The following is a 42,908-nucleotide window of genomic DNA, read 5'->3' on the forward strand; positions in this document are numbered from 1 at the left end:
CCCGCAGGGCTGAGAAGCTCCGGAATCGCGCCAGGATCGAGTCACCGCAAGGAACCGACACAAGGAGCCCGGTGATGGACCGTTCGGAGCGTTTCGAGCACGGCATGACGATCCTGGAGAAGGTGGACGGCGAGGGCGGGCAGCGCGTCGTCGAGTCGCTCGGCGACGTGTCGCCCGAGCTCGGCCACCAGGTCGTCGCGTGGGCCTTCGGCGACATGTACGACCGCCCGCAGCTCCCGCCCCGCGACCGCCAGCTCGTCACGCTCGGCGTGCTGACCGCGCTCGGCGGCTGCGAGATCGAGCTGGACGTGCACATCAACGCCGCGCTGAACGTCGGGCTGACCCCGACGGAGATCTCCGAGGCGCTGCTGCACTCGGCCGTCTACTGCGGGATGCCGCGCGCGATCAACGCGACCCTCGTCGCCAAGCGGGTGTTCGCCGAGCGCGGTCTGCCGCCGGTCCGCAACAGCGGCGACCGCCCGGCCTCGGACTGAGACCGCGATCGAGCCGGCCGGGCCGGTGGAAGATCGCGGAGGGCGGGTAGGGATCCCGCCGGGACGGCCGTCCGCCGTTCCGGACGACCGGGGGGAACCGGCAATGAGTGATCTCGTGGCGATCGCCTACGGCGACGTGGAGACCGCCCAGCGGGTCCGGCAGCGGGTGATGGAGCTGCAGAAGCAGCACGTCATCGAGGTGTCGGACGCGGTGGTGGTCGAGCGCGGGCAGGACGGAGGGATCAGGCTGCACCAGGCGGTGAACACCGTCGCCGGGGGCGCGGCGGGCGGCGCGCTGTGGGGCGGGCTGATCGGGCTGATCTTCCTTCAGCCGCTGCTCGGCGCGGTGATCGGCGGCGCGACGGGGGCCGCGGTGGGCGCCGCGACCGACATCGGCGTGGACGACGGCTTCATGCGCCGCCTCGGCGAGGGGCTGCGTCCGGGCGCGGCGGCGGTCTTCCTGCTCATCGAGAAGAGCACGCCGGACAAGGTCCTGCCGGAGCTCGCGCCGTTCGGCGGCCAGGTCATCCGGACCTCGCTGTCGGACGAGCAGGAACGGCACCTCCGCGACGCCCTCCAGCACCGCCCCGCGCACCCGCCCGAGTCCGGCCGGGCGCCGGCCGGTGGTCAGGGCGCACAGGCGTCGGCCGACGGGCAGGGCGTGCGGGCGTCCGCCGATGGGCAGAGCGTGGGAGCGTCGGCCGGTGGTGAGGGCGTGCGGGCGTCGGCCGGGGGCGAGGGCGTGCGGGCGTCCGCCGATGGGCAGGGCATGCAGGCGACCGCTGACCGGACCCGCACCGAGGCCGTGCCCGCCGACTGATCTTCCTTCGGCGCCGTCCGCCCGCCTCGCTGAAAACCGGTCGCGGCGGGCGGTCCTCGCGCCTACCGTCGCACCATGGGCGATCTCGCGATCGACGCGGCCGTGCGCGGCGCGGACGGCCACTACACGGCCGAGCTGTCCCCCGAGTGGAGCGCCTGGGGCCCGAACGGCGGGTACGTCGCGGCCGTGCTGGCCCGGACGGCCCTGACCCACGGCGAGCTGCCCCGGATCGCCTCGCTGAGTTGCCAGTTCCTCAAGTCCGGCCGGTTCGCGCCGGTCGAGCTGACGGCGGTGACGACCCGGAGCGCACGCCGCGCCGAGGCCGTCCGGGTGACGATGGCGCAGGACGGCGTCCCGCTCGCCGAGGCGCTGGCCTGGCTCGTCGCGGACGGCCAGCCCGGCATGCGCCACGACGACGCGCGCCTCCCGGACGACATCCCCGACCCGGAGGGGCAGCCGACCTTCGCCGAGCTGTCCTCGCCGGACACGCTCGATCCGCCGCCGCTGTGGGAGAACATCGACTCGCGCGCCGTGACGTACGGGGAGGGGCCGTCCGGTGAGGCGTTCACGCACGGCTGGTACCGGTTCCTGAAGCACAGCACGGACGACGTCGGACGCCAGCTCGTCCTGCTGGACGTGCTGGCCTTCCCCGCCGCGTGGAACCGGCACCTGACCGACACGGGCTTCATCGCGCCGAACCTGGACCTGAACGTCCAGTTCCACCGGTCGGGCGCGGCGGAGGAGTGGCTGTACGCGGAGGCGCGCTCGGAGATCGCCGAGGACGGCCTGATCGGCTACCGCTCGCGCGTCTGGTCGCGCGACCGGCGCCTGCTGGCGTCCGCCGCGGGCCAGCTCCTGTGCCGTCCGGCGGGCTGAGCGCCGTCCGCGGACATCCGGACGAGGTACCGGCTCGGGCGCCTTTCGAAGATCATGGACGGATGAGCACCACCCGACTCGTCACCCTCGACGATGCCGCCGAACTGGCCGCGCTGTACGCCGCGAACCGGGAGTTCCTGGCCCCCTGGGAGCCCGCCCGCGACGAGGATTTCTTCACCGAGGCCCGGCAGCGCGCGCTGCTGGCCGTGATGCTCGACGACCACGCGCGCGGGAAGGCGATGCCGCGCGTGATCCTGGACGGCGGCGAGATCGCCGGCCGCGTCAACCTGGTCGACATCGTTCGTGGAGCGTTCCAGTCGGGCAACCTCGGCTACTGGGTGAGCGGCACGGCGAACGGGCGCGGGCTGGCGACGCGCGCCGTCGCCGACATCGTGCGCATCGCGTTCGAGGACCTGGACCTGCACCGGGTGCAGGCGGCCACGCTCGTGCACAACGCCCGGTCGCAGAAGGTGCTGGAGCGCAACGGGTTCGTCCGGTGCGGGCTCGCGCCGGACTACTGCAAGATCGCCGGACGCTGGCAGGACCACGTGCTCTACCAGGTCGTCCGCGCGGAGGGATGAGAGCCTCCGGAGGGATGCGAGCGTCCGGAGGATGAGAGCGTCCGGAGGATGAGAGCGTCCGGCCGCCCCGGGCGGGGCGGCCGGACGGGAGGGCCCACCGGCCCCGGTGGAGCTACCGGCCCCGGTTGAACTGGCGGGTCGGCTGGCGGCCGGCGTTCTGGCGGGCGCGGTTCGGCAGCGCCGCCGTGCGCGGATTCGGGAAGTCGCGCTTGGCCTTCTTCTTCGCCAGGGCCTTGGCGAAGGGCGGGTTGTCGTCGTTGTGGAATCGCATGAAGAGACACCTCCGGGCATGCTCGAATTCGGCCTGGAAAAGGCCGCGAAAAAAGGCTTGGCGGTCCGAAGGCGGGCGTGACGCACGGCTGAGCACGGGCGGACGGGCCCGGAAAGACATGCGGAACGAAGCCGAAGGACGGCCGAGAGGGGAGGATGGGGAGCGGGCCGCGGCAGGCGCACGCCGTCAGGACGGGCGCGTGGCGGGCGGCTCAACCCGGAAGATGAATCACAGCTCCATGGCCGAAATAATAGCGGGGCCCGCGGGGCGGTTGTCAACCGTTAATTCGCGGAAGAATGGCGTGGCCGCCGTTTGGCGCGATCTGTGGGGTACGTGTCGTTGACGCCATCGGCCGGCGGGCGCGAGGCTCGCTGGTGTGAAGCGGATCGTGTTCGTGGTCTTCGAGGGGTTCCAGTCGCTGGACCTCACCGGGCCGCTGGAGGTCTTCTCGTTCACCGGACGATACGAGTGCCTGATCGTCGCGGCGGAGGCCGGGGAGGTCACCACGCGCAGCGGGCTGCCGGTCGTCGTCCGGCACGGAGTGCGCGACCTCGACCCCGCGGACGGCGTCGACACCCTCGTCGTCGTCGGCGGGAGAGGCGTGGACGCCGCCACCGGTGACGAGGCGCTCGTCGCCTGGATCCGGGAGGCCGCGCGGGGCGCCCGGCGCGTGGCGTCGGTGTGCAGCGGCGCGCTGCTGCTCGGCGCGGCCGGGCTGCTCGACGGCCGGCGCGTCACCACGCACTGGGGGCGCGCGGAGCAGGTGCGCCGGGCGCATCCGGAGGCCGTCGTGGACTGCGACCCGATCTTCGTCCGGGACGGGCGGATCTGGACGTCGGCGGGCGTGACCGCCGGCATGGACCTCGCGCTCGCCCTGGTCGAGGACGACCTCGGCCGGGACGCGGCGCACCGGGTGGCCCGCGAGCTGGTGCTGTTCCTGCGCCGGCCGGGCAGCCAGTCGCAGTTCAGCGTGCCGCTGTGGACGGCGCGTCCGGAGAGCGACCCGATCCGGACGGCCGTGGACGCGATCAACGCCCGGCCCGGCGACCGGCACGCCGTGGGCGACCTCGCCGGGCGCGCCGGGCTCAGCCCCCGGCACCTGCAGCGCCGGTTCGCCGCCGAGATGGGCGTCCCGCCCGGCGTGTACGTCGAGCGGGTGCGGATCGAGGCGGCGCGGCGGGCGCTCGCCGAGACCGCCGAACCGGTCGAGGCGCTGGCCCGGCGGCTCGGCTTCGGCACCGGCGAGACCCTGCGCCGGGCCTTCCACCGGACGGTCGGAGTCGCACCGTCCGACTACCGCGAACGGTTCCGAACGACAGGAAGGGACGAACGATGACGACCTACGGACTGCTGCTGTTCGAGGGCGCGGAGGAGCTGGACTTCGTCGGGCCGTGGGAGATCTTCACGGCCTCCGCGCTCACCCGCGAGGGCGCGGACCGCGCCGTGCTGATCTCCAAGACGGACGCGCCCGTCCGCTGCAACAAGGGCATGCGCGTCCTGCCGGACCACACCTTCGAGGACGCGCCGGACCTGGACGTCCTGCTCGTGCCCGGCGGGAACGGGCGGGTCGCCGCGGGCCGGGACCCGGTGATCACCGGCTGGATCGCCGCGACCGCGCCGAAGGTCCGCTGGGTGACCAGCGTGTGCACGGGCTCGCTGCTCCTGCACGACTCCGGGCTGCTGCGCGGCAAGCGCGCGGCGACGCACTGGGCCGCCGAGGACGAGCTGGAGTCGCGCGAGGGCGTCACCCTCGTCCGCGACGAGCGCTTCGTCGTCGAGGGCGACGTCGTCACGAGCCAGGGCGTGTCGGCGGGCATCGACATGGCGCTGTGGCTGATCGGGCAGCTCCACGGCGTCGATCACGCGCGAGGCGTCCAGAAGTACGTGCAGTACTACCCGCAACCGCCCTACGCGAGCCACGCGGGCTGACCCCGCGAACTGACCGCGGGGCCGGCCCGGCGGGGGTCAGGCGGACTGCTCGGCCTCGGCGCGCATCTCCTCCATCTCGCGCAGCACCTTCTTGCGGGCGCGCGCCGAGAGGCGGTCGATGTAGAGCTTGCCGTTCAGGTGGTCGGTCTCGTGCTGGAGGCAGCGGGCGAGCAGGCCCGTCCCCTCCACCGTGACGGGGTTGCCCTGGACGTCGAAGCCGTGGCAGGTGGCGGTGTCGGGGCGCGCGACCGGCGCGTGCGGGCCGGGCACCGACAGGCAGCCCTCCTCGCCGTCGTCGAGGTGGCGGTCCGGGCCCTCGGGCAGGACGAGCGTGGGGTTGCAGACGACGCCCTTGCGGTTCACGTCGTCCGCGTCGGGGCAGTCATAGACGAACACGCGCAGGTCCACGCCGATCTGGTTCGCGGCGAGGCCGACGCCGTCCGCCTCGTACATGCTGGCGAACATGTCGTCCACCAGGGCGGCGAGGTCGGCGTCGTAGCTCTCCACCGCACGCAGGGGCCGGTGGAGGACGGGGTCCCCCACCAGGGTGATCGGTCGTGCCTGTCCGCTCGTCATGGTCCGCATGGTAGCCAGCCGCGCGCGGTGCGCGGTTCACCGCGATAATCACCGGTCATGCGGTTCGGGGTGCTCGGTTCGACGGCGGCGTGGCGGCCGGACGGGACGCCGGTCCCGCTCGGCGGCCCGTCCCGCCGGGCGTTGCTGGCGTTGCTGCTCGTCCGGCCGGGGGAGGCGGTGTCGGCCGAGGGGCTCGCGGACGAGCTGTACGGCGACCGCCTCCGGGCCGGCGGCGACGCGGGGCACGCGTTGCAGTCGCAGGTGTCGCGGTTGCGCGCCGTCCTCCGCCCGGACGCCGACATCGAGATCACCCCGGCCGGGTACCGCCTGACCTGCGCGGAGGTCGACGCGGCGCGGTTCGAGTCGCTCGCGGAGGACGGGCGTGCCGCGCTCACCGCCGGGGACGCGTCCCGGGCCGCCGATCTGCTCGGCGAGGCGCTCGGGCTGTGGCGCGGACCGGCCTTCGCGGACGCGTCGGAGACGGCGTCCGGCACCGCCGCCGCCACCCGCCTGGACGAGCTGCGCTTCGCCGCGCTCGTCGCCCGCGCCGGAGCCGACCTCGCCCTCGGCCGCCATGACGCCGCCGTCGCCGAGCTGCGCGACCTGATCGCGCGGCATCCGCTCCGGGAGGACCTGCGCGCCCTGCTGATCCGCGCGCTCGCCGGAAGCGGCCGTCAGGCGGAGGCGCTGGCGTTCTACGAGGAGACGCGCGTCCTGCTGGCCGAAGAGCTGGGCGCGGACCCGTCGCCCGAACTGGTCGCGCTGCACCGCGCCCTGCTCCAGGGAACGCCCGTCGCGAAGCCCGCTGCGAAGCCCGCCGCAGAGCCCGCCGCGGAGCACGCTGAGAAGCCTGCCGCTGAGCACGCTGAGAAGCCTGCCGCTGAGCACGCTGAGAAGCCTGCCGCCCGGGTCTCGCGTCCGGGTACCCCGATCAGCGGGTTCGTCGGCCGGGACGAGGACGTCGCGGGCGTCCTCGACGGGCTGGCGTCCGGACGGCTCGTCACCCTGTTCGGGCCGGGCGGCGTCGGCAAGACGCGCCTGGCGGGGGAGGTCGCGCGGCGCTGGGACGGCGAGGTCGCCTTCGCGCCGCTCGCCCCCGTCGCCGATCCGGCGCAGGCGGTGTTGCAGGCGCTCGGCCTGCGCGAGCGCGGGCTGCTCGGCGGCGGGGGCGACCCCGACCCGGAGGAGCGGCTCGTCGCCGCGCTCGCGGACCGCGCCCTGCTGCTCGTCCTGGACAACTGCGAGCACGTCGTCGCGGACGCCGCGAACCTCGCCTGGCGGCTGCTCTCCGCATGCCCGGACCTGCGCGTCCTCGCGACGAGCCGGGAGCCGCTGGACGTGGCGGGCGAGCGCCTCTGGCAGGTCCGGCCGCTGCCGCAGGACGACGCCGTCCGGCTGTTCGAGGAGCGGGCGCGGGCCGCGCGCCGCGACGTCGTGCTGGACGGGACGCTCGTCCGGAAGGTCTGCGCGGCGCTGGACGACCTGCCGCTCGCGATCGAGCTGGCGGCGGCCCGGCTGCGCACGCACGAGCTGTCCGACGTGGCGGCCCGCCTGGACGACCGGTTCGCGCTGCTCGCGCGCGGCAGCCGGACGGCCGACGCCCGGCACCGGACGCTCCGCGCGGTCGTCGACTGGAGCTGGGAGCTGCTCACCGGCGAGGAACGCAGGGCGGCGCGCCGGTTCACCGTGTTCGCCGGAGGAGCGACCGCCGCGTCCGCCAAGGCGGTAACGCGCGCGCACGAGGCGACCCTGGACGCGCTCGCCGACCGCTCGCTCCTCGACTTCTCCAACGGCCGCTACCGGATGCTGGAGACGATCCGTGCCTACGGGGCCGAGAAGCTCGCGGAGGCGGGCGAGGCCGAGGAGTTCCACGCGGCGCACGCCGCCCACCTGCTCGACCTCGCCGAGGGCGCCGACCTGCTCGGGCACGGCCAGCTCGCCGCCCTCGACCGCCTCGCGGCCGAGCACGACGACCTGATCGCGGCGCTGCGCCGGGCGATCGGCGCGGGGCGCGTGCGAGCGGCGTCCCGGCTGCTGAGCGCGATGTCCACCTACCTGTGGATCAGGGGGCTGGCGGGCTCGGCCGCGCCGCTCGCCGCCGCGCTCCTGGAACTGCCCGGCGCCGACCGGCCGGGCGCGGACCTGCCCGGCGAGGAGTTCGCGGTCTGCGTCACGATCGCCGGGGCGCACGCGACCGACCGGCAGCGGGAGATGGCGGCCGTCGCGCTGGCGGAGGCCGGACGTCCGCTGCGCAACTCCATGGCGTCCTTGCAGTGGCTCATGAACACGGTCGGCGGCGGTGACGTGGACGTCCAGTTCAGGACGCTGAGGGCCGAGCGCGACAGCCCGGACCCGTGGGCGCGTGCGGCGGCGCGGCTGATGTCGGGGTATCCGCAGCTCGCGCAGGGCGATCTCGGCCAGGCCGAGCAGGAGTACCAGGCCGCCGCCGACGGCTTCCGCGAGCTGGGCGAACGCTGGGGGACGGCGCTCGCGCTGGACGCCCTGGCCACGCTCGCCGCGATCTCCGGGGACGCCGTCCGCGCCATCGCCCTCATCGACGAGGCGCTCGCGCTCGGCGCGGAGCTCGGCGCGGCCGACGACGTCGCCGACCTGCTCTGCAACCGGGGCGACCTCCGCGCCCCGGACGACCTGGAGGCGGCCCGCGCCGACTACGCCGAAGCGGCGGCGGTGGCCCGCCGGGCGGGCAACGCGACCTGCCTGGCGGCGGCCTTGCGCGGCCTGGCGGACGTCGCCCTCGCCGAAGGCGACACGGCCGGAGCGCAACGCCTCTACGAAGAGGCTCTGGACCATTTCGATCCCACGTGGGTCAAGAGCGTCGGAAACCGCGTCCGCACGCTCATCGGCTTGGGACGCATCGCAGAGCCCGACCCGAAGGCGGCGGACCTGTACCGGCAGGCGATCGAGGTCGCGGCGGTCATCGGGGCACTGTCCGAGGGGGCGCGCGGGATGGTCGCTCTCGCGCGCGTGCACGAGGGCGAGCAGACGGCGCGGATGCTCGGTGGGGCGACCGTCCTGCGCGGCATGGACGCCGTGGCCGATCCCGAAGTCGCCGCCATCGAGAAGGCCACGCGCGCGCAACTCGGCGACGACGCCTACACCGCCGCCTACCGCGAGGGCCTTCGTCTCAGCCACGAAGACGTCCTGCGCCTCGCGGGCCTCTCCGAGGAGACCATCCGGAAATCGCCGCTGCGCGTCTTCCCCGACTTCTGACTCACCGGCGGTGTGCGCGCGGTGAGCGGCCTCTCGCAGAGCCGGGGGCATGACGAAGAACACCCTGATCTCGGGCACCTCGATCGCGGATGATCGCGAACAGCGTCCGGAGGACGGCCGAGAACATCACCTTGAAGACCTACCGGGCACGCCGGTCCAGCAGCACCGGGACGAGGGTCAGCGCGAGCAGCCCGGCCGTGAGCGCGAAGCCGCCCGCGTAGGACGCCACGGACACCACGATGCCGAACCCGACCGCGCCGACGCCCATCCCCGCGTCGTACGCCACGTTCCACAGCGCGCTGACCCGGCCGTACTCCGGCCGGGTCACGCGGTCGAACATCAGCGCCAGCGTCGAGGACTGCGCGATGCCGAACCCGGCCCCGAACAGCAGCGGCCCGACGACGACCGCGACCGGGCTGCCCGTCCAGACCAGCGTCCCGGCCCCGGCGGCGGTGAGCAGCACCATCGGGACGAGCAGGGGCCGCGCGCCGTACCGGTCCGCGAACCGCCCGGACATCCAGCGCGTCAGCGGCGTCGCCACCGACTGCGCGAACAGCGCGCCCGCCGCCAGCCCGGCCGCGGCGCCGTGCACCGCCAGCGGCACGAACGTCTGGAGCACGCCGGTGGCGAAGGTGACCGCCGCGAAGATCAGCGCCGGCCGGGCCAGCTCCGGCCGCCGCGCCGCCCGCAGCAGCCCGCCGTGCTCGGCCGGGTCGTCCTCGCACCGGACGCCGGGCAGCCCGCCGAGGACGGCCAGCGGGACCACCGCCACGACGGCGGCGGCGACGAACACCGTGGAGAACCCGGCGTGCCCGCTGAGCCAGATCCCGAGCGGCAGGCACGACAGCGCCGGGATGCCGACCGCCACCCCGTAGACGCCGAGCGCCTCGCCGCGCCGCTCGGGCGCGACCGACTCGGCGGCGAGCGCGGTGCCCGCCACGACCAGCACGCCGAGCCCGGCCCCGCGCAGCGCGCACGCCAGCAGCACCATGGGCAGCGACCCGGACAGGATCGGCAGCGCCGACGGCGGCCCCAGCAGGAGAAGCCCGCCCGCGAGCGTCATCCGGTATCCGTAGCGCGAGGCGAGCCGCGGGATCAGCGGCTCGACCAGGACGGTCGCGAGCATCATCACGCCCGTGCAGAGCCCCGCGCCGAACCCGCCCCCGCCGTGCCGCGCCACGAACAGCGGGAGCGTGGACATCAGCAGGTAGCAGGCGGCCATCCCGCCGAGCGAGCACCACAGCAGGCCGAGGAACGCCCGAGTGAAGATCGTCGGCCGGGCGGCGGCCGGGGCCGGGACATCGCGGACGCTCACCAGCGGGCTCCTTCCGGGGGACGGGCCTCCCATCGTCCGCCGCCCGGCGCGCCGGGGGATCAGGCAAAAGCCTTATTTTCGGTCCGCCCCGTCCGGGCCGGGGAGCTGAGGCCGCCCGACCGTCGCCGGGTCGAGGACGTCCAGGACCGGGACGAGGCGGCGCTCCTCGTCGGCGAAGTGGGCGTCGATCTCCGCGACGATCCGCTCCACGCCCTCGCGCCGCTCCTCGTCCGCGAGGTCGGTGCGGGCGCACAGCGACTCCAGCTCGGCGCGCTTCCCGGCGAGGACGGCGTGCTGGCGGCGCAGGTCGTCCAGCATCGGGGCGAGCGCCGGGAACTGCTGCTCGATGCGCGGGAAGACGCCGTTCTCCTTGGTGTGGTGGGACTCCAGGTCGCCGCACACGGTCAGGCAGTGCGTGCGGAGCCGCTCCAGGAGCGGGGCCGACGGGGCGTCCGTGCCGAACGCCGAGCTTTCGAGCACGTCCATGAGGTCGTTGCGCAGGGACTCGTGGATTCGGACGAGCTCGCTCCCGAGCGCCCGCTCGCGGTCCTCGTCCACGCGGTACAGGACGACGGCGGGGAACGTCCGGGAGGTGCGCGCCGCATAGCTGGCGTACGCCTCGGACGACGCCATCATCTCGGCGTGCAGGCGCTCGCGTTCCTCCTCGGGCGCCGGGATCGCGGTGGCCGTGTACGAGGACGTCCCGATCTCAACGGTCACCCTCGGGTTCGCGACGAGGTTGGCGTACCAGGTCGGATGGTCGTCGCCGCCCGCGTTGGTGGCGAAGACGACGGGGCGTCCGCGGCCGTCCTCGCGGTAGGCGAGCGGTGAGGTGCGCGGTGCTCCGGACCGGCGTCCGGTGGTGGTGAGGAGCAGGAGCGGCATCCCGGCGAAGGGGCCGCCGACCACGCCTCCGTTCGCCCGGAACTCCTCGACGATCGGACGGTTGAACTCGGTGTAGGTCATGCCTCTGGCCTCCGCGTAGGCTGATCCCGGCGAATCATGTTTGCTTTGCAAGCAAATCTACTTTGAATGCAAAGGTGTTTGTATGTCAACGGGCCGGGAGCCGGACGGGCCGGACGTCGAGGCCGGCGTCCGCGCGATGCTGCTGCTCATGCCGCGCCTGGTGGGCCGGGCGAAGCGGACGCCGCCGCCCGCGTCGCTGGCCGGGTTCGCGCTCGCGCCGCGCCACCTGTCGCTGCTCGCCTACCTGCTGTTCGACGGGCCGATGCCGGTCCGCGCGCTGGCCGAGCGGCTGGAGGTGGCCCCGACGACGGTCAGCCTCATGGTCGGCGACCTCAGCCGCCAGGGCATCCTCGAACGCCGCGAGGACGAGGCCGACCGCCGCCGCACGATCGTCGCCATCGCGCCCGAGCACCACGACGGCATCAGCGGCTGGCTCGCCAAGGGCGCGGACGCCTGGCGCGCCGCGCTCGACCCGCTCAGCCCGTCCGAGCGCCGGATGTTCATCGAGACGCTCCGCCGCTACGAGGAGGCCGCGCGCGAGTCGTGACGCGAGGCACGTGACGTGCGGCGCGTGACGTGCGACGCGTGACGCGGGCACGGCACGTGAGGCACGTCACAGCGTGGACTGTCACGTCCGGGCAGGGTCTCCAGTCCTCTCTGCGTAGTCGCGAGAAGAAGAGGAGACCGTCATGCGAGTGCTGGTCGCCGGAGCCACCGGAGTCATCGGCCGCCGCCTTGTCCCCCTGCTGAAGGAGGCCGGGCACGAGCCGGTCGCGCTCACCCGCAACCCCGGCGCGGTGCGGGAGCGGCTGGGGGTGGAGACCGTCGAGGCGGACGCGCTCGTCCGCGAGGACGTCCTGAAGGGCGTCCGCGACGCCGCGCCCGACGCGGTCGTGAACCTGCTGACCGCGATCCCCGCCAAGCTCGACGTCTCGCGGCTGGCGGAGGAGTTCGTCCTGACCAACCGGCTGCGCACGCAGGGGACCCGCAACCTGCTGGACGCCGCCCCCGGCGCCCGGCACATCGCCGAGAGCGTCGCGTTCGTCTACCAGCCGGGCGACGGGCTCGCCGACGAGGACGCGCCGACCTGGTACGACGGCACGCCCGACCAGTTCGTCACCACGCTCGAAGCCGCTCTGGACCTGGAAAGGCAGCTCACCGAGGCCGGCGGCCTCGCGCTGCGCTTCGGCCACCTGTACGGGCCGGGCTCGGGCTACGCGGCCGACGGCGCGACCACCGCCGCGATCAGGGCCGGGCAGTTCCCGCTGATCGGCGGGGGGAACGGCTACTTCTCGTTCATCCACTCCGCCGACGCGGCCGCCGCCGTCGTCGCCGGGCTCGACCGGGACGTCAGCGGCGTCCTGAACATCGCGGACGACCACCCGACGCAGGCCCGCGAGTGGATCCCCGAGGTCGCGCGCATGCTCGGCGCGCTCGAACCGCCCGTGGTGTCCGAGGAGCAGGCCCTTCCCGTCGCCGGGGAGTGGGGCGTGGCCTTCCTGAACCGGCTGCGCGGCGTGGACAACGCCCGTGCGCGCGCGAGCCTGGACTGGCGTCCGCGCTACGCGTCCTGGCGGGACGGCTTCGAGGTCGAGCTCTCCAAGGACGAGTAAGGCGCGGAAGGTGGGGCCCGCCTAGCGCGAGCCCCACCTTCACCCGCGTCAGCTTCCCGCGACGGGGCCCTTCAGGCTCCTGGTGAACCAGGCGAGGATGTCCGGGAGCAGTTTCTGGAGGTCGGCGGTGTAGTGGCCGCCGTTCTTCTGGATCTCCACCTGCGCGGTCGTCGGCGCCTGGACGAGCCGCTTGAACTGCATCACGCGCTCCCGGTCCGCGCGGAACAGCTTGCGGTCGCCCGCGAGCAGGAACAGCCGCACGTCCGGCCGCTTCTTGACCGTCTCGTCCGGGCTGTTGGCGCGCATCTGCTGCGGCGTCCAGCGCGGGCCGGCCTGCGGCTCGGGCGAGAAGTACCCGGCCCACGACATCGCGGCGCGGTACTTGGCCGGGTGCTCCAGCGCCAGCTTGACCGCGCAGAACGCGCCGGACGACGCGCCGCCGAGCCCCCAGCCGTCGCGTCCGGGCAGCGTGCGGAAGTTGGCGCGGACCATGGCGTAGACGTCCTCGCCGAGGAACGTCCCCATCTTCGGCATGCCCGGGATGTCGCTGCACTCGGTGTCCTGGCGCGTGGACATCTGGAGCACCGGCATGACCATGATGAACGGGTGCGCCTTGTGGCGCTTCTCCATCTGGACGGCCGTCTTCTGGATCGGCTCGACCTCTTCGTGCGCCCAGAAGTTGTAGTTCACGCCGGTGTTGCCGGTGAAGAGCGTCAGCACCGGGAAGCCGCTCCTGGCGTAGCGCGGGTCCTTGTACTCGGGCGGCAGCCAGACCCACACCTTGCCCGTCACGCCGGACCTGGCGCCCTTGAGCGTGGTGACCATGATCGGCCCGCCGGACGTGTTGTGCGAGAACTTGAAGTGCGCCTTCGGCCCGGTCGGCATCTGCACCGGCGGTTCGGTGCGCCCGGCGGGCGCGGCCTGCGCGGGCGTCGTGGACGGCGCGGGCGGTTGCGCCTTGGCTCCTCCGGACCCGCATGCGGCGGCGGTCGAGACCACGAGCGCGGCGGCGGCGAGCGCGGCCCCGATGCCGCGCAGGCTCCGTCGTGATGTCATCAATGGCCTCCCCGTAGGCCGTCTCCGCCGCCCCGCGACGCGGGTCACCGAAGCACACGAACTGGCAGGATCATAGGGGCGGCCAGGCAAAACGCAAAAGTCCCGCCTTTGCTCGCCTATCCGTACGTGCCGGGTGAAGCCCCTATTCAAGGCTTGTTCACCCCATGGACGGACGAAAGCCCGGCCCGCGCCGGCGGTCCGTCCGGATGCGGACAGTCGGGCGGGACGGGTCCATGCCTACTCTTGTTTGCGTTGTTGCGCAACTATTGCGCAGTGCCGCCGAGCGTGCTCAGCGCGTGAGCAGGCGGGTGATCAGATCGTCCATGGCGGCGCCCGTCTCGGCCCGGGCGGCGGCCGGATCGGCCGCGACGGTGATCACCACTCCGGCCTGGTTGGCGGCGCCGAACAGCAGGTGCGTCAGGGGCTCGGCGCGGCCGGGGGAGACCAGGCCGAGCCGCTCGGCCTCCCGCATCCCCGCGCGCAGCTGCCGCCGCGCGCAGTACGGGTCGTCGTAGGCGACCGAGCGCTCCCACCCGAGGACGAGCGGCCCCTCGCGCAGCAGGACGCGCTGGACGTGCGGCTCCAGGCAGGTGTCGAGGAAGGCCGCCATGCCCGCCCGCAGCCGCTCGGCGGGCCCCGGCCCCGCGCCCAGCGCGGCGGCGGCGCAGCGGTCCGCGACCTCGCGCTGGACCTGCTGGAAGGCGGCCTCGAACAGGCTCTCCTTGTCGGCGAAGTGGTGGTAGAGCGCGCCGCGCGTGACGCCCGCGGCCCGCACCACGGCGGTCGTGGACGTGCCGGCGAAGCCGTGCTCGGTGAACAGGGCGACGGCCGCGTCCACGAGCCGCCGCCGCGTGGCGTCGCCCTGCTCGACCTTCCTGCTCATCCCCCCATCGTAGGGAGCTAGGCGGCGTACACGTTCACCTCTTCGGGCAGGCCGAGGGCGGCGGGGTCGAGCCGTCCGGTGGCGGCGAGGACGAACGGGTGCGGGTCGCCGGTGACGACCGTCCCGCCGCCTCCGATCTCGGCCTCGGGGAAGCCGTCGAGCCGGAGCGTGAGGGAGACGCGGTCGTCCAGCGTCTCGCGCAGCCAGGCGAGCGCCGCGCCGAGGCCGGGGCCGGTGCCGGCCGGACGGCCGAGCGCCGCGCGGACGTCGTCGGAGTGCACGTACGCGTCGTACCAGAGCGTCAGGACGCCGTTGCCGACCGTCCGTCCGGCGGGTCCGGGCCCGGCCCAGACCTCGTCGGTCAGCGCGGACAGGCCCGGCTCGATCGTGCCGGCCGCCGCGCGGAGGGCGGCGGCGAGCCCGGCGGGGGAACGGCCGCGCCCGGCCGCGGCCTGCTCGTCGGGGGAGCGCGTGCCGGACGCGCGGTTGACGATGTCCTCGGCGTTGCCGAGCACGTGGGCGGCGACGTCGCGGACGCGCCATGCGGTGCACCGGGTCGGGGCGTCCCAGTCGGCGGCGGAGAGGCCGTCCACGAGGTCGGCGAAGGCGCGGAACTCGGCCAGCAGGCCCTTGACGGTCGTGTCGCGGTCGGGCGGCAGGTGTCGGGTCATGCCCGCGAACTTACATACATGCAGCCTGTATGTGAAGGGGTGGGGACAACCCGAAGGCCGATCCGGTGGAAGGCCCCGTTACGCCCGCGGCGCGGGACGGGTGGAATCGTGGCATGAGCTTCCCGAGTGCCGGACCCGCGATGCCGCACGCGGTCCCGCCGATGCCCCCGCCCGCCGTCGAACTCCGCGGCGTCCTGCGCCGGTACGGCTCGGACGACACGGCCGTGACGGCGCTCGACCGGGTGAGCATCGCGTTCCCGCCCGGCAGCTGGACCGCCGTGATGGGACCGTCCGGCTCCGGTAAGTCCACGCTGCTGCACTGCGCCGCAGGGCTGGACCGCGCCGACGAGGGGCAGGTGCTCGTCGCGGGCCGCGACATCACGCGCGCGCCCGAGCACGTCCTCACCGAGCTGCGCCGCCGCTCGCTCGGCTTCGTCTTCCAGAACTTCAACCTGGTCGGCGCGCTGACCGCCGAGCAGAACGTCGCGCTGCCGCTCCGGCTCGCCGGGGTCCGGGTGAAGCGCGAGCAGGTCCGGGCCGCGCTCGCCGACGTCGGCCTCGGCGACCGGGGCGGGCACCGGCCGCGCGAGCTGTCCGGCGGCCAGCAGCAGCGCGTCGCGATCGCGCGCGCGATGGTCACCCGCCCGGACGTGCTGTTCGCCGACGAGCCGACCGGCGCGCTCGACTCCCGCTCCGCCCGCACCGTGCTGGGCCTGATGCGGCGCGTCGTCCAGGGCTCGCCGCAGTGCGTCGTCATGGTCACCCACGACCCGGTCGCCGCCTCGGCCGCCGACGCCGTGGTGTTCCTGCGCGACGGCCGCCTGGTGGACCGGCTCGTCGGGGCGTCCGCCCGCGACGTGGCCGACCGGCTCGCGACGCTGGAGGACTGACCCGTGTGGCGGATGTCGTGGAGCACCTTCCGGGAGCGCTGGACCCTGTTCGCGGGCGCGCTGCTGACCGTCGTGTGCGGGGTCGCGCTCGTCCAGGCGTCGATGATGGTCGTGCTCGGCTCGGAGCACCCGAGGATCCCGGCCGGGGCGTCGCCGCGCGAGGCCGCCGAGATCAAGGACGCCTACGAGGGCGCCGGCTCGCTGCTCGGCATGACGGCCATGCTCGCCTGCTTCCTCGCGGTGTTCATCGTCGGCTCGACGTTCGCGTTCACCGTCGCGCAGCGCCGCGCCGACCTCGCGCTGCTGCGCACGCTCGGCGGCAGCCGCCGGCAGGTCGTGGCGCTGCTGATGAGCGAGGCGGTGATCCTCGGCGTGCTCGGATCGGCGGGCGGGATCATGCTCGGCGTCCCGCTCATGTGGATCCAGACGTTCCTGCTGACGTCGACCAAGCTCGTGCCCGGCTCGTTCGAGCCGGTCTGGGACAACGGCGTGCTGATCGGCTCGGTGAGCGCGGGCGTCGGGATGGCGCTCGCCGGGTCGTTCGCCGCGACGCTCCGGGCGGCGCGGGTCCGGCCGCTGGAGGCGCTGCGCGACATCGGACGCGCCGCGCGGGTCATGACCGTCGGCCGCTGGTTCTGGGGCGTCACCATGCTCGCCCTCACCGCGGTCATGGTGTCGGCCGAGGGCAAGGTCGACTTCCTCGGCGCGATGCTGATCGGGCTCGGCGTGTCCTTCGCCGGGGCGATCGGGCTGAGCGCGCTCAGCCCGCTGGTCGTCCCGCTCGCCGGGCACCTGCTGCGCCCGTTCGCCCGGTTCGGCCCGCTCGCCGAGCTCGCCCAGGCCAACCTGCGGGACGGCAAGCGCCGCGCGGCCGCGACCGCCGCCCCGATGATCGTGCTGACCGCGCTGGTCGTCGGGCTGACCGCGATGCTCGGCACGCAGGCGAAGGCGGGCGGAGCGGAGGTCGAGCGGAACATCGTGGGCCAGTACGTCGTGACGTCCAAGGGCGCGGACGCGCAGCGGATCGCCTCGGTGCCGGGCGTCGGGGCGACGTCCACGGCCGTCGTCGCCGACATCACGCTCACCTACGTCCACACCGACTCCGACGAGCGGGGACGCCGCGAGACGGTGCGTTCCGGCATCTACGCCATCGACGCCGCCGACTGGGCACGCACGCACAAGCAGCGGCCGATCTCCGGGGCGCTCGGCGACGTGCGCGGCAACGGCGTCCTCGCCGGACCGGGCGCGGCCGAGGACGGCGTCCGGCGCGGCACGACCGCCGTGCTCGGCATCGGCGACCGGAAGGTGAAGGCGAAGGTCGTCGCGCGGCTGCCCGGGACGCTGGAGAACAACGCCGACGCGTTCTACGTCCCGCGCACGCTGCTGCCGCCGGACATGCTCGCGAAGGCCGAGGCCGACACGATCGTCCAGGTCGCGCCGGGCGCGTCCGCCGCCGACGTCGCGCGGCGCCTGCGCGACCTGCGGATCGGCGAGGTCCGGACGGTGTCGGCGTGGTCGAACGCGCGCGTCGCCGAGCAGCAGGAGGAGAACGACAACGTCATGATGGTGCTGATGGGGCTGTCCGCCGCCTACGCGGTGATCGCGATCATCAACGCCATGATCATCGCCGGCACCGAGCGCCGCCGCGAGTTCGCCGTGGCGCGGCTGACCGGGCTGTCCCGCCGCCAGGTCGTTCAGGCCGCGCTGCTGGAGGCGTCCGGGGTGACGCTGATCGGCGTCGGGCTGGGGCTGCTGGTCGCGCTGCTGTCGCTCGGCGGGTTCCTGTTCGGGCCGCGCGGCACCGAGATCCTCGCCGTCCCGTGGACGCTGATCGTCCTGCTCGTCCTCGGCGCGTTCGCGATCTCCACCGTGACCAGCGTGCTCACCACGCGGGCGGCGACGCGCGTCCCGCCGGTCGCGCTGGCCGCCGCCCGCGAGTGACCCCGCCCCGGCCGCGCCGGGTGGGCGGACGCCGGGCGGGCCGGGCGTCAGGCGCGGGAGGGGACCTCCTGGATGAGCCAGCCGTTGCCGTCCGGGTCACGGAACTCCAGGTAGGTGCCGTAGTCGCCGCGCTTGGGATCGTGGCCGTCCACGCGCGCGCCGCCCTCGCCGAAGTGGTACGGCTCGCTCACGTCCACGCCGCCCTTCACGAGGGTCTCGCGCGCCTCGTCGATGTCCGGGACGACGATGTGCAGCCCGTCCAGCGTCCCGGCCTTCTCCTCGTTCCGCATCAGCGTGATCGAGCACGCCGATCCCGGCGGCGTGAGCTGGACGATGCGGAAGTCGTCGGCGGAGAAGTCGACGTCCATGACGAAACCGCAGCGCTCGGTGTAGAACGCCTTGGCGCGGTCGATGTCGGCCACCGGCATGATGATCAGTTCGAGCTTCCAGTCCACGGTCTTCCTCCTGAGGGGGTGCCCTACCCGGTTCGACCGGCGGCCGAGCGGTAACTCATCGCGCCTAGCATGAATCCGTGGAGATCCTCGGTCCGGACGAGTGGCGGGCGCGCGCCGACGCGCACCGCCGGCGCGTCGGCGCCTGGCTCGAACCGCACCTGGAGCGCCGCAGGCGCGGCGAGAAGCACCCCGTCGAGGACTTCCTGTTCACCTACTACAGCCACCGGCCGAACCGGCTCCTCCAGTGGCATCCCGGCGCGGGCGTCGAGCTCGCCGGCGCGCGCGACCTCGGCCGCGACTACGTGAACACCGAGCGCGGCGCGGCCGTGGACGTGGACGGCCTGCTCGCCCGGCGCCGCTCCTCCGTCGAGTGGACGGCCGCCCTGCTCGCCCGGACGGCCGCCCGACCGGCCCAGTTCGGCTGCTTCGGCCTGCACGAGTGGGCCATGGTCTACCGGACGCCCGAGGTGCGGCACGAGGCGTGGCCGATGCGGCTGTCCGCCGACGAGATCGCGGGGATCGTCGAGGCGCGCGGCGTCCGGTGCAGCCATTTCGACGCGTTCCGGTTCTTCACCGAGGCGGCGCGCCCGCTGAACGTGCTCCAGCCGACCCGCGAGACGCAGCACGAGCTGGAGCAGCCCGGCTGCCTGCACGCCAACATGGACCTGTACAAGTGGGCGTACAAGCTGTCGCCGCTGGTGCCGTCCGAGCTGGTGGCCGACTGCTTCGCGCTCGCCCGCGACATCCGCGCCGTGGACATGCGGGCCAGCCCGTACGACCTGGCCCGGCTCGGCTACCCGCCCGTCCGGATCGAGACGGCGGAGGGCCGCGCCGAGTACGCGGCCCTCCAGCGTGACTTCTCCCGGCGCGCCGAGCCCCTCCGCCTCCGCCTGCTGCGGGCCTGCGAGAGCCTCCTCGCCGTCCCGGCCCAGTCCCCGCCGAGCCCCGGACGAGCCCCGGCCTAGTCGCGGGCGGCGAGGGTCCGGGTCGGGTCGGCGCGCAGGGCGGCGCGGGCCGGGAGGGCGGTCGCGGCGAGCGCGAGCAGGGTCGCCGCGGCGATGATCCCGAGCGCACCCAGAGCCGGGACGTGCGGCGTCGCGGCGCCGGTCATGCCCGCGCTGTAGGAGGTCAGCGTCCAGAACGCGATCACCGTGCCGAGGACGGTCGCGATCGCGGCGACCGCGAGCGTCTCCCAGCGCAGCATCCGCAGCACCTGCCGCCTCGTCGCGCCCGCCAGGCGCAGCAGCGCCAGCTCCCGGGAGCGGCCCGCGACGGCCATCGCGAGCGTGTTGACCATCGCGATCCCCGCGAACGCGACGACCAGCCCGAGCGCCAGGTAGTTCACGGCGGACGCCCCCGACACGCCCTTGTTCGCCGCCACCGGCGCGCCGATCATGACGCCCGGCGGCAGGGCGCGCCGCAGCGCGTCCTTCGCGACGCCCGGCGCGGACACCAGCGCCGTCCCCATGGACGAGTCGGAGTGCGCGGCCACCAGGTCGTACGGCAGCGTCAGATCGCCGAACCCGAGGCCGCGCCGGTAGATGGCCACGACCTTCTGCGTGGTGCGGGTGCCGTCGGCGAGCGCGAACGAGACGCTGTCGCCGACCTTCATGCCGATCCCTTCGCGGGCGGCCATGGCGCCCGGGCCGAGGCGGTCGAGCGAGCCGTCCCGGACGTCCAGGTCCATGGTCGCGGACAGGCCGTCCGGCGTGACGCCCTGCACGCTGTAGGGGCTGTTCGCGGCGCGCACCCGGCTGCGGACGACCTCGGTGACCGCCTTCACGCCCGGCACGCGGCGCAGCGCGTCCGCCGTCGCCGCCGGGACGGCCGGACCGAGCCGGTAGTCGGCGACGGTCCCGGTCCGGGCCTGCGCCTCGGCCGCGCCGGTCAGCGTGGACTGCGCGAACAGCAGCGTCCCGGACATCGCGATCATCAACGTCAGCGGCGTGATCACCGAGGCGAGCCGCCGCGCGGACGTGCGCAGGTTCGCGGCGGCGAGCTCGCCCGTCCCGCCGGACGCGCGCAGCGGCACGGCGGCCACCGCGATCGCGGCCCGTGCCAGCGGCGGCCCGAGCAGCGCGATCGCCACGGTGAACAGCAGCGCGGTCAGCGGCGTCAGCGGGCCGGACGCCGCGTCGGTGTGCACCGACCGCAGGACGACGCTCAGCACGATCCCGCCCGCGAGGGCCACGACGCCCGCGACGATCCGCGGCACCGGCACCCGCGCCGGGGTGAGCGCGGCCTCGCCGAGCGCCTCGACCGGACGCAGCCGCGTGATCCGCCGCGCCGAGACGCGCGCCGCGAGCCAGGCCGCCAGGACGGTCGCCCCGGCCGCCACCAGCGGCGGGAACGGCCCGAGGACGAGCGGGAGGTTCTTCGGGATCACGTCCCCGGCGGCCATCCGGCCGTGCAGCCAGCCGCCGAGCGGCAGCCCGGCCAGCGCGCCGGGGACGGTCGCGAGCGCCCCGACCAGCAGCGCCTCCCGGCCGAGCATCCGGCGCAGCTGCCGGGGCGTGGCCGCGACCGCGCGCAGCATCGCCAGCTCCCGCTCGCGCTGCTGGACCGCCAGGCCGAACGTCCCGACGACGGCCAGCAGCGCCACGATCAGGGACGTCCCGCCGAGCGCCGCGCCCATGCTGACCAGCTTCGTCCGGGCCGCGCCGACACCGGGGAACTCCACGCGTCCGCGCTCGTCACCCGTCGCGACGACCGCGTTCGTCCCCCGCACCGCGCGCTCGACGTCCTCCGGGTTCCCGCCCCAGACGCCGATCGCGGTGACCTGCCCCGGATGCCCGGCGAGCCGCCGCGCCTCGTCCGCCGCGACGTACGGGTGATCGGCGACCCCGACGACCCGGTACGTGCGCGGGCCCTTCGCCGTCAGCACGTTCACCCGCGCGGCCCTCGTGTTCAGGACGATCTCGTCCGCCGCCCGCGGAGCCCGCCCCGCCCGCAGCCGGACCGCGCCCAGCGGCTCCCAGCCGTACCCCTCGACCGGCCCGGCCCCCTGGACGACCAGCGGAAACGACACCTCGGTCACGACCCGCCGCACGCCCGGCACGGCCCTCACCTTCTCGGCCAGCTCGGCCGGGATCCAGGCGCGCGCCGCGTTCGGCTTCGACTTCCGCTTCGTCTTCCCCTTCTTCTTCTGCTTCACGAAATGCGACTGCGGGTCACCGGCCACGACGACCGGCGCGTCCGCGTACCGGACGGGCCGCACCGTCCCGCTCAGCCCGGTGTCCATCAGCGTCCCGCACGCCGTGACCAGCGCGGCGGCGAAGAACAGCGCGACGAACGCGCCCGCGAACGCGGCCTTGCGGTACCGCAGAGTGCTCCAGATCATCGCGCGTACGCCCCCAGCCGGGTCATGCGGTCGGCCACGGCGGACGCGGACGGCGCGGCGAGCGCGTCCACGATCCGGCCGTCCGCCAGGAACAGGACGGTGTCGGCGAACGAGGCCGCCACCGGGTCGTGCGTCACCATCACGACGGTCTGGCCCAGCTCGTCCACGGTCTGCCGCAGCAGCTCCAGCACGTCGCGGGCCGTCATCGTGTCGAGCGCGCCGGTCGGCTCGTCCCCGAACACCACGTCCGGACGGGTGACCAGCGCCCGCGCCAGCGCAACCCGCTGCTGCTGCCCACCGGACAGCTCGCCCGGACGGTGCGCCGCCCGGTCACTCAACCCGACCCGCTCCAGCACCTCCGCTAGCAGCGCCCGGTCCGGTCTGCGTCGCGCCAGCTTCAACGGCAGCGTCACGTTCTGCTCCACCGTCAGGGACGGCACGAGGTTGAACGCCTGGAACACGAACCCGACGCGCTCGCGCCGCAGCTCCGTCAGCTTCGCCTCGCTCATCCCCGACAGCGCCGTCCCGCCGAGCCGCACCTCGCCCGACGTCGGCCGGTCGAGCCCCGCCGTGCAGTGCAGGAACGTGCTCTTCCCCGACCCCGACGGGCCCATCACCGCCGTGAACGCCCCCGACGGCACCGCCACCGACACCTCGCGCAGCGCCGCCACCGCGCTCCCGTTCCGGCCGTAGACCTTGCTCACCCCGGCCATGACCACCGCATCGCTCATGGGTTCCACTCTGCTGACCTGCGGCTCCACCCAGAAGAGCGGTCGTCATCGATCACCCGTGACATCGTCACGGGTACCCTCGTGCCGTGATCAGGGTGTTGCTCGCCGAGGACCAGCACGTCATCCGGAGCGGGCTGGTCGCCCTGCTCGGCCTGGAGGACGACCTGGAGGTCGTCGCGGACGTCGGCGCCGGCGACGCCGCCGTGTCCGCCGCCCTCGCCCACCGCCCCGACGTCGCCGTCCTCGACGTCGACATGCCCGGCATGGACGGCCTCACCGCCGCCGCCGCGCTCCGCGAGAAGCTCCCGGCCTGCCGCACGCTGATCCTCACCGGCCACGGCGCGCCCGGCCAGCTCCGCCGCGCCCTCGACGCCGGAGTCGGCGGCTTCCTGCTGAAGACCGCCCCGCCGGACGACCTGGTCGCCGCGATCCGCGCCGTCCACGAGGGCCGCCGCGTGCTCGACCCCAGCCTCGCCGTCACCGCCTGGGACCTCGCCGCCGACCCGCTCACCCCCCGCGAGAAGGACGTCCTCCGCCTCCTCGCCGACGGCGCCGAACCCGCCGAGATCGCCACCCGCCTGCACCTGTCCGCCGGGACCGTCCGCAACCACCTCACCGCGATCGTCACGAAACTGAACGCCCGAGGCCGCCCCGACGCCGTCCGCATAGCCCGCGAATCAGGCTGGCTGTGTTGATTTGAGCCTCCGGCTCCGAAGACTCGCCTAGCGGCTCGTCTTCGGCCCGGAGACTCGTGCGAGCGCGACGTCGCTTCGCGACCTTCGCCCCGGCGCTCGCCTTCGGCGTCGCGCCGGGGCTCAGATGGCGCGCTCGCTGCGCGGGCCGGGGTCGTCGCGGGGTCTCACACTGAGGCGTGAGCCTTCCGTGGTTCGGGTGGCTTTTGATGACGCATCACGAGCCGTCCTTGGGGCGTTTCGCGTGGCCGTACAGGAAGGTCGAGACTCCGGCGGTGACCATCTCCCGGAGGGCGTCCTCGTTGTGGAGGTCCGCCCGGTCGGTGAGGTTGTCGGCGGAGATGAGCAGCATCAGGTGCCCGGCCGCGCGAGCGGGGTCGGCGATCGTGAGGTCGCCGCGCTCGGCGATGCGGCGCAGGCGTTCGGCCAGTGCGCGCCGGGTACGGCCGGGGCCGGTCTCCTGCCAGTGCCGGAGCGCGGCCGGCGGGATGTGCTCGATCTCGGCGTTGATCTGGCGGACGAGCGCGAAGTGCGGGGCCAGGTCGGAGGTCAGCACGCCGAGCCAGGCGAGCCCGAAGTCGATCAGGTCGTTCTCGAGATCGACCACCTTGGTCAGGTGGCGGTCGATGACGTCGACCATGGTGTCCGCGACCCGCTGCGTGCTCTCCCGCATCACCGCCTGGAACAGCTCGGCCTTGTCGGTGAAGTGGTTGTAGATGGTGCGGTTGGACACCCCCGCCTCGGCGGCGATCGCGTCCAGCCCGGCGCGCGTGTAGCCGTCGCGGGCGAACAGGGTCAGCGCCCCGGCCATGATCGCCCGGCGCTTGTCCGGCTGGCCGGCGGGCTTCTTCCTCTCGGTCACGCTCCCCGATCCTAGCCAGTTGCACCGATCCTTGCATTCGTTGCGACGGTCGGCGTAATGTCTACACCGATCGGTGCAACACGCTGTCGTTGAGGAGAGGTTCATGACCAAGATCGGCATCGTCGTCGGTAGTACGCGTCCCGGCCGGCGGGGACGCATCGTCGCCGAGTGGGTGGCCGGCGTCGCCGCGAGTGAGCGGCCGGGGATCGACTTCGAGATCATCGATGTGGCCGACTTCGGCTTGCCGCTGCTGGACGAGGCGCTTCCGCCGGCGTCCGGGGTGTACGGCAAGGCGCACACGGTCCGGTGGGCGGAGGCGGTCGCCGGTTGCGACGGGTTCGTGTTCGTCACGCCGGAGTACAACCGCTCGATGCCCGGTGCGCTGAAGAACGCTTTGGACTTCGTCTACGCCGAGTGGAACGACAAGGCGGCGGGGTTCGTCGGGTACGGGCTGCAAGGAGCGACCCGCGCGGTGGAGCATCTGCGGCTGGTCCTGGCCGAGTTGAAGGTGGCCACCGTCCGCAGCCAGGTGGCGCTGTCACTGCACCACGACTTCACCTTCTCCGCTCCGACCGAGCCGGGCGACCTCACTCCCGGCCCGCACCAGCACTCCGCCCTCACCGCCCTGCTGGACGACGTCGTCGCCTGGTCGCGGGCGCTGGCACCGATCCGGGAAGGAGTCGCGGCATGACCGCCCCGATGACCGGGTCCGCGCTGGACGAGCTGGCCGGCGCGATCGCCGCCGGCACGACCGTCGCGGGGCTCGGCGAGTCCACCAGGTTCGCCCGCGAGACCTTCGAGGTGCGGGACCAGGTCTTCCGCCGCCTGGTCGGCGGGCACGGCTTCCGCGCGCTGGCCGTGCAGGACAACGCTTCGGTCGGAGCGGCCCTCGACGAATACGTCACGGGCGGATCGAGCACGGCGCATTCGGCTCTGGCCGATGCGTGGCGGCCCTGGCGCACCGCCGAGATGGCCGCGGCGCTGGAGTGGATCCGCGCCTTCAACCGGGAGCGCCCGGACGACCCGGTCCGGATCTTCGGGGTCAAGCCCGCCCAGGCGCGGCCCGCCGACTACGACGCCGTCCTGGCGCACGCGGGCCGGGTCGCCCCGCACCGGCTGGCCGACCTGGCCGCCCACCTGGACCCGATCCGCACCGCCCACGAGATCGACGAGCACGTGCAGCGGGCCAGGGGCCTGCATCCGGGCCGTCCCTTCGCCGAACACGCGCGGGACGCGCTCGCGATCGTCGAGCAGTTGCCCGACGATCTCGTCCTGGAGCGGATGCGCCTCATCGCGGACTTCCACGAGCGCAGCGTCGCCGGGCGCGACAACTACGCCGGCGACGCTCGGACCTGGGCGGACGCGATCATCGACCACCAGCACCGGACCGGACGCCGCGTGGCCTACTGGGACGGCATCGCGCACACCGCGGCGGCTCCGGTGACCCTGGGCCTGGCGCCCGACCGCGGTCCCCAGCCGACGGTCGGCAGCGTGCTGCGCGACCGCTACGGCACCGGTTACCTGTCGGTGGGGATCGGCTTCCACCACGGCGACCTCGGCGCCGTCACCGTCCCCGAACCGGCCCCGGACTGGCTCGACGCCCGCCTCGGGGCGACCGGCCGGCCCGCTCATTGGCTCGACCTGCGCGACGGCGGATGGAACGGGCCGTTCAAGGCACGCGTCATCAGCGGCGTCTACGACCCGTCCAAGGACGCGACCGAACACCTCGCCGTCGCCTCCCTGCCGGACGCGTTCGACGTGCTCGTCCACCTACGCCAAGTCACTCCCGTCCACTGGCTGACCACGTAGAGGCGGGCGGAGAGCGTGATGTGCCGGTGTGTGGTCGTGGCCCTAGGTGATGTCGGGGAGTCGCACGCTGAGGCGGAAGCCTTCGGGGGTCCGGGTGGCTTCTAGGGTGCCGTTGACGGCGGCCAGCCGCGTCGCGAGGTTGCCCAGGCCGGAGCCGGGCGGGGTGATCTCGCCGGACACGCCGTCGTTGGTGACGGTCAGGGCGTCCGGAGCGACCGTGATCTGCACGTGGCGGGCGGTGGTGTGGCGGAGGATGTTCGTCACGGCCTCGCGGAGCACGATCGCGAAGACGGGTTCGGCGTCCTTCGGAGGATCGCCGTCTCGCCGGACGGCGACGTCGATGCCCGCCGCCTCCAGGACGCCCAGTGCCGACTCCAGTTCCGGGGCGAAGTCCAGCCGCGGCGCGGCGCCGGTCACGGCGGCCATGTCGGTGCGGGCGCGTTCGGCCATCGCGACCATGTCGGCGAACTCGCGCGCGGCGCGGTCCGGATCGCGGTCGGCGAGGCGGCGCGCCAGCTCGCCCTTGATCAGGATCGCGGCGAGGCCGTGGCCGAGCAGGTCGTGCAGGTCGCGCGCCGCGCGCAGCCGCTCCTGGACGACCGCCGCGCGGGCCTGCGCCGCCGCGGCGTCGGCGAGCTCGTCCGCGAGGCGGGCGAGGCGCAGCAGCCCGTACACGACCAGCGCCGTGAGCGGCACGCTGACCAGCGTGTTCACGACCATCCCGTGGCCCCACACCGCCGCCCCGGTCAGCGCGAGCGCCGCGACGGCCAGCGCCCCGGCGGCCCGGACGGGCAGCAGCACGAACATCGACCCGACCAGGAAGCCGGGCAGCGTCCCCCACGGTTCGTGCAGCAGGACCAGCGGCGCGAAGCTCGCGACAGCCTGGACCGCCAGCAGCGCGCCCCACCAGCGTCCGCGCGGACGCGTCCAGCGCAGCAGGATCGCCATCGCGAGCATCGACGGCGCCGCGATCGGCAGCTCGCGCGGCGGGACCTGGAGCAGCCCCTTCACGGTCAGCACGAGGACCGTCGCGGCGAGCAGCCCGACCGCGAGCCGCCGCTCCGCCGTCGCCTCCGCGACCGGACGCTCCTCCGGCACCCGCACGGACGCCTCGACCGCGAACCGGCCGTCCGGTTCCAGGACGGTCCGGAGCCGCCCGCCCGCCGCCGCGATCCGCTCGTCCAGGCCGTCGAGCGCGCCCGCGCCCTGCTCGGACGTCCGGACGCCGTCGTTCACGACCCGCAGCGTGAGCAGCCCGTCCCGCTCGGCCGTCGTGATCTCGCACGAGCGGGCGGTTCCGCGCCGCACGACGTCGGTGACCGCCTCGCGCAGCACGACCGCCAGCAAGGCTCCGGCGCGGCCGAGCGGTTCGCGATGACCGGTCCGGACGTCCGCCTCGATGCCGCCGGACGCCAGCAACCCCTTCGCCGCCGCGATCTCCGGCGCGAGCGACAGGCTCCGCAGCTCGACCGAAGCGGCCCTTGCCGTGCCGAGCGCCTCGCGCGCGGTCTTCAACACGGGCTCCAGCTCGTCCGGCCGCGATCGCGCGATCGTGTCCAGGGCCGTGCCGAGGCCCGCGTTCAGCTCGGCCGCCACGCGCAGCCGCTCGTCCTCGACGGCCGCGAGCGCGAGCGTCATCCGCGCCGCCGCCCGCCCGTCGATCCGGGCCACGAGCCGCGCGAGCCCGACGACCAGCACACCGGTCAGCACGGCCGTCAGCGCGACGTCCACGACATGCGCGACCGACCCGCCGCGCGCCGCCGCCAGCGCGAGCGCGCTCGCCGCGACGCCCCCGGCCGTCCAGTGCCGTCCGGCCACGACCAGCGCCCCGCCGAGCATCCCGACGAGCCCGACCGAAACCCACCCCGGCGCGACGCCCGCGTAGACGCAGACGGCGAGAACGCCGAGGTCCTGGGCCGTCCAGCCGCGTCCGAGCGAACGCAGCCAGACACCCAGGGCCCCGGCGCACAGCACGCACGAGACGACGAGGACCACGACCGGACGCCCGACCGCCGTCAGCGCGTACAGCCCGCACAAGCAGGCCAGCAACCCGCCGACGACGACCCGAGCCCCCCGAGATCCCATCGCCACGAACCGTCAGGAGTACCGCAGCAACTGACCGATCGAGCTGGGCCGCGCCTTGGACGGGTCGAGTATGTCCATCGTCGAGACACCCCAGACGACCGAGGTCCCCGGAACGCGGGCCAGCGCGCGCACGAACGGCGACCCCTTCGGGCCGGGGACCTGGACGGTGCTCCACTTCCCGGCCTTGGTCCGGTGGATGAGCACGCCGCGTTGCCTGCCGTCCTGGGAGGCGAACCAGAACCCGCCGCTCCCGTCCGGGGTGATCTCCCGCAGGCACTCGCCGCCGGGGGCGGCCGTGCGCTTCCAGGAACGGCCGTCCCAGTGCAGCAGCGAGTTCGGGTGCTTGGCCCCGTACTGGCAACCGGTCGCCCACACGCTGCGGGACGACTCGGCGACGAGCGACCACACCGGAACGCCGACCGACAAGATCGTCCACTTGCGGCCGTCGAACCGTCCGACGGTCTTCATGTCCTTGCCGGGCGCGGCGTCGCGGCCCGCCGCCCACAGGTTGGTGGACGACGTCGCGCTCGTCCGGCCGGGCATGAACGTGCCGGTCTTCACGCGCTTCCACGAGCGGCCGTCGTAGTGCCAGGTGCCCGAGCCCCTGTCGGCTCCGGGCGCGCCGAACACCCACACGTTCTTCGGGCCCAGCGCCTGCACGGAATCGGGATAGCCGGGCAGGTCGCGCTTGACGACCGACCAGCGCTTGCCGTTCCAGTGCAGCACGGCGTTCGGTCCCGCGCCGGGCGACTCGCCGGGCGTGCTGACCGCCCACGCGTCGGTGGCCGAACGGACCGAGACGTCCTGCACCATTCCGTCAAGCCCCTTGGGCAGGGCGATGTACTTCCACCGGCTGCCGTTCCAGCGGTAGGCGAACGGGACGATCGCGGGCTTGGCGTTCGGGTGGTACGCGTTGCCGAACGCCCAGCCGTCCTTGCGGGACGCGATGGTGAGCGCGTCCATCTGGGTGCGGGCCGCCGGCTTGAAGGTCTGCGTGACGCGCCAGGCGTGGGTGGCGGCGTCCGCGGGGACGGCGGCCGTGGTCACGGTGGTCGCGAGGGCCGCCGTGGCGACGAGCGTCGCCTTCAGAGGGTGGTGCAAACGATGCTCCTGCGGAGGGTCCCGTAAGGGACGAAAGGTGTGAGGAGCGAGATCCTCTCACGGGACCCTCCGCGCGATCAGCCCAGTTTGGGCGTGATGAGCGTCTGCGGCAGGCCGCAGGAGGCCTTCGCGCCGGTGCTCGTGCAGACCTTGATCGTGATGCTGGTGATGAAGCGGGACGACGCCGGGTAGGCGAAGCCCACGTTGTTGATGCGCTTGGGAACCGGGATGTACTTCGATCGGCTCACGCCGTTCTTCATCCGGATGGTCACCACGACGTAGGCGGGCTTGGCCAGCTTGTTGTAGGCGGTGACGTGCCCGGCCGGATAGGACGGGCGGTACTGGACGGTCCCGTAGGCGCGCACCTTGAGGTGCTTGGCGGTCGCGCAGTGCGCCGCCTTCGGGTAGCAGACGTCGAACTTCTTCACCGGAAACGGCTTGGCCGCGGCGGCGTCGGCGCTGGCGGCGCCCATCGAGGCCGCGGCGACGGCGGCGGTGAGCCCGCCGAGGACGGCGGCGCGGCGGAATGCGGAAACGGTCATGGGATCTCCTGAGGGTTGGGGTTCCCGATGCGGCGCCGCCCGCGCGGCGCGCTTGATCACCTTGCCGGGCGGCGCGGGCGGTGTCCACCGGTCCGGGAGATCCCGGCCGGATCATTCCGCCGTGGAGAGCTCCGAGATGCGCATGGCCATGGCGCGGTGGACGGGCGGCAGCCAGTCGAGGGTGCGCAGGAAGGTGTTGCGCAGGTTGCGCAGGGCGGGGTTGCCGACGGTCGCGACGCGGGTCATGCGGTCGGTGAAGGAGACAACCTCCTCGGCGATCGGGCGGCGCGTGGTCTCGTAGGCGTCCAGGGTGTCCGCGGACGCGCCGTCGCGGAGGACGGCGGTGAGGCGGTGCGCGAGGTCCACCGCGTCCTGGACGCCGGTGTTCATGCCCTGGCCGCCGGCCGGGCTGTGCACGTGCGCGGCGTCCCCGGCGAGGAACACGCGGCCCTCGCGGTAGCGGGCCGCGAGGCGGTGGTGGACGCGGAAGCGGCTGCTCCACACGAGGTCGGTGACGCGGGCCGGGTCGCGGCGCGGGCCGCGCGTGTCGAGGAGGCGCTGCACGTCGGCGACGGTCGGGTGCTCGGGGGCGTCGGCCACGGTGGCGACGATGCGGTGCCGCCCGCCGGGCAGGGGCGCGACGACGGTGACGCCCTCGCGGGAGAAGAACAGCATGACCTCGGGGTTCGCGGACGCCCAGTCCAGCCGGACGTCGGCGAGGATGAACGACTCGGCATAGGTGTCGCCCTCGAACGGGATGCCGAGCTCTTCGCGGACGCGGCTGTGCATGCCGTCCGTCCCGACCGCGTACCGGGCGCGGATCTCGTGCCCGTCGCCGAGGACGCCGGTGACGCCGTCGGCGTCCTGCCGGAGCGCGGTCAGCTCGTGCGGGCGCAGCACCGCGCCGCCGAGCGCCTCCAGCCGGCCGAGGAGGAGTTCCTCGGTGACGTTCTGCGGGACGAGCAGGGCGTACGGGAACTCGGTCGGCAGGTCGTCGAAGTCGACGGTGAGCAGCACGCGGTCCCGCTCGCGCACGGTGAACCGGGGCGCCTTGACGCCGCGCGCGACCAGCTCGTCGGTGACCTTCAGCTCGCGCAGGACCTCCAGGGTGCGGGCGTGCACGACGGCGGCTCGGGAGGTGTTCTGGCCCTCCGCGAGACGGTCGACGAGGACGGCGTCCACTCCCTGGGCGCGCAGCGACGCCGTCAGCGCGAGCCCGGCGGGACCGGCCCCGGCGACCAGGACGTCGGCGGTGGCGGGAAGAGCGTTCATGGGGGCTCCCAAGTCTGCCAATGCATGTTTGCCAACACATGGTGGCAAACCTGGGGCGGTTTGCCAACGGTTGTTGGCCTACAGTTGCCGCATGGCTTTCACCGAGCGCTCGGCCCGGACCCGGGCCGCGATCCTGGCGGCGGCCCAGCGGCGGTTCGCGGCCGACGGCTACGACCGGGCCACGATCCGGGCCATCGCGGCGGACGCCGGCATCGACCCGTCCATGGTGATCCGCTACTTCGGCAGCAAGGCCGCGCTGTACACGGCCGCGTCCACGATCGACCTGGCCGTCCCCGCCCTCGACCCCGACCCGCAGGACGCCGCCGCCGCGTACGTGCGCGCCATGATCGCCCGGTGGGAGGGCGGCGGCAACGCCGCCGAGGCCGTCCTGCTGCGCGCCGCCCCGACGCATCCGGACGCCGCCGCGCGAGTGCAGGAGATCTTCGACCGCGAGATCGTCCCGGCCGTCCAGACCGCCCGCCCGGACGACCCGCACGCGCGCGAGCGCGCGGCCCTGCTGCTCAGCCAGAGCCTCGGCGTCGTCTACTGCCGCTACCTGCTCGGCATCGAACCGCTGGCCAGCATGGACGTCGAGACCCTCGCGACCATGGTCGCGGGCGCCGTGGCGGGGCATCTGACCGGTCCCCTGCCGTCCTGACCCGCTTCGATACGGTTGTGGGCGATGTCTGAGGAACAGGCCGCCGTCGTCGGGACGGGCCCGAACGGGCTCGCCGCCGCGGTCACCCTTGCCCGCGCCGGGCTCCGCGTGGTGCTCTACGAGGCCGCGCCGGAGATCGGCGGCGGGCTGCGCGGCGAGGCGCTGTTCGACTCGGCGATCAACCACGACGTCTGCTCGGCGGTGCATCCGATGGCCGCCGCGTCGCCGTTCTTCCGCGAGTTCGACCTGGCCGGACGCGGCGTCGAGCTGCTCCGGCCGTCGATCAGCTACGCGCACCCCCTCGACGGCGGACGCGCCGCCCTCGCCCACCGCTCCCTCGACGCCACCTGCGCGGCGCTCGGCGCGGACGGCCCGGCGTGGCGCCGGCTGTTCGGTCCGCTGCTCCGCCACACCGAGAGCTTGAGCAGCCTGTTCCTGTCGGACCTGCGCAGCCCGCCGTCCTCGCCGGTGGGGGCCGTCCAGTTCGGGCTGCGGGCGCTGAGGGGCGACCCGTTCCGGAGCGAGGAGGCGTCCGCGCTGTTCACCGGGGTCGCGGGCCACGCCGTCGGCACGGTCTCGGGCCTGGTCGGGAACGCCGTCGCGCTCATGCTGGGGCATCTCGCGCACGGGACGGGCTGGCCGCTCCCGCGCGGCGGCAGCGCCTCGATCGCCCAGGCTCTAGCGGACGACATCACCGCGCACGGCGGCGAGTTCCGCCTGGGGCACCGCGTGACCGATCTGGGGGAACTGGCCGGATTCCCACTGATCTTCTTCGACACGAGCGCCCGCGAGTTCCTCTCGGTGAGCCGTCGGCTTCTCCCGTATCGGTACGCGCGAACGCTGGCGAGGTTCCGCTACGCGCCGGGCGCCGCCAAGGCCGATTTCCTCGTTTCCGAGCCGATCCCTTGGGCCAACCCCGAAGTCGGACGCGCCGGAACCGTCCATCTAGGCGGCACCCGCGCATCGATGATCCGCCAAGAAGAGATGGCATCACGCGGGACGCTGGGCGATTCGCCGTTCGTCCTCGTCGTGGACCCCGGCGTCGTCGATTCGAGCCGGATCGTCAACGGGAAGCGTCCGGTCTGGGCTTACGCGCACGTGCCCAACGGCGACGACACTCCGCCGGTCGATCTCGTGCGCGCGCGTATCGAGCGCTATGCGTCGGGCTTCAGCGACACCATCATCGAAGCGCGCGGGATTTCGGCCGCCGCGTACGAGTCCTACAACCCGAACTACGTGGGCGGCGACATCGGCGCCGGAGCGATGACGCTACGGCAGATCGCCGCCCGCCCAGCGCTTCGCTGGGACCCGTACACGACGCCCCTGCACGGCGTGTACCTGTGTTCGGCGTCCACGCCGCCGGGGCCGGGCGTCCACGGGATGTCCGGTTACCTCGCCGCCGCCTCGGCCCTGCGCCGCCACTTCAAACTTCGGCCGCCGTCCCTTTCACCGCGCTAGTCGATCTGCTGTAGCGGCGCGCCAGCCGATCGAGGTATTCGACCAGCTCAGGTGGGCCGTCAACGTCGAAATCGGCGTCCAGGAGCCCCAGATGGACGGCCAGCGACTCGACCGTGTCCGCGCCCGTGTGCAGGACGCACGACGCCTCGTCCACCGCCTCCACGACCCCCACGGCAGCGGAGATCCGCGCGGAGACGGCCTCCGCCGAGGCGTGCACGCGGACCCTCGCCCGGTACCGCCAGGCGGCGGCCGAGACGCGCTGCGACACGTACGCGGCGACGTCCTCGTCCGGCAGCGGACGCGGCGCGAAGCGCGGACCGGTCGGGGTCTTCGGACGCATCCGGTCCACCCGGAACGTCCGCCAGTCCTCCCGCCCGACGTCCCATGCCAGCAGATACCAGCGGCGTCCCCAGTTCACCAGCCGGTACGGCTCGACCTCCCGCCGCGACGCCGAATCGCGGTGCGAGAGGTAGTCGAACCGCAGCCGCTCCCGGATGCGGCAGGCGCTCGCGATCGCTGTCAGCACGTCCGGATCGACCGACGGCCCCGGACGGTCGCTCGGCACCGGAACCGTGTACGCCTGGAGCGTCCCGACCCGGTGCCGCAGCCGCGACGGCATGACCTGCTCCAGCTTGGCCAGCGCCCGCAGCGACGCCTCCTCGTTCCCCGCGATCGCGCCGCCGGTCGCCGTGCGCAACCCGACCGCGACCGCCACGGCCTCGTCGTCCTCCAGCAGCAGCGGCGGCAGCGCCGCGCCCGCGCCGAGCCGGTACCCGCCGGCCGAGCCGCGCGTCGCGTGCACCGGATACCCCAGCGTCCGCAGCCGCTCGACGTCCGCCCGGACGGTCCGTCCGCTCACCTCCAGGCGTTCGGCCAGCTCGGAGCCCGTCCAGTCGCGCGGGGTCTGCAACAGCGCCAGCAGCTTCAGCAGGCGCGCCGATGTCTCCAACATGTCCCTCAGATTGTCGCACCATTAGGAACGAACCCCGCCTAATGCCGCGACAGACTCTTTCCCATGAGCGAGATCAACGAGTTCCGCGTCACCATCCCGCAGGCCGACCTCGACGACCTGGCCGACCGCCTCGCCCGCACCCGCTGGGCGGACGAGCTCCCCTACGACCAGGTCACCGACGGCGTCCAGCGCGGCCCGGTCCAGCCCGGCTGGGAGTACGGCGTGCCGGGGTCGTTCGTCCGGGACATGGTCGCCCGCTGGCGCGACTTCGACTGGCGCGCGCAGGAGGCGCGGATCAACGCCTTCCCGCAGTTCACGACCGAGATCGACGGCGAGACCATCCACTTCGTCCACGTCCGCTCGCCGCACCCGGACGCGACCCCGCTGATCCTCACGCACGGCTGGCCGAACACCTTCGTCGAGTACCTCGACCTGGTCGAGCCGCTGACGAACCCGGAGGACCCGGCCGACGCCTTCCACGTCGTCATCCCGTCCCTGCCGGGCTTCGGCTTCTCCAGCCGGCCGCGCACCAAGGGCTGGGAGGCGGCCCGCACGGCCGACGCATGGGCCGAGCTGATGACCCGCCTCGGCTACGACCGCTTCGCCGCCCACGGCAACGACGCGGGCGCGATCGTCAGCCCCGAGATCGGCCGCCGCCACCCGGACCGCGTCATCGCCGTCCACGTGACGCAGATCTTCTCGTTCCCGAGCGGCGACCCGTCGGAGCTGGCCGACCTCACCCCGGACGAGCAGAACTACCTCGGCTTCCTCGGAAGTTTCGTCGAGCACGCCGTACACGACAAGATCCAGCAGGCGCAGCCGCAGACCCTCGCGCACGCCCTCGCCGACTCGCCCGCCGGGCAGCTCGCCTGGATCGGCCAGCTCCTCGCGGGCGTCCCCGACCCGGACGTGATCCTCACCAACGCGACGATCTACTGGCTCACGAACACGGCCGCCTCGTCCGCCCGCTTCTACTACGAGAACCACCACGCCGAGCGGGACACCGCCCCGACGACCTTCCCGATCGGCCTGTCCTCGTTCGCCTACGACTTCCGTCCGCTGCGGCGCTTCGCCGACCGCGACCACAAGAACATCGTCGCCTGGACCGAGCACGACCGCGGCGGCCACTGGTCCGCGCACGACGCCCCCGACCTGCTCGTCGAGGACCTCCGCGCCTTCTACCGCGCCTTCCGCTGAAGTTTCTTCTCAGCACCGCGGCCCGGTCAGCGCCGCGCACCGGTCAGCACCGCGCACCGGTCAGCACCGCGCACCGGTCAGCACCGCGCACCGGTCAGCGCCGCGCACCGGTCAGCGCCGCGGGCTGGTCAGCGGGGAGGGCCGGTCTGCGCCGCGGGCCGGTCAGCGGGGAGGGCCGGTCAGCGGCGTGGGCCGGGCGGCAGGAGGCCCTGTTCGAGGGCGGTGACGACCGCGCGGGTCCGGTCGCTGACGTCGAGCTTGGCGAAGATCCGCAGCAGGTGGGTCTTCACGGTGGCCTCGGCGATCACGAGCCGCTCGCCGATCTCCGCGTTGGACAGGCCGTCGGCCACCGCCCGCAGGACGTCCACCTCGCGGGCGGTGAGCGCCGCCGGGGCCGGCCGGCGCATCCGCGCGACGAGCTTCTGCGCGATCTTCGGGGCGAGCACCGTCTCGCCCCGGGACGCGGCCCGGACGGCGTCCACGAGCTGCTCGCGGGTGGTGTCCTTCAGCAGGTAGCCGACCGCCCCGGCCTCGACGGCGCGCTCGATGTCGGCGTCGGTGTCGTAGGTGGTCAGGATGAGGACGCGGGTGGACGGGTGGGCGGCGGCGATCTCGGCGGTGGCGGCGACGCCGTCCAGGACGGGCATCCGCAGGTCGAGCAGCGCGACGTCCGGGCGGTGCGCGGCGACCAGCGCGACGGCCTCCCGCCCGTCGGACGCCTCGCCCAGGATCGCGATGTCCGGGTCGGCCGCGAGCAGCGCGATCACTCCCGCGCGCATCGCCGGATGGTCGTCCGCCACGATCACCGACGTCATGGGCGCTCCTCCAGGGGCAGGGCGACGAGCACGCGGGTGCCGTCGCCGATCGAGCTGGTCACGGTGAGGTCGCCGCCGAGCTCGGCCAGCCGGCGCCGCATCCCGGCGAGGCCGAAACCGCGGGCGTCCGCGACCGCGAAGCCGCGCCCGTCGTCGGTGATCTCCAGTTCCACGTGCTGCGGATGCCGGGTGAGGACGACCCCGACCGCGCCCGCCCCGGCGTGCTTGCGGACGTTCGCCAGCGACTCCTGCGTGCAGCGGAGCAGCGCGATCCGGGTGGTCTGGTCGCACTCCACGTCGTCCAGCTCGGCGTGCACGGCGATGCCGGTGTCCTCGGCGAACCGGTCGAGCGTGCGGCGCAGCGTCGCGGTGATCGAGCCGGGCGCGACCGCCTCGCTCGGGGACGACCCGACGAGCACCCGCGCCTCGGCGAGGTTCTCGCGCGCGATCCGCTCGATCGAGGTCAGGCGGCGGGACGCGTCGTCCGCCGCGTCCGCCCGGGCCGCGTCCGTCCGGTCCGCGTCCGCCCGGGCGGCGTTCGTCCGGGCCGCGTCCGCCCGGGCGGCGTTCGAGCGGGCGGCGTCCGCCCGGGCGGCCTCCGCCAGGACCACGATCGACGCGAACCCCTGCGCGAGCGTGTCGTGGATCTCTCGCGCCATGCGCTCGCGCTCGGCCGCCGCGCCCTCCTTGCGATGCGCCTCGGCCAGCGCCGACCGGGCCTCGTCGAGTTCCGCGCCGAGCCGCTCCGCGCGCTGGTCGGCGCGGTCGAGCCGCCGCTTGACGGTGAGGGCCAGCAGCGTCCCGACGCCGTAGGCCACCGCGGTCACGACCGCGTTCCCGCCGAAGTCGCCGCCGCGCAGGACGTCGCCGACCAGTGCGGCGAGCGCGGCGAACCCGCTCAGCCAGAGCGACTCCCGCTCCGTCCGCGCGTGCAGCCAGAACAGGGGGAGCGAGGCGACGAACAGCGTCGCCGCGCCGTCCCGCAGGAACGCGACCGCGCCGATCCCGAGGACGAGCACCCAGAGGAACGCCGCGCCGAGCCCCGCGAACCGCCGCGACACCGCGTACGCCAGGCCCAGCGCGACCGGAACGCCCAACGACCAGTACCGGAACCGGGCCGGGTCGTCGTGCGAGGCGACGGCCTCGGGGGCGAGGCCGAACACCACCCACAGGACGGCGCTCCAGCGCAGGACGCGGGACTGGTCGTCGGGATACGGCACGTCGATCACCTTACGTTCCGACCCGCCCCGCTCGGCGCCCCGGTCGGCGCCCCGGCCGACGCCTGGTGCCCGCCGTGCGCGCCCGCGACGCGCCGCCGCCGGGACGGCCACCACGCGGCGTCGCCGAGCAGCAGCATCAGCGCGGGCAGGATCACGAGCCGGATCACGAACGCGTCCAGCAGGACGGCCACCGCCAGGCTGAACCCGAACTGCTTCATCTCGATCAGGTGCAGCGGGACGAAGCTGGCGAACACCGTCATCATCACCACGGCCGCGCTGGTCACCACGCCCGCCGACCGTCCGATCCCGTCCAGGACGGCCCGCCGCGCCGGGACCCCGCTCCGCACCGCCTCCTGGACGCGGCTGAGCGTGAAGACCTGGTAGTCCATCGACAGCCCGAACAGGATCACGAACAGGAACAGCGGCACCCGGGACCCGACCGACCCCATCGAGGTGAACCCGAGCAGCCCCTCGGCCCACCGGTGCTGGAACACGAGCACCAGCACGCCGAGCGACGCCCCGGCCGACAGCAGGTTCAGCACGACCCCGACCAGCCCCATCACGACCGACCGGAACGCCAGGACCGTGATCACGAACGTGACCAGCAGCAGCGCGCCCAGGATCAGCGGCAGCCGCTGCTTCTGGTGCTCGGGGTAGTCGGCGTACCGCGCGACGTCCCCGGTGACCGCGACGTCGGCCCGGACCTTCCCGACCGTCGCCGGGACGAGGTCGGCGCGGAGCACCTTCAGCGAGTCCTGCGCCCGCTGCTGGCTCGGGTACGCCGGGACCGGGACCTCCAGCATCGTGATCTCGCGGTCGGCCGAGACGCGGACGCGCGTCCGCCCGTCGAACAGCGGGTCGGCCTTCACGCGGGCGGCCAGCGCGTCCAGCGACGCCCGCACCTCCGGCTGCCGCGACGCGTCCGCCCGCACGACGACCTGGTTGACCGCCTTGAGCTCGGGGAACGCCGCGTTCACCCGGTCGAACGCCCGCATCGCGGGAAGCTGCCGCGAGTACGTCTCCCGGCCCACGTCGGTCAGCTTGATCCCGACGAGCGGCCCGGTCAGCGCCAGCATGACCGCCACGGCGACGCCCAGCAGCGCCAGCGGACGCCGCGCGACGGCCCGCAGCACGGCCCCGGTCACCCGCGACTCGCGCGCCCGCCCGCCGCCGACGCGGTGGCCGAGCTTGGCGAGCAGCGCGGGCAGCACGGTCAGCGAGCTGACCACCGCCGCGACCGTGACCACGATCGCCCCGGTCGCCAGCGAGCTGAAGATCACGTCACCGGCCAGGAACAGCGTGGCGCTGGACGCCGCGACCGCCAGCCCCGACACGACCACCGCGCGCCCGGACGTCGCCGCCGCCAGCTCCACGACGGCCGCCGGGGACAGCCGGCCGCCCGACCGCGCCCGCTCCTCGCGGTCCCGCTTGAGGTAGAAGAGCGTGTAGTCGACCCCGACCGCCATGCCGATCAGCAGGATCACGTTCGTCCCGACGCCCGCGTCGGGGAACACGTGCGAGGCGACCATCGACAGTCCCACGGCCGCCGCGATCGACGACACCGCTAGCAGCAGCGGCACGACCGCCATCACGACCGACCGGAACACGAGCAGCAGCACGATCAGCGTGACGGGCAGCGCGAACAGCTCGGTCTGCGAGAGGTCCTTCCCGCGCTGGCCCTGGACGTCCTTGCTGATGGACGGGCTGCCGGCCTCGTCGACCGCCAGATCCGGGTTGGCCCTGCGCACCTCATCGGTCTGCGCGAGCAGCGGCGCGACGTGCTTGCGGCCGTCCAGCTCGGGGCCCTTCAGCGTCACGTCCACCCGGACGGCCCGTCCGTCCGCCGACCACACCGGCGCCGCCACCGACTCGACCTCGGGAAGCCGTCCCATCCGCTCCCGGACGTCCCGCGCGATCTCCGCGCCGCGCGACGCGTCGAGCCGCCCGTCGCCCTTCGCCGCGATCAGGACCCGTTCGAGCGCCTTCTGCTGGAGCCCGCCCTGCGCGGCGTAAGCCTCGGCGCGGCCCGCCTCACCGACCCGGTAGTCCTCCGACGTGGCCGCGTGACCGCCGACCGAGATGCCGACGCCGAGGCAGACCATCACGAACAGGATCCACCCGGCGATCGCGCGCCACGGGTGATGGGCGCTCCACCGCGCCACTCGCACTGAGGGGTTCTTCATACCGAAAAGCCTGGTCGGAGGGCCCTACCCGCCGACAGGCTCGACCGGTTGAACCTGTTGTCCACCGACCGGTGGACAAGCCCGGCCCCGCGCCACCGCACAAAGCCCCTCGACCTGGACGAGCTCCGCCTGCTACCTTTCCGGAGGCCGTGACGCCGACCAAGGAGGTGAGACCCGTGAACGCTACGACCACATGGGTGCTCCCTCCCCTCACCACGGCAGGCTGACGCGGACGTCGCCGGGAGCGCCCGAACACGGCATCCGAAAGGCGACAGCCATGAACTTCACCACTGAGACGTCCGCCGAGGGCGTCATCGAACGCGACTTCGTCCTGGACGACGTGACCGGCGTCCTCTGGACCCCCGAAACGCGCCGCGACAACGCGCCCCTCATCCTGATGGGCCACAGCGGCGGGCTGCACAAGCGAGCCCCCGGAATCACGGCCCGAGCGACCCGCTACGCGGCTGACCACGGCTTCTCGGTCGCGGCCATCGACGCGCCCGGCCACGGCGACCGTCCGAGGAACGCCAAGGACCGGGAATGGGTCGCCGCGATGATGCGCGCCCGCGAAGCAGGCGAGCCCATCGGCCCGATCGTCGCCGAGTACAACACCGACCTCGCCGAGCGGGCCGTCCCCGAATGGCGGGCGACGATCGACGCCCTCCTGCCGGAGCTCGGCCCCGAGACCCCCGTCGGCTACGGCGGCGTGACGCTGGGCACGGCCACCGGCCTGCTCCTGACGGCCGCCGAGCCGCGGATCAGGGCGGCCTCGTTCGGCTCCGTCCTCCTCTTCGACGCCCTGACCGAAGCCGCGCGGAAGATCACCGTCCCCGTCCAGCTCCTGGCCGCCTGGGACGACGAGGAGATCCCCCGCGAGTACGCCCTGACCCTCTTCGACGCCTTCGCGACCCCGCACAAGACCCTGCACGCCAACCCGGGCCGCCACAACCAGACCCCCTGGCACGAGGCGGAGACGACGGCCCGCTTCTACACCCGCCACCTGATCCCGACGTGATCGAGGATGCGGCCGCGACTCACTGACTCGCCACGACGTGGACGAGGTTGCGGGTCTGGGCCACGATGCTCGTCCGCCAGGCGTCGAACGTCGCGTCGCTGACCGCGAACGGCGAGTCGAAATGCTGCATGTCCGGCGTGTGGATGTGTCCTGCCGGGATGTGCCGTCCGAACCTGTCGCGCAGCAGCGTGTTGCGGTAGGCGCTCTCGTTCGAGAGGTAGTTGCCGCCGCCTCCGCTGTACGCACAGGAATCCGGGTCGGGCGGCACGGGCGCGGTGGGCGGCGGATAGTCACCCGGAACCGGCGTGTTCCGGGTGACCACCGCCGCCTTCGCGCAGTCCGGGAACTCGGTGTAGCTGGTGTGCCAGATGACCCCGAAGGCCACGGACGGGTCCGGCCACTGGTCACCGGGCGGACGCGGCACCGACCGCCCCGTGCCGGCCTCGATCATCTGCTTGATCGGAAGCGTCGTGGCCGTCCACTGCGGCGGGTTCCGCAGATCGAACGCCGACGGCCCGCCCCAGCGCCGGACGACCTGCGTGTCGCACGCGTGGTTGTCCACCGCGAGCTGCGGCTTCCCGTCCACTGTCGGGCACGGCTGCGACTTGTCGTTCCCCGGCGACACCCCGTGGTACCGCCCGTTCCACTGCTCCAGCCAGAACTCCGAGTCGACCGCCTGGCTGATCGTGACCGACGCGTCCAGCTTCCGCATCACCGGCCCGACCGCGTCCTCCAGGTACCCGGCGGCGAACTCGGTGTAGTTCACCGGCAGCAGGTAGGCCTGGATCACGGCGATCCGCCCGTCCGGCCGCCGGTACCGCGTCCCGTCCAACGCCAGGGCCGTCGCCCCGGACGGGTTCCCGTGCCGGATGTTGTTCCCCACCGTCCCCGGCGCGGGCCCGGTGACGCCGCCGTCCAGCGTGTACGGATCGAACCCGCTGACGAGCACCCGCTTGACGTTCCCACCGGGATACCGGATGTCGTCCATCCCGCGGGACGCCCGGTCGAAGGCCCCGATCAGCGCCTCCCGCTGCGCCTCGCCGATCGCGAACCGCGGCGTCCAGTGCCGCAGGACGACCCGCGCCTGCAACCGCGTCCAGTACAGCGGCCGATCATCGCCGGCCGGCAGCGTCCCGCCACCGCCGCGTCCCTGAGCCCGATCGACCGCCCGGCGCCACAACCGCTCCCCGGCCCGCTCGACCACGCCCCGAGCCGCCCGGATCCCCCCGACCCGGCACAACTCCCGAGCGAATCCCGGCGCGAACTGCCCGAACCCGCCGCCCTCGATCATCTGCTCGCCGAACGCCTTCTCCTGAGCCCGTCCGGGATCCCCGTCCCGAGGCAACCGGTTCCCCAACCGCTGCTCCTCCACGGACACCGGACCCGTCCCGCTCACGCACCCACCCTGCGCCAGAGCAGGCCCGACCGGCCCCACGACCCCGGCCAGCAGCCCGACAGCCCCGACCCACCGCCACACCCTCAGCCCCACAAGATCTCCGCGCACACCCGCATCCTGATCCCTCCCACCACCCCCCAAACACGCCCCTCCCGACCACTTCCGGCCCTCAAGCTCCACAACCGCCTTTAGTCACCAATCTGACGAACCTTGACAGGAAATTCGACACGTTCCTACGATCTTGTCGATCGCTCACCCGTCGGTCTCGCGCATGTCCACGCAGATGTCCGCCACCCGGTGCATGACCACTGCTTCACAGCCAGTCCCCGGTCTTCCAAGGCGGACGCCATCTCTATTACCCGGAGGTTTGGCGTTCGCGTTCTTCGTGCTCTACACGACGTTCTCGCTCGTCCGGCACGCGCGAATCCAGACGGCCGGCTACGACCTCGGAATATTCGACCAGGCGATCCGTTCGTACGCGCACTTCCGGGCACCTGTGTCTGCCATCAAAGGTCCCGGATTCAACCTACTCGGCGACCACTTCCACCCCGTCCTGGCGTTACTGGCCCCGCTCTACTGGCTCTGGGACGACCCGCGAACGCTGTTGACAGCCCAAGCGGCCCTGATCGCCGCTTCAGTGATCCCCGTGGCACGCCTGGCGATCCGCCGGCTCGGCCCCGCCCAAGGCACCGCCGTCGCAACGGCCTACGGCTTTTCCTGGGGAATCCAGGGAGCCATCGCCTTCGACTTCCACGAGATCGCTTTCGCAGTACCGCTGATGGCCTTCGCCATGACGGCCCTCGCCGAACAGCGAATTTACTATCTCTGCTGGCGACCACGGCGTTCGCGGCATTGCGCTCGCCCCTCACCCTGGTCGCCGCACCCCTAAGCGCGATTCCAGAAGTTCTGTTCGTAACCGGGTGGGAGCCAGGGGCTGGTCCAGGGCGCGGCGGTGGCCAGGAGTTGGTCGGGTGAGCGGGTGCGGAAGAACGCATGGATCTGTTTCAGCCGG

The 42,908-nt window shown here is 73.7% G+C and carries 40 protein-coding genes and 1 pseudogene; 20 read left to right on the forward strand and 21 right to left on the reverse strand.

The window, feature by feature from the left end; translation table 11 throughout:
- The first annotated feature begins 74 nt into the window (after window positions 1–74).
- From ACFPCY_RS17510 to ACFPCY_RS17525, 4 genes are all read left to right on the forward strand, one after another.
- Window positions 75–494, forward strand: coding sequence for a carboxymuconolactone decarboxylase family protein (locus ACFPCY_RS17510; RefSeq protein ID WP_378256350.1), 420 nt, complete (start codon window positions 75–77; stop codon window positions 492–494).
- Between the two features lie 103 nt (window positions 495–597).
- On the forward strand, window positions 598–1,314 hold the full coding sequence (locus ACFPCY_RS17515; RefSeq protein ID WP_378256352.1) for a DUF1269 domain-containing protein: 717 nt from the start codon (window positions 598–600) through the stop codon (window positions 1,312–1,314).
- Window positions 1,315–1,389: 75 nt separating this feature from the next.
- Window positions 1,390–2,190: a thioesterase family protein gene (locus ACFPCY_RS17520; protein WP_378256354.1), complete on the forward strand. Its 801-nt coding sequence runs from the start codon at window positions 1,390–1,392 to the stop codon at window positions 2,188–2,190.
- Window positions 2,191–2,252: 62 nt separating this feature from the next.
- A complete protein-coding gene (locus tag ACFPCY_RS17525; protein ID WP_378256356.1) occupies window positions 2,253–2,771 on the forward strand; it encodes a GNAT family N-acetyltransferase in 519 nt (172 codons plus the stop codon).
- Between the two features lie 112 nt (window positions 2,772–2,883).
- Here ACFPCY_RS17525 and ACFPCY_RS17530 read toward each other — a convergent pair whose 3' ends face one another.
- A complete protein-coding gene (locus ACFPCY_RS17530) occupies window positions 2,884–3,042 on the reverse strand; it encodes a hypothetical protein (RefSeq protein WP_378256359.1) in 159 nt (52 codons plus the stop codon).
- A gap of 376 nt (window positions 3,043–3,418) precedes the next feature.
- Between ACFPCY_RS17530 and ACFPCY_RS17535 the strand changes: the two genes are divergently transcribed.
- Together ACFPCY_RS17535 and ACFPCY_RS17540 are read left to right on the forward strand one after the other, a co-directional pair.
- Window positions 3,419–4,378, forward strand: a complete 960-nt coding sequence (locus tag ACFPCY_RS17535) for a GlxA family transcriptional regulator (protein ID WP_378256360.1) — start codon at window positions 3,419–3,421, stop codon at window positions 4,376–4,378.
- On the forward strand, window positions 4,375–4,971 hold the full coding sequence (locus tag ACFPCY_RS17540) for a DJ-1/PfpI family protein (RefSeq protein WP_378256361.1): 597 nt from the start codon (window positions 4,375–4,377) through the stop codon (window positions 4,969–4,971). The genes ACFPCY_RS17535 and ACFPCY_RS17540 overlap by 4 nt, the downstream gene beginning before the upstream one ends.
- 36 nt (window positions 4,972–5,007) lie before the next feature.
- Here the strand turns inward: ACFPCY_RS17540 and def are convergent, their stop codons facing one another.
- The gene (def, locus tag ACFPCY_RS17545) at window positions 5,008–5,556 is read right to left on the reverse strand and encodes a peptide deformylase (RefSeq protein ID WP_378256363.1); all 549 of its coding nucleotides are present in this window, start codon (window positions 5,554–5,556) and stop codon (window positions 5,008–5,010) included.
- Window positions 5,557–5,604: 48 nt separating this feature from the next.
- Between def and ACFPCY_RS17550 the strand changes: the two genes are divergently transcribed.
- Window positions 5,605–8,778: an AfsR/SARP family transcriptional regulator gene (locus tag ACFPCY_RS17550; RefSeq protein ID WP_378256365.1), complete on the forward strand. Its 3,174-nt coding sequence runs from the start codon at window positions 5,605–5,607 to the stop codon at window positions 8,776–8,778.
- 139 nt (window positions 8,779–8,917) lie between these two features.
- On the opposite strand, the gene ACFPCY_RS17555 is transcribed toward ACFPCY_RS17550, so the two are convergent.
- Both ACFPCY_RS17555 and ACFPCY_RS17560 read right to left on the reverse strand, forming a co-directional pair.
- Window positions 8,918–10,093: an MFS transporter gene (locus tag ACFPCY_RS17555; RefSeq protein WP_378256367.1), complete on the reverse strand. Its 1,176-nt coding sequence runs from the start codon at window positions 10,091–10,093 to the stop codon at window positions 8,918–8,920.
- A gap of 72 nt (window positions 10,094–10,165) precedes the next feature.
- On the reverse strand, window positions 10,166–11,059 hold the full coding sequence (locus tag ACFPCY_RS17560) for a nitroreductase/quinone reductase family protein (protein WP_378256369.1): 894 nt from the start codon (window positions 11,057–11,059) through the stop codon (window positions 10,166–10,168).
- A gap of 82 nt (window positions 11,060–11,141) precedes the next feature.
- Between ACFPCY_RS17560 and ACFPCY_RS17565 the strand changes: the two genes are divergently transcribed.
- Together ACFPCY_RS17565 and ACFPCY_RS17570 are read left to right on the forward strand one after the other, a co-directional pair.
- Window positions 11,142–11,606 carry a MarR family transcriptional regulator gene (locus ACFPCY_RS17565; protein ID WP_378256371.1) on the forward strand — a complete coding sequence of 155 codons (465 nt, stop codon included), beginning with the start codon at window positions 11,142–11,144 and terminating at the stop codon, window positions 11,604–11,606.
- 142 nt (window positions 11,607–11,748) lie between these two features.
- Window positions 11,749–12,672 carry an NAD-dependent epimerase/dehydratase family protein gene (locus ACFPCY_RS17570; RefSeq protein WP_378256373.1) on the forward strand — a complete coding sequence of 308 codons (924 nt, stop codon included), beginning with the start codon at window positions 11,749–11,751 and terminating at the stop codon, window positions 12,670–12,672.
- A 48-nt stretch (window positions 12,673–12,720) separates the two neighbouring features.
- Here ACFPCY_RS17570 and ACFPCY_RS17575 read toward each other — a convergent pair whose 3' ends face one another.
- The 3 genes from ACFPCY_RS17575 to ACFPCY_RS17585 all read right to left on the reverse strand — a co-directional run bounded on the left by ACFPCY_RS17575 (window position 12,721) and on the right by ACFPCY_RS17585 (window position 15,282).
- On the reverse strand, window positions 12,721–13,728 hold the full coding sequence (locus ACFPCY_RS17575) for an alpha/beta hydrolase (RefSeq protein ID WP_378256375.1): 1,008 nt from the start codon (window positions 13,726–13,728) through the stop codon (window positions 12,721–12,723).
- A gap of 289 nt (window positions 13,729–14,017) precedes the next feature.
- On the reverse strand, window positions 14,018–14,611 hold the full coding sequence (locus ACFPCY_RS17580) for a TetR/AcrR family transcriptional regulator (protein ID WP_378256377.1): 594 nt from the start codon (window positions 14,609–14,611) through the stop codon (window positions 14,018–14,020).
- A gap of 17 nt (window positions 14,612–14,628) precedes the next feature.
- Window positions 14,629–15,282: a maleylpyruvate isomerase family mycothiol-dependent enzyme gene (locus ACFPCY_RS17585; RefSeq protein ID WP_378256379.1), complete on the reverse strand. Its 654-nt coding sequence runs from the start codon at window positions 15,280–15,282 to the stop codon at window positions 14,629–14,631.
- 113 nt (window positions 15,283–15,395) lie between these two features.
- On the opposite strand from ACFPCY_RS17585, the gene ACFPCY_RS17590 reads away from it, so the two are divergent.
- Together ACFPCY_RS17590 and ACFPCY_RS17595 are read left to right on the forward strand one after the other, a co-directional pair.
- Window positions 15,396–16,172 carry an ABC transporter ATP-binding protein gene (locus tag ACFPCY_RS17590; RefSeq protein ID WP_378256381.1) on the forward strand — a complete coding sequence of 259 codons (777 nt, stop codon included), beginning with the start codon at window positions 15,396–15,398 and terminating at the stop codon, window positions 16,170–16,172.
- 12 nt (window positions 16,173–16,184) lie between these two features.
- Window positions 16,185–18,113 carry an FtsX-like permease family protein gene (locus ACFPCY_RS17595; protein ID WP_378256460.1) on the forward strand — a complete coding sequence of 643 codons (1,929 nt, stop codon included), beginning with the start codon at window positions 16,185–16,187 and terminating at the stop codon, window positions 18,111–18,113.
- 47 nt (window positions 18,114–18,160) lie between these two features.
- Here ACFPCY_RS17595 and ACFPCY_RS17600 read toward each other — a convergent pair whose 3' ends face one another.
- Window positions 18,161–18,568, reverse strand: coding sequence for a VOC family protein (locus tag ACFPCY_RS17600; RefSeq protein WP_378256383.1), 408 nt, complete (start codon window positions 18,566–18,568; stop codon window positions 18,161–18,163).
- Window positions 18,569–18,645: 77 nt separating this feature from the next.
- Between ACFPCY_RS17600 and ACFPCY_RS17605 the strand changes: the two genes are divergently transcribed.
- Window positions 18,646–19,533, forward strand: coding sequence for a 3-methyladenine DNA glycosylase (locus tag ACFPCY_RS17605; protein WP_378256385.1), 888 nt, complete (start codon window positions 18,646–18,648; stop codon window positions 19,531–19,533).
- On the opposite strand, the gene ACFPCY_RS17610 is transcribed toward ACFPCY_RS17605, so the two are convergent.
- Both ACFPCY_RS17610 and ACFPCY_RS17615 read right to left on the reverse strand, forming a co-directional pair.
- Window positions 19,530–21,908 (reverse strand): ABC transporter permease, encoded by a 2,379-nt coding sequence (locus ACFPCY_RS17610; protein ID WP_378256387.1) that lies wholly within the window; start codon window positions 21,906–21,908, stop codon window positions 19,530–19,532. The two genes, ACFPCY_RS17605 and ACFPCY_RS17610, sit on opposite strands and share 4 nt — an antisense overlap.
- Window positions 21,905–22,639 carry an ABC transporter ATP-binding protein gene (locus tag ACFPCY_RS17615; protein ID WP_378256389.1) on the reverse strand — a complete coding sequence of 245 codons (735 nt, stop codon included), beginning with the start codon at window positions 22,637–22,639 and terminating at the stop codon, window positions 21,905–21,907. The genes ACFPCY_RS17610 and ACFPCY_RS17615 overlap by 4 nt, the downstream gene beginning before the upstream one ends.
- Window positions 22,640–22,725: 86 nt before the next feature.
- Between ACFPCY_RS17615 and ACFPCY_RS17620 the strand changes: the two genes are divergently transcribed.
- Window positions 22,726–23,334: a response regulator transcription factor gene (locus ACFPCY_RS17620; protein WP_378256391.1), complete on the forward strand. Its 609-nt coding sequence runs from the start codon at window positions 22,726–22,728 to the stop codon at window positions 23,332–23,334.
- A 214-nt stretch (window positions 23,335–23,548) separates the two neighbouring features.
- On the opposite strand, the gene ACFPCY_RS17625 is transcribed toward ACFPCY_RS17620, so the two are convergent.
- On the reverse strand, window positions 23,549–24,193 hold the full coding sequence (locus ACFPCY_RS17625; RefSeq protein ID WP_378256392.1) for a TetR/AcrR family transcriptional regulator: 645 nt from the start codon (window positions 24,191–24,193) through the stop codon (window positions 23,549–23,551).
- A 103-nt stretch (window positions 24,194–24,296) separates the two neighbouring features.
- On the opposite strand from ACFPCY_RS17625, the gene ACFPCY_RS17630 reads away from it, so the two are divergent.
- Entirely contained in the window at window positions 24,297–24,884 is a 588-nt protein-coding gene (locus ACFPCY_RS17630; RefSeq protein ID WP_378256395.1) for an NADPH-dependent FMN reductase, read from the forward strand.
- On the forward strand, window positions 24,881–26,002 hold the full coding sequence (locus ACFPCY_RS17635; RefSeq protein WP_378256397.1) for an erythromycin esterase family protein: 1,122 nt from the start codon (window positions 24,881–24,883) through the stop codon (window positions 26,000–26,002). The genes ACFPCY_RS17630 and ACFPCY_RS17635 overlap by 4 nt, the downstream gene beginning before the upstream one ends.
- A 42-nt stretch (window positions 26,003–26,044) precedes the next feature.
- Here the strand turns inward: ACFPCY_RS17635 and ACFPCY_RS17640 are convergent, their stop codons facing one another.
- The 4 genes from ACFPCY_RS17640 to ACFPCY_RS17655 form a co-directional block, all read right to left on the reverse strand.
- Window positions 26,045–28,087: a sensor histidine kinase gene (locus tag ACFPCY_RS17640; RefSeq protein WP_378256399.1), complete on the reverse strand. Its 2,043-nt coding sequence runs from the start codon at window positions 28,085–28,087 to the stop codon at window positions 26,045–26,047.
- Between the two features lie 12 nt (window positions 28,088–28,099).
- Entirely contained in the window at window positions 28,100–29,188 is a 1,089-nt protein-coding gene (locus tag ACFPCY_RS17645; RefSeq protein WP_378256402.1) for a hypothetical protein, read from the reverse strand.
- 77 nt (window positions 29,189–29,265) lie between these two features.
- Complete coding sequence (locus ACFPCY_RS17650; RefSeq protein WP_378256404.1) at window positions 29,266–29,730, reverse strand: hypothetical protein; 465 nt, start codon at window positions 29,728–29,730, stop codon at window positions 29,266–29,268.
- Between the two features lie 111 nt (window positions 29,731–29,841).
- Window positions 29,842–31,002 carry an FAD-dependent monooxygenase gene (locus ACFPCY_RS17655; RefSeq protein WP_378256406.1) on the reverse strand — a complete coding sequence of 387 codons (1,161 nt, stop codon included), beginning with the start codon at window positions 31,000–31,002 and terminating at the stop codon, window positions 29,842–29,844.
- A gap of 91 nt (window positions 31,003–31,093) precedes the next feature.
- Here ACFPCY_RS17655 and ACFPCY_RS17660 point away from each other — a divergent pair, with 91 nt between their 5' ends.
- Together ACFPCY_RS17660 and ACFPCY_RS17665 are read left to right on the forward strand one after the other, a co-directional pair.
- Window positions 31,094–31,660, forward strand: a complete 567-nt coding sequence (locus ACFPCY_RS17660; protein ID WP_378256408.1) for a TetR/AcrR family transcriptional regulator — start codon at window positions 31,094–31,096, stop codon at window positions 31,658–31,660.
- 24 nt (window positions 31,661–31,684) lie between these two features.
- Window positions 31,685–33,118, forward strand: coding sequence for a phytoene desaturase family protein (locus tag ACFPCY_RS17665; RefSeq protein ID WP_378256409.1), 1,434 nt, complete (start codon window positions 31,685–31,687; stop codon window positions 33,116–33,118).
- Here the strand turns inward: ACFPCY_RS17665 and ACFPCY_RS17670 are convergent.
- Window positions 33,084–34,070, reverse strand: coding sequence for a helix-turn-helix transcriptional regulator (locus ACFPCY_RS17670; RefSeq protein ID WP_378256411.1), 987 nt, complete (start codon window positions 34,068–34,070; stop codon window positions 33,084–33,086). The two genes, ACFPCY_RS17665 and ACFPCY_RS17670, sit on opposite strands and share 35 nt — an antisense overlap.
- A gap of 63 nt (window positions 34,071–34,133) precedes the next feature.
- On the opposite strand from ACFPCY_RS17670, the gene ACFPCY_RS17675 reads away from it, so the two are divergent.
- Window positions 34,134–35,267 carry an epoxide hydrolase family protein gene (locus ACFPCY_RS17675; RefSeq protein ID WP_378256414.1) on the forward strand — a complete coding sequence of 378 codons (1,134 nt, stop codon included), beginning with the start codon at window positions 34,134–34,136 and terminating at the stop codon, window positions 35,265–35,267.
- Between the two features lie 179 nt (window positions 35,268–35,446).
- Here ACFPCY_RS17675 and ACFPCY_RS17680 read toward each other — a convergent pair whose 3' ends face one another.
- The 3 genes from ACFPCY_RS17680 to ACFPCY_RS17690 are packed head-to-tail and all read right to left on the reverse strand — an operon-like array spanning window position 35,447 to window position 39,485.
- The gene (locus tag ACFPCY_RS17680; protein WP_378256416.1) at window positions 35,447–36,082 is read right to left on the reverse strand and encodes a response regulator; all 636 of its coding nucleotides are present in this window, start codon (window positions 36,080–36,082) and stop codon (window positions 35,447–35,449) included.
- Window positions 36,079–37,302 (reverse strand): sensor histidine kinase, encoded by a 1,224-nt coding sequence (locus ACFPCY_RS17685; protein WP_378256418.1) that lies wholly within the window; start codon window positions 37,300–37,302, stop codon window positions 36,079–36,081. The genes ACFPCY_RS17680 and ACFPCY_RS17685 overlap by 4 nt, the downstream gene beginning before the upstream one ends.
- Window positions 37,303–37,307: 5 nt before the next feature.
- Complete coding sequence (locus ACFPCY_RS17690) at window positions 37,308–39,485, reverse strand: MMPL family transporter (protein ID WP_378256420.1); 2,178 nt, start codon at window positions 39,483–39,485, stop codon at window positions 37,308–37,310.
- 277 nt (window positions 39,486–39,762) lie between these two features.
- Between ACFPCY_RS17690 and ACFPCY_RS17695 the strand changes: the two genes are divergently transcribed.
- Window positions 39,763–40,500, forward strand: a complete 738-nt coding sequence (locus tag ACFPCY_RS17695) for a dienelactone hydrolase family protein (protein WP_378256422.1) — start codon at window positions 39,763–39,765, stop codon at window positions 40,498–40,500.
- Window positions 40,501–40,519: 19 nt separating this feature from the next.
- Here ACFPCY_RS17695 and ACFPCY_RS17700 read toward each other — a convergent pair whose 3' ends face one another.
- Window positions 40,520–41,896 carry a hypothetical protein gene (locus ACFPCY_RS17700; protein ID WP_378256423.1) on the reverse strand — a complete coding sequence of 459 codons (1,377 nt, stop codon included), beginning with the start codon at window positions 41,894–41,896 and terminating at the stop codon, window positions 40,520–40,522.
- Between the two features lie 367 nt (window positions 41,897–42,263).
- Between ACFPCY_RS17700 and ACFPCY_RS17705 the strand changes: the two genes are divergently transcribed.
- Window positions 42,264–42,785 carry a DUF2079 domain-containing protein gene (locus ACFPCY_RS17705; RefSeq protein WP_378256424.1) on the forward strand — a complete coding sequence of 174 codons (522 nt, stop codon included), beginning with the start codon at window positions 42,264–42,266 and terminating at the stop codon, window positions 42,783–42,785.
- Here ACFPCY_RS17705 and ACFPCY_RS17710 read toward each other — a convergent pair.
- Window positions 42,782–42,908 (reverse strand): annotated as a pseudogene (locus ACFPCY_RS17710) (IS630 family transposase); the annotation flags it as partial. The gene ACFPCY_RS17705 and the pseudogene ACFPCY_RS17710 sit on opposite strands and share 4 nt — an antisense overlap.

This window comes from Actinomadura gamaensis, assembly GCF_042652125.1.
Classification (GTDB): Bacteria; Actinomycetota; Actinomycetes; order Streptosporangiales; family Streptosporangiaceae; genus Spirillospora; species Spirillospora gamaensis.

Excerpts from the sequence above, each read along its gene's own strand:
- ACFPCY_RS17540 (WP_378256361.1), top strand. The coding sequence starts at position 4,375 with ATGACGACCTACGGACTGCTGCTGTTCGAGGGCGCGGAGGAGCTGGAC.
- ACFPCY_RS17530 (WP_378256359.1), bottom strand. The coding sequence starts at position 3,042 with ATGCGATTCCACAACGACGACAACCCGCCCTTCGCCAAGGCCCTGGCG.
- ACFPCY_RS17670 (WP_378256411.1), bottom strand. The coding sequence starts at position 34,070 with ATGTTGGAGACATCGGCGCGCCTGCTGAAGCTGCTGGCGCTGTTGCAG.
- ACFPCY_RS17635 (WP_378256397.1), top strand. The coding sequence starts at position 24,881 with ATGACCGCCCCGATGACCGGGTCCGCGCTGGACGAGCTGGCCGGCGCG.
- ACFPCY_RS17650 (WP_378256404.1), bottom strand. The coding sequence starts at position 29,730 with ATGACCGTTTCCGCATTCCGCCGCGCCGCCGTCCTCGGCGGGCTCACC.
- ACFPCY_RS17565 (WP_378256371.1), top strand. The coding sequence starts at position 11,142 with ATGTCAACGGGCCGGGAGCCGGACGGGCCGGACGTCGAGGCCGGCGTC.
- ACFPCY_RS17550 (WP_378256365.1), top strand. The coding sequence starts at position 5,605 with ATGCGGTTCGGGGTGCTCGGTTCGACGGCGGCGTGGCGGCCGGACGGG.
- ACFPCY_RS17610 (WP_378256387.1), bottom strand. The coding sequence starts at position 21,908 with ATGATCTGGAGCACTCTGCGGTACCGCAAGGCCGCGTTCGCGGGCGCG.
- ACFPCY_RS17595 (WP_378256460.1), top strand. The coding sequence starts at position 16,185 with ATGTCGTGGAGCACCTTCCGGGAGCGCTGGACCCTGTTCGCGGGCGCG.
- ACFPCY_RS17575 (WP_378256375.1), bottom strand. The coding sequence starts at position 13,728 with ATGACATCACGACGGAGCCTGCGCGGCATCGGGGCCGCGCTCGCCGCC.
- ACFPCY_RS17525 (WP_378256356.1), top strand. The coding sequence starts at position 2,253 with ATGAGCACCACCCGACTCGTCACCCTCGACGATGCCGCCGAACTGGCC.
- ACFPCY_RS17630 (WP_378256395.1), top strand. The coding sequence starts at position 24,297 with ATGACCAAGATCGGCATCGTCGTCGGTAGTACGCGTCCCGGCCGGCGG.
- ACFPCY_RS17510 (WP_378256350.1), top strand. The coding sequence starts at position 75 with ATGGACCGTTCGGAGCGTTTCGAGCACGGCATGACGATCCTGGAGAAG.
- ACFPCY_RS17590 (WP_378256381.1), top strand. The coding sequence starts at position 15,396 with ATGAGCTTCCCGAGTGCCGGACCCGCGATGCCGCACGCGGTCCCGCCG.
- ACFPCY_RS17580 (WP_378256377.1), bottom strand. The coding sequence starts at position 14,611 with ATGAGCAGGAAGGTCGAGCAGGGCGACGCCACGCGGCGGCGGCTCGTG.
- ACFPCY_RS17585 (WP_378256379.1), bottom strand. The coding sequence starts at position 15,282 with ATGACCCGACACCTGCCGCCCGACCGCGACACGACCGTCAAGGGCCTG.
- ACFPCY_RS17560 (WP_378256369.1), bottom strand. The coding sequence starts at position 11,059 with ATGACCTACACCGAGTTCAACCGTCCGATCGTCGAGGAGTTCCGGGCG.
- ACFPCY_RS17640 (WP_378256399.1), bottom strand. The coding sequence starts at position 28,087 with ATGGGATCTCGGGGGGCTCGGGTCGTCGTCGGCGGGTTGCTGGCCTGC.
- ACFPCY_RS17515 (WP_378256352.1), top strand. The coding sequence starts at position 598 with ATGAGTGATCTCGTGGCGATCGCCTACGGCGACGTGGAGACCGCCCAG.
- ACFPCY_RS17660 (WP_378256408.1), top strand. The coding sequence starts at position 31,094 with ATGGCTTTCACCGAGCGCTCGGCCCGGACCCGGGCCGCGATCCTGGCG.
- ACFPCY_RS17615 (WP_378256389.1), bottom strand. The coding sequence starts at position 22,639 with ATGAGCGATGCGGTGGTCATGGCCGGGGTGAGCAAGGTCTACGGCCGG.
- ACFPCY_RS17695 (WP_378256422.1), top strand. The coding sequence starts at position 39,763 with ATGAACTTCACCACTGAGACGTCCGCCGAGGGCGTCATCGAACGCGAC.
- ACFPCY_RS17520 (WP_378256354.1), top strand. The coding sequence starts at position 1,390 with ATGGGCGATCTCGCGATCGACGCGGCCGTGCGCGGCGCGGACGGCCAC.
- ACFPCY_RS17570 (WP_378256373.1), top strand. The coding sequence starts at position 11,749 with ATGCGAGTGCTGGTCGCCGGAGCCACCGGAGTCATCGGCCGCCGCCTT.
- ACFPCY_RS17655 (WP_378256406.1), bottom strand. The coding sequence starts at position 31,002 with ATGAACGCTCTTCCCGCCACCGCCGACGTCCTGGTCGCCGGGGCCGGT.
- ACFPCY_RS17665 (WP_378256409.1), top strand. The coding sequence starts at position 31,685 with ATGTCTGAGGAACAGGCCGCCGTCGTCGGGACGGGCCCGAACGGGCTC.
- ACFPCY_RS17690 (WP_378256420.1), bottom strand. The coding sequence starts at position 39,485 with ATGAAGAACCCCTCAGTGCGAGTGGCGCGGTGGAGCGCCCATCACCCG.
- ACFPCY_RS17675 (WP_378256414.1), top strand. The coding sequence starts at position 34,134 with ATGAGCGAGATCAACGAGTTCCGCGTCACCATCCCGCAGGCCGACCTC.
- ACFPCY_RS17680 (WP_378256416.1), bottom strand. The coding sequence starts at position 36,082 with ATGACGTCGGTGATCGTGGCGGACGACCATCCGGCGATGCGCGCGGGA.
- def (WP_378256363.1), bottom strand. The coding sequence starts at position 5,556 with ATGCGGACCATGACGAGCGGACAGGCACGACCGATCACCCTGGTGGGG.